Source organism: Streptomyces sp. NPDC008121, from assembly GCF_042957155.1.
In the GTDB taxonomy this organism is placed as follows: domain Bacteria; phylum Actinomycetota; class Actinomycetes; order Streptomycetales; family Streptomycetaceae; genus Streptomyces.
The window spans coordinates 345095-402056 of the sequence record NZ_JBIBHT010000006.1; the positions used below are offsets into that span (position 1 = coordinate 345095).

A 56962-nucleotide genomic window follows, 5' to 3' on the forward strand; every position below is an offset into this window, starting at 1 on the left:
TCCGCTCCCGGACCTCGGAGAGCCGCGCCGGCAGCACGGGCAGCAGGAGGCGGCCGTCCTCCGCCTCCCAGTCGATGTCGAACCAGCGGGCGTACGGCGAGTCGGGCCCCTCGCGGAGCACCTCGCGCAGGGCGTGGTTGTACCGGGGGTCGGCGGCCATGTGGTTGGGCACCAGGTCGACGACGAGACCGAGACCGTGGGCGCGGGCGGTCGCCGCGAGGGCGCGCAGGCCGTCCTCGCCGCCGAGTTCGGCCCGGACGGCGCGGTGGTCGGTGACGTCGTAGCCGTGCGTGGAGCCGGGCACGGCCTCGAGGATCGGCGAGAGGTGGACGTGCGAGACCCCGAGGCCGGCCAGATGGGGGACGGCACGCTCGGCGGCCGCGAACGGGAACTCCGGCTGGAGCTGCAGCCGGTAGGTGGCGGTGGGCGTGGTCGAGGGCGTCATGCGAACGTACGTACCCCGTTGGGCGGCTTCTGTGTCATCACCCCATGCGCCCGTTCGGGTGTATCGCGTTACGTTCGCGCGATGTTCCGGATGTATCGCCCCATGCTGTCCCTGCTCGGACCGGCCCTGCCGGTCGTCTCGTTCCTCGGCCGGCTGCCGACGGCGATGTGCCAGCTCGGCAGTCTCCTCCTGGTCGCCGAGACGAGCGGTTCGCTGACGACGGCGGGGCTGGCGGGCGGGGCGCTCGCGGCCGGGCAGACGGTCGCGGGCCCGGTCATCGGCCGGCTCGCGGACCGGCGCGGACAGCGGGGAGTCGTGCTCGCGGCCTCCCTCGCCAACGCGGTCCTGGTGACCGCCCTGGTCGTCGCGGCGCTGGGGCGGGCCGGGACCGGCTGGCTGATGCTGCTCGGCGCGCTCGCCGGGGCGAGCGTCCCGCAGGTCGGACCGCTGGCCCGGACCCGCTCGGTGGCCCTGGTGCGGCGCGGCGGCGCGGACGACCGGGCGGTGGGGACGGTGCTGTCCTTCGAGGGCACCCTCGACGAGGTCTCCTTCGTGCTCGGCCCGGCGCTGGTCGGTGTCGCCGCGGCCCTGGCGCACCCGGCGGCGGCGCTGCTGCTCGCCGCCGCCCTGCTGGCGACCTGCGGCACGGCCTTCGCCCTCCACCCGTCGGCGCGGACGGCCGAGGCGGGCCCGGCGAAGGCCCCCGCGCCCGCGGGACCGGCGGCGGAGGAAAGGGCGGCGGCCGGGGGCGCCTCCCGTACGACCGGGACCCGTGCGACCACGACCCGTACGACCAGGACCCGCACCACCACCCGTACGGCCGTCGCCCAACGGAGGCGGTTGCCGGGGGCGGCGTACGCCCTTCGGGTCACGATGGTGCTCCAGGGCGCGATGTTCGGGGCCTCGCAGGCGGGGATCACCGCGCTCACCGAGCAGCTGGGCGCGCCGGCCCAGGCCGGGCTCGTCTATGCCGCGATGGGGGTGATGAGCGCCGCCGTGGGTCTGTCGATGGCGGCCGTTCCGGCCCGGATCGGACCGGCGACCCGCTGGCGCGTCTCCACCGCCGGGCTCGTCCTGCTCTCGGTCCCCCTGCTCTTCGTGGACTCGCTCGGCGCGCTCTACGCGGTCGTGATCGTCCTCGGAGCGGCGTACGCGCCGCACCTGATCACCGTCTTCGCCCTGACCGAGCGGACCGTGCCGGCCGCCCGGCTCGCCGAGTCCATGGCCTTCCTGACGAGCGGCGTCGTCGGGGGCCAGGCCCTCGCCCTCGCCCTCTCGGGCCGGCTCGCGGAGGGCCACGGGGCCCCGGCGGCGTTCGTCGTGGCCGTCCTCGCCGCCGTGCTCTGCGCGGCCTTGTCCTGGACGGTCCGCACCCGCGTCCCATCCTCGCCGGCGGCCTCCTGACGCCCCGCCGGCTCCCGGGAACGCGGCGGGCGGCACCAGCCCCTCCCGACCGGCCGGCTGGCCGTCGCCGCACAGCGAGGCGGGGGCGGCCTCCCGCGCCGCCCCCGCCTCGCCTTCGGCCCCGACCGTCAGGCCCGTCGCCCGGTCACGCCGGGCGGCACAGGACCGTCAGGCTGAGCGGCGCCAGGGTCACCCGTTCGCCCGCCGCCACCTTGGGCCCCTCCTGTGGCGGGATGCCTTCCGGATGGGAGGTGTCGACCACGACCCGCCAGGTCTGGCCGTGATTGACCGGGACCTCGAACTCCAGCTCCTGCGAGGAGGCGTTGAACATCAGCAGGAAGGAGTCGTCGGCGATCCGCTCGCCCTGCGTACCCGGCTCCGAGATGGCGTTGCCGTTCAGGAAGACCGTCAGCGCCTGCGCGTGCGCCGCCTGCCAGTCCCGCGCGGTCATCTCCTCGCCCGTCGGCGTGAACCACGCGATGTCGGTCAGCTCGTCGTGCGTGCCCTCCACCGGCCGCCCGTGGAAGAAGCGGCGGCGCCGGAAGACCGGATGGTCCCGCCGCAGCCGCACCATCGCCCGGGTGAACTCCAGCAGGGTGCCCTCCTCCTCGGCCCCCGGCTCAGGCCAGCGCACCCACGACACTTCGTTGTCCTGGCAGTAGGCGTTGTTGTTGCCGCCCTGCGTCCGCCCGAACTCGTCGCCGTGGCTGAGCATCGGCACGCCCTGCGACAGCATCAGCGTCGCGAGGAAGTTGCGCATCTGGCGGAGGCGCAGCTCCCTGATGCCGATGTCGTCCGTGTCGCCCTCGGCGCCGCAGTTCCAGGACCGGTTGTGGCTCTCCCCGTCCCGGTTGCCCTCGCCGTTCGCCTCGTTGTGCTTCCCGTCGTACGACACGAGGTCGCGCAGCGTGAAGCCGTCGTGGCAGGTCACGAAGTTCACCGAGGCGAGCGGACGCCGGCCGTCGTCCTGGTACAGATCGGACGAGCCGGTGAGCCGGGACGCGAACTCGGCGAGCGTGCGCGGCTCGCCGCGCCACAGGTCCCGTACGCAGTCGCGGTACTTCCCGTTCCACTCGGTCCACAGCGGCGGGAAATTGCCGACCTGGTAGCCGCCCTCGCCCACGTCCCAGGGCTCGGCGATCAGCTTCACCTGGCTGACCACCGGGTCCTGCTGCACCAGGTCGAAGAAGGACGACAGCCGGTCCACCTCGTGGAACTGGCGGGCCAGGGTGGCCGCCAGGTCGAAGCGGAAGCCGTCGACGTGCATCTCCGTGACCCAGTACCGCAGCGAGTCCATGATCATCTGGAGTACGTGCGGGGACCGCATGAGCAGCGAGTTCCCGGTACCGGTGGTGTCGAAGTAGTGCTCGGGCGCGTCGTCCACGAGACGGTAGTACGAGGGGTTGTCCAGGCCCCGGAAGGAGAGCGTCGGGCCCAGGTGATTGCCCTCCGCGGTGTGGTTGTAGACCACGTCGAGGATGACCTCGATCCCGGCCTGGTGCAGCGCCTTGACCGCCGACTTGAACTCCAGGACCTGCTGGCCCCGGTCGCCCCAGGAGGCGTAGGCGTTGTGCGGGGCGAAGAAGCCGATGGTGTTGTAGCCCCAGTAGTTCGCCAGGCCCGAGTCCACCAGCCGGTGGTCGTTGACGAACTGGTGGACCGGCATCAGCTCCAGCGCCGTGACGCCCAGTTCCTTCAGGTGCCCGATGACCGACGGGTGTGCGAGGCCCGCGTACGTGCCGCGCAGCTCCTCCGGAAGCTCCGGATGGAGCATCGTCAGGCCCTTCACATGGGCTTCGTAGATCACCGTGCGGTGGTAGTCGGTCCTCGGGCGCCGGTCGTCGCCCCAGTCGAAGTACGGGTTCACCACGACCGAGGTCATCGTGTGCGGCGCCGAGTCGAGGTCGTTGCGCGAGTCCGGCCGCCCGAAGTGGTAGCCGTACACCGCCTCGCCCCAGTCCACGGAGCCCGAGACCGCACGGGCGTACGGGTCGAGGAGCAGCTTCGCCGCGTTGCAGCGCTGCCCCTGCTCCGGCGCGTACGGACCGTGGACCCGGAATCCGTACCGCTGGCCGGGCATCACGCCCGGCAGATAGGCGTGACGTACGAAGGCGTCCGTCTCGCGCAGCTCGACGGCCGTCTCCGACCCGTCGTCATGGATCAGACACAGCTCGATTCTGTCGGCGGTCTCCGAGAAGACCGCGAAGTTCGTTCCGGCGCCGTCGTAGGTGGCGCCCAGGGGATACGCCTGTCCCGGCCAGACCTGCATAGATAAGACTCTTCCATTCTGATCCGGGTGTGGGGGTGCACTCCGGCCAAATCCTGCCGCAAAGAAGGGCAACCTCCTAGGACTTCGACCCGTCCTACCGGGTGACCGCATGCACGTGGGGGAACAGAGGGGGAAGTGTGTACGAATCAGTGCGCCGCCATCTGGGGAAGGTGGTGGCGGGCACGGCCCTGGCCGTGACGGGGACCGCCGTCATGGTCGGGGTCACCCTGCCGGGAACGGCGGGCGCCGACGACACGCCGAGGGCCGGCATCGCCGGCGAGCGCGGCGGCGGACCGGGGGCCGCGGAGGGCGCGTCGGGCGACGGCGGAGCCGCCCCGGAGCCCGCGACCCTGGCCGTCGCGCCGCCCGAGGGAACGAAGGGGGTGGGCACCGACCCGCTCACCGACGACGAGCTGAAGCGGGCCGAGACGCTGGCGCTGACCCCGCCGGCCCGGGCCGCGCGGCGCGACGTCGAGGGGGCGCGGGGCCCGCAGCACCTGGGCACCGAGCTGGCCGACCCGCGCCCCGAGGAGGCCGACGACCCCGCCGCGCCGCGCCGGGCGGAGGTCCGCTTCTACGACTACGAACGCGACGAGCTGATCACCCGGACCGTCGACCTCGGCACCGGGAAGGTCGAGAGCGCCGCCGCCCAGCGCGGCGTCCAGCCCTCGGCCCACCCCGAGGAGCTGCGCGAGGCCCTGGAGCTCATCCTGAAGAGCCCGCTCGGCAAGGGCGTCCGCGAGGACTACAAGGACGCCACCGGCAAGCCCCTGACCTCGGCCGACCAGCTCTGGTTCAACGGCGACGTCTACCGCCCCTACCGCGAGGCGAAGGTGCCCGCACCGCTCACCGCCTGCGGCGGGCACCGGTGCGTCCGGCTCGTCACCAAGATCCACAACGGGTCCTGGATCGACACCCGGAACCTGATCGTCGACCTCAGCGCCAGGACGGTGACCCGCGTCGGCTGACCGCGCCCCGCGCCGGCCGGCCCCACGCCACGACCCACCCGTCCCACCCGTCCCACCCGCCCCCGCGCCCCGGCGCGGGCCGGCCGCCGTCGGCCCGCCCGCCCCCGGCCCGGGGACGGCGCCGCGCGGATCGACCACTCGCGCGCCCGTCCGCCTTCCGCACTTCCGTACGAGGGAGTTCGTCCTCATGTCCACCCCATCGCTCGCGCGTGCCCGCAGGCACGGCGCCGTGCTCGCCGCGGCCGGTCTGCTCGCCACCGCCACGGCCGCCGCCGGACCGGCGACCGCCGCCACCGCCGCGCCCACCCCGCCCCGGCCCGACTGCTCCGCCGCGTACCGCATCGAGCAGAAGCTCGACGGCGGCACCACCTGGCGCATGTGCTGGCGCTACGACACCGACTCCGGCCTCGTCCTGGACAAGGTCACCTACCAGCCCAAGAGCGCGAGCACGCCCATCCGCGTGCTCAACAGCGCCAAGCTCGCCCAGATCCACGTGCCGTACGACGACGGCAACGCCGAGTACGACGACCTCACCGGCGCCGGATTCGGCTGGGGCCTGCAGAACCTGAAGCCCGCCGAGTGCCCCGGCGGAACCCTCACCAGCGTGAAGGTGCCCGAGGTCGGCAAGGTCAACGGCCTGTGCACCACCACCCGCGCCCGCGGCCACGCCTACCGCATGGCCAACGACCAGGGCACCAAGGTCTGGCAGACCCAGGGCAAGGACCTGCTCGTCTACACCGTGAACAAGGTCGCCTGGTACGAATACATCACCGAATGGCGGTTCTCCTCCGACGGCACGATCGCCGCCAACGTCGGCGCCACCGGCAGCCTCTCGCCCTTCGACTACAACGCCACCGACGGCAAGGGCTGGCCCATCGGACCGGGCGCCCGCTCCTACGCCACCAGCCACGCCCACAACGTCTTCTGGCGGCTCGACTTCGGCCTCGACGGCAGCGTCAAGGACAGGATCGAGCAGTACGACTCCAAGGTCACCGCACCGGGCCCGCAGGGCGGCGGCCCGACCGTGAAGACCACCCGCACCCCCGTCACCAAGGAACTCGCCGGGGACGCGAAGAACATGCGCTGGTGGCGCGTGGTCAGCGCGAACGGCAAGAACAAGGACGGCCACGCCCGCTCGTACGAGATCGTGCCCGGCCCCTCCAACACCCACGCCGGCCGCGGCTTCACCCGGCACGACATCTACTTCACCCAGAGCCGCGCCTGCGAGCAGTTCGCCAGCAACAACATCCTGAACTGCGGCCCCAACGCCCCCGACAGCGTGGACAAGTGGGTCAACGGCGAGACACTGACCGACCCGGCCGTCTGGGTCAACATCGGGTTCCACCACATCGCCCGGGACGAGGACCAGCAGCCGATGCCCGTCCACTGGCAGGGATTCCAGCTCGCGCCCAGGGACGTAACCGCTATGAATCCGCTCACTCCGGCTGATCTCGCCAACCAGAACGGCACTCCCCAACAGGGGAGTTGAGCGAGCAGCCTGACGATCCTGCTGCACCGCCTCCCGCTCCCGGAGTACCCTTCCTTGATCTTGTCGGACTGATCAGACGGGCGTCCAGGAGCAGAAGGCGGTGCGCGGGTGAGCTCGGGAGGTCTGGAGCTGCCCCCAGGTGACGCGGGTCACGAGGGGAGCTCCCCCGACCCCGGCGAAGGGCCGCCCGGAGCGGTCACCGTCGCCAGGCCGATGGAGATCGGGGCGGAGCTGGACTGGGACGCCGACGCGTGGAGCGAGGTGCGCACCCGCGCCCAGCGCGCCGGGCGCGCCTATATCTGGCTGAATCTCGTCGAGCAGCGCCTGCGCGCGGTGGTCGCGGCGGTCCTGCGGCCCGTGTACGAGCCCACGCACGGCGAGGAGTGGGTGGTGGCCGCGGCCGGCCCGGCCGGCCAGGAGTGGGTGCAGCGGGCCGTCGCCGTCCGGGAGGTCTCCCGGCGCAAGGGGTACCTCCTCGACCCGGCCGACGACAACGTCCTCAGCTTCCTCACGCTCCCGCAGCTGCGGGAGCTGATGGTGCAGCACTGGCCCTGCTTCGAGCCGTACTTCGACGACCGGCGCGAGGTCGAACTGGCCCTGGACGAGCTGGAGGTGACGCGCAACGTCGTCTCCCGCAACCGGGCCCTGTCGCTGACCGTGCTCGCCCAGTCCGAGCGCGCCTCCGCCCGGCTCCTGGAGATCCTCGGGAGCGGGGCCGGCGTGCCGTCCGCCGACCGGCTGCCCGTCGACGCGGTCGAGGACCTCGTCGGCGACCGGTACGCCGACGTCGTCTCCGTCCACCCCGACCGGGTCCGGCTCCAGCGGCAGCTGCCGGCCGAGGACCTCTTCGGCGGGGCCCGCCGCCTCGACGCCACCGGCATAGGCCTGAACCTCCTCGTGCAGAACTTCTCCGGTCGCCGGCTGGTCCGCCTGGCCGAGTCCGGCTGCCGCATACGGCTCCTCTTCCTCAACCCGGCCAGCAGCGCCGTGAAGCGGCGCGAGCGCGAACTCGGCCTGAAGAAGGGCGAGCTGAGCCGCTCGGTCGAGATGAACATCCTCCACATGCGGCGGGTCCGCTCCAAGCTGCGCGACCCCGGGGCCTTCCAGATCCACGTCTTCGACGAGACCCCCCGCTTCACCGCGTACCTCGTCGACGGCGACGGGCCGGACGGGGTCGGCGTCGTCCAGTCCTATCTCCGGCGCGCCCGGGGGATGGAGGCGCCGGTCCTCGTGCTGCGCGGGGGAGGGCGGAACGTGGTGCGCTCCGGACGCCAGGACGGCCGGGACGGCGACAACGGACTTTTCGAGACGTACCGGGAGGAGTTCGAGTCGGTGTGGCTCGACTCCCGTCCGGTCTCCTGAGCGCTCCCGGGCGCTCCGCGGCCTGGACCGGGGGCGTTGTCAGTGGCGCGTGCGAGGGTGTTCAGCACCACGGGGGAGATCACGTAAGGAGGTCCCGATGGCTTGGCACGGGGAAACGCTGGTCGGCTTCGACCTGGAGACGACCGGGACGGAACCGCTGGAGGCGCGGATCGTGACGGCGTCGGTCGTCGGCGTCCACGGCGGACGGGTGGTGCGGCAGCGGGACTGGCTGGCCGACCCCGGGATCCGCATCCCGGCCCAGGCCTCGGCGATCCACGGCATCAGCAGCGAGCGCGCGGCGGCCGAGGGTCGCCCGGTGCGCGAGGTGGCGGACGAGATCGCCGAGACGCTGACGGGGTACTGGGCGCGGGGCGTCCCGGTCGTCGCGTACAACGCGGCCTTCGACCTGACCCTGCTCTCCGCCGAACTGCGCCGCCACGGCCTGCCCTCGCTGGGCGACCGACTGGGCGGCGCCGCCACCGGCCCGGTCATCGACCCGTACACCATCGACCGCGCCGTCGACCGGTACCGCCGGGGGAAGCGAACGCTGGAAGCGGTCTGCGGGGAGTACGGCGTGGTCCTGGAAGCGGCCCACCAGGCGGCCGCCGACGCCCTGGCCGCCGTGCGGGTCGCGATCGCGATAGCCGACCGGCACGCGTCGGTGGCCGCGTTGAGCCCCGCCGAGCTGCATGAGCGTCAGATCGACTGGTACCGCGCCTGGGCGGAGGACTTCCAGACCTTCCTCCGCCGCAAGGGCACCCCGGACGCGACCGTCGACCCGTCCTGGCCCCTGCGGGAGCCGGCACCGGCGCCGCACTGACGGGCGCGCGCACGCGCCGGCGTCGCCCTGGAGGTGGTCCCGGCTCCGCATTGGGGGCGGTGCCGGGAGGCGGCGTCCGCACCGGTCAGCGCTCTCCGGAGGCGAGCGCCTGTCGGTGGGAGAGAGTGATCCGACGCCGCGAAGGGTCGACCTCCACTATTTTCACCGTGAGGGCGTCTCCGACCTGGACCACGTCCTCGGGCCGCACCGCGTGTCCGTCGGCCAGCTCGGTGAGGTGCACCAGGCCTTCGAGGCCGTCCTCTCTGTCCTCGATACGGACGAAGGCGCCGAACGGTACGAGTTTGGTCACGACGCCGTTCGTGATCTGGCCGACCTGCCGTACGAACGATGGCATCGGGTCCTTGTGCAATGCCTTCAGGGACAGCACCACGCGCTCGCGCACCAGGTCGACATCGAGGATCTCGGCCGAGATCTCCTGGCCGATGGCGACGATGTCCGAGGGGTGCTCGAAAGGGCGCCAGGACAGTTCGGGAATGTTGATCATCGCGGTGAAGCCGCCGATGTCCACGAAGGTCACGCCGAAGTCGGCGATCTCCGTGACCGTGCCCGTGCAGATCTGTCCACGATGGAGCGTCTTCAGGAAGGCCCAGTTCCGGTCGCTCGGTGTCGACTCGGTCCTCCACCGCGCGCGCAGGACGCCGTCGCTGTCGGGCAGGACCGCGGTGAACAGCGGGTGACGTTCGTCGAGAGCCCAGGGCAGGGCCATGGCGGCGCGGGCGCCTGCCACGTGAGCGGCCAGTTGCCGGTACTCGGAGTCGTCGGCCAGCGCGCTGGAGAGGACCCCGTCCTCGTCTTCCCATACGAATTCCACCGTACCCTCGTCGGGAAGCGATGCGAGGACCGCGTCGACATCGGTGGAGAGGTCAGGCCAGACGGTCAACTGGGCACGGGGGGCGAGTCGGCCGCGCACCGCGTCGAGAGTGTGCTCGGTGAGGCGGTGCCAGCGGGAGGCATTGTGCAGGTACCCCTCCTCCAGCAGCACCGCGTGCCGCATGGCGACGGACCAGCGCAGACGGGCCCAGAAGTCCTCATCGGCAGGCCGCTGCACGCCGGGTTCGTCGAAGTCCCCCTCATAGGGCGAGGCTTGCAGCCGCTCGGGGAAGAGACCGAGAGCCCGGGTGCGGGCCATGGCGCGCTCGCACGCCTTGTCGCTGCTGACGTAGACGTACTGATCCCAATCGACCTGCACGTCGAACCTGTCCTCCACCGCAAGACGGCACCAGGCACCGTGGTCGCGGAGCATCCCCCTGACCAGCTCCAGGCCGATAGGAACGGTCACCTCCGCCCCGTCGTGGAATCCGGCGAGGTCGGGCGGGAAAAGCCCGGCAAGGCCGTAGCCATCGATCGTCGGTTCCCGACCGAAGTGAACATGACCGGGGAGCCCCGGCTCACGAATGGCCAGTCGGTCGACGCCGGTGTCCTCGGCGAAGGCGGCAACTGCTTCCAGATACGCGGCCTCGACCGGTCCGTGGTCGCTGGTCGAGTCCTCGGCGCCGATGTAGCCGCCGTGCTCGTCGCGGTCGGCGGGGTCGTACTTGGTGATGCGGTAGACGAAGGACGGCACACTGCTCCCCGTGGTTGTCGGCGACGCCCGCTCCGCGGCCGATGCCGTGACCGGGAGCGCAGGGCGGGAGAGCCGGCGCATCGCCGCTACGAGGATGACCATCGGGATCACCTTCCGCAACCGGGATTCCACGCCGCATCGGGCCGCATCGACCAGGGATCAGAGCGGGTACCACCGGACCTCGGGGTCGTCGTCGCGGAGGGAGGAGACGCGGCGTTCGAATTCGGTCAGGGCCTTCGGGTTCGTCGGGGCGTGTTGGGCCACCCATGCGCAGCTCGCCGTCTCGCGGGCTCCGCGCAGGACCGCGCAGCCCTCCCAGGTGCGGACGTCCCAGCCGTAGGCGTCGGTGAACGCGTCGTAGGCCGCCGGGTCGAGCCCGTAGCGGTCGCGGGAGAGGGCGAGGACCACCAGGTCGTGCTCGCGCAGGTCGGAGGAGAAGGTCTCCAGGTCGACCAGGACGGGGCCGTCGGGGCCGACGTGGACGTTGCGGGGCAGCGCGTCGCCGTGGATCGGGCCGGGGGTGAGGTGGGGGGTGAGCGCGGCCGCCGCCGGGGCGAAGGAGTCGCGGCGGTCCCGCAGGAAGGCCGCGTCGGCCGGGTCGATCGCGTCGCCGGCGAGCCGCAGCCACCGCTCGACCCCGCCGAGCAGTTCACGGCGGGGGAGGGTGAACTCCGTGGGCTCCGCGAGGGCGTGGATCCGGCGGAGCAGCGGGGCCAGGTCCCGGGGCTCGGCGGGCCGTACGGCCTCGGGCAGCCGGTGCCAGAGGGTGACCGGGTGGCCGTCCACCAGGAGCGGCTTCGGTTCCGCCGCCCGTACCGCCGGGACGTCCGCCTCCGCCAGCCAGTCGGCGAGCGCCAGCTCCCGCTCGGCGCGGGGCAGCAGCTCGGCGTCCCGGCCGATCTTGACCGCCCGGTCGCCCGCCGCGAAGACCGCGTTCTCGCCCAGCGCGAGCAGCGACGCCTCCGACTCCCGGGACGGCAGTCCCGCGGCGGCCAGGATCTCCCGTGCCCGCGCCTCGTCCATGCGTCTCTCCGTCTCTCTCCGATGCGTGTGCGAATCAGCCAAAGTCTCCCATCGACGCAGGTTGCCTTGACGAACCCACGGCCCGTCAGGAGCATGACGGGGCCCGTTGCAACGTTGCACATGCCGTAGACGTCCTCCGAGGGGTTTCCTCTGTGAGTGTGGTGACCGCGCCGAAGCGGTCCGGCCGACCGGCGCCCGCCGGCCGGGGACCGGACCGGAGGCAGGGGCCCGGCGCCTGGTTCCTGGTGCTGCCGGCCCTGATCCCGATCCTGGTCCTGAGCGTCGGCCCGCTGCTCTACGGCATCGCGCTCGCCTTCACGGACGCCCAGTCCGGCCGCACCCAGCCCACCCAGTGGGTGGGCACCCTCAACTTCCGGGACCTGCTGCACGACACGCTCTTCTGGGACTCGTTCCGGATCGGCCTCGTGTGGGCCGTCGGCGTCACCGTCCCGCAGTTCCTGCTCGCCCTCGGTCTGGCGCTGCTCCTCAACCAGAACCTCCGCTTCCGCTGGCTCGCCCGAGCGCTCGCGATCATCCCCTGGGCCATGCCCGAGGTCGTCGTCGGCATCATGTGGCGGCTGGTCTACAACCCCGACGCGGGCATCCTCAACGAGACCATCCGCGACCTGGGCCTCGGGGAGGGGCGCGACTGGCTCACCGGGCTCGCGACCGCGCTGCCCGCCGTGATCGTCGTCGGGGTCTGGGCCGGGATGCCCCAGACCACGGTCGCCCTGCTCGCCGGGCTCCAGAACACCCCGCACGAACTCCACGAGGCCGCGGCCCTCGACGGCGCGGGCGCCTGGCGCCGCTTCCGTACCGTCACCTGGCCCGCCCTGCGGCCCGTCGCCCTCGCCATCACGGCGCTCAACTTCATCTGGAACTTCAACTCCTTCGCCCTGGTCTACGTCCTGACCAACGGCGGTCCCGGCGGCCGCACCCGGCTGCCGATGCTCTTCGCGTACGAAGAGGCGTTCCGCTACGGACAGTTCGGCTACGCCGCCGCGATGGGCTGCGTGATGGTCGCCGTCATCTCCGTGCTCCTCGCCCTCTATCTCGTCGGACGGCTGAAGGGGGACCAGGACCGGTGAGCATCCGTACCGGCAAGCCCGCGCGGGCCGGACAGTACCTCGCGCTTCTCGCCTATCTCGTCTTCCTCGCCTTCCCGTTCCTCTGGCTGATCTCCACCGCCTTCAAGCCCGCCCCCGAGCTGGCCTCGCTCCACCCCACCTGGATCCCCGAGGACCCCACCCTCGCCAACTTCCGGCAGGCCTTCGACGAACAGCCGCTGCTCCGGGCCGCCGGGAACAGCCTGATCGCCGCCTTCTCCGCCGCCCTGATCGCCGTCGTCATCGCCACCCCCATGGCCTATGTCATGGCCCGGCACCGGGGCCGGCTCACCACCGCCGCCACCGGCTGGGTCGTGGTCAGCCAGGCGTTCCCCTTCGTCCTCGTGATCATCCCGCTCTTCCTCGTCCTCAAGAACCTCCACCTGATCAACAGCCTCGCCGGGCTGGTCATGGTCTACGTCGTCTGGTCGCTGCCGTTCGCGCTGTGGATGCTGGTGGGGTACGTCCGGGCCGTCCCGGCCGAGCTGGAGGAGGCCGCCGCCGTCGACGGCGCGGGCAGGCTCCGGATCCTCGTCTCGGTCACCGCCCCGCTGCTCGCCCCCGGCATCGTCGCCACCGCGCTCTTCGCCTTCATCACCGCGTGGAACGAGTTCTTCTTCGCGCTCGTCCTGCTCAAGACCCCGGAGAAGCAGACCTTGCCGGTCGTCCTCACCCATTTCCTCGGCGCCGAGGGCGTCGCCGACCTCGGCCCGCTGGCCGCGGCCGCCTTCCTCGCCACCCTCCCCTCGCTCGTCGTCTTCGCGGTCATCCAGAAACGGATCACCGGCGGCATGCTCACCGGGGCGGTGAAGTCCTGATGCGCCCGCCCCGCTCGCTCACCGCCGTGACGGCCGTGACCGCCGTGCTGGCCCTGCTGCTCACGGGCTGCGCCGGGGACGGCGAGAGGGAGGACGGGAAGGTACGGCTCCGGTTCCAGTCCCTCGCCTGGCAGCAGGAGTCCGTCGACGCCAACAAGGAGCTGGTGGCGGAGTGGAACGCCGCCCACCCCGACATCCAGGTCGACTACGTCCAGGGCAGCTGGGACTCCGTCCACGACCAGCTCCTCACCTCCTTCGAGGGAGGCGAAGCGCCCGACATCATCCACGACGCCTCCGACGACCTGGCCGACTTCGCCTACGGCGGCTACCTCGCCGATCTGACCGGCCTCCTCCCCGCCCGGCTGCGCGCCGACATCCCCGCGCACAGCTGGCGGACGACGACCTTCGGCAAGGGGGTCTACGGCGTGCCGTTCCTCCAGGAACCGCGCATGATCATGGCGAACAAGAAGATCCTGGAGTCCTCCGGCGTCCGCATCCCCACCCCGGAGCGGCCGTGGAGCTGGGCGGAGTTCCGGCAGGTCGCCAAGGAGCTGACGGCGCGCATGGGCGAGGGGAGGTACGCGGTCGCCTGGCCGCTCAAGGAGCCGGTCTCCGTCAGTCTCAACCTGGGTCTCTCGGCCGGCGGGCAGCTCTTCCACCGGGGCGCGGACGGCAAGGTCACCGTCCGCTTCACCGAGGCCGACGGCGTCGTGCCGGGCACCATCCACGACCAGGTCGACGTCGACGGCACCGCCTCGCGCTCCACGCTCGGCTCGGGCGGCTCGGACACCCTGCCGGGCTTCTTCGGCGGCAAGTACGCGATGGTCCCGCTGGGGTTCTCGTACCGGCAGCAGATCACCCAGCAGGCGCCGAAGGGCTTCGAGTGGATCGTGCTGCCCGCGCCGGCAGGGGAGGACGGGCTCGCGCAGGGGGTGAGCCCGCAGACGCTCTCCATCGCCGAGGAGAGCCCCCACAAGAAGGAGGCGGCGCTCTTCCTCGACTTCTTCCTCCGGCCGGCGAACATGGTCCGCCTCGCGCGGGGCGACTGGATGCTGCCCACCGGCACGGCGGCCCTCGCCGACCCCTCCCTGCACACGGCGAAGGACGGCTGGGCGACCGGCGCGGCGGTGGCCCGGCAGCTGCGGCCGGCGCCGGCGCAGTCGGTGCGGGGCTACGCCGAGTGGAAGGACAAGGTGGCGACGCCGGCGTTCCAGGAGTACTACAGCGGGGCGATCGACGCCGACGAGCTGCGCGCAAGGCTGGAGGAGGACGGCAACCTGGTGCTCGCCCGCTACCAGCGCGACTGAAATGACTGGACGAGACGTCTCGTCTCGCGTACGGTTCGGGCATGACCACCACGCCGCGCGCCCATATCGCCATGTTCTCCATCGCCGCACACGGACATGTGAATCCGAGCCTGGAGGTGATCCGGGAACTCGTCGCCCGTGGCCACCGCGTCAGCTACGCCATCCCCGCCTCCTTCGCCGAGAAGGTGGCCGCGACCGGGGCCACCCCCGTCGTCTACACCTCCACCCTGCCCACCGACGACGACCCCGAGGCCTGGGGGACGGAGCTGATCGACAACATCGAGCCGTTCCTCGACGACGCCGTCCAGGCGCTGCCCCAGCTCGCCGACGCCTTCGACGCCGACCGGCCCGACCTGGTGCTGCACGACATCACCGCGTACCCCGCGCCGGTCCTCGCACACCGCTGGGGCGTGCCGGCGGTCGCACTCTGGCCGAATCTCGTTCCCTGGGAGGGGTACGAGGAAGAGGTCGCCGAGCCCATGTTCGCCGCGCTCAAGACCTCCGAGCGGGGCAAGGCGTACTACGCGCGGTTCACGTCCTGGCTCACCGAGCACGGCGTGGAGACCCACCCCGACCGGCTCATCGCCCGCCCCCGCCGGGCCCTCGTCCTCATCCCGCGCGCGCTCCAGCCGAACGCCGACCGGGTCGACGAGTCCGTCTTCACCTTCGTCGGGGCCTGCCAGGGTGAGCGGGCGGACCAGGGGGAGTGGCAGCGGCCGGCCGGGGCGGAGAAGGTGCTCCTGGTCTCCCTGGGCTCCGCCTTCACCAAACAGCCGGACTTCTACCGCGCCTGCGCCGAGGCCTTCGCCGACCTCCCCGAGTGGCATGTCGTGCTGCAGATCGGGAAGTTCGTCGACCCCGCGGAGCTCGGCCCGCTGCCCGCCCACGTCGAGGCCCGGTCCTGGGTGCCGCAACTGGCCATCCTGAAGCAGGCGGACGCGTTCATCACCCACGCCGGCGCCGGCGGCAGCCAGGAGGGACTGGCCACGGCGACCCCGATGGTCGCGGTGCCGCAGGCTGTCGACCAGTTCGGCAACGCCGACATGCTCCAGTCGCTCGGGGTGGCCCGGCACCTGCCGATGGAGGAGGCGACGGCGGAGCGCCTGCGCGAGGCCGTCCTGGCCCTGACCGGGGATCCCGAGGTGGCCCGGCGCGGCAAGGAGAGCCAGGAGCGGATGGCGAAGGAGGGCGGCACGGCCCGGGCCGCGGACCTCATCGAGGCCGAACTCCACTGACGGACAGCGGTGATGAAGGCCCCCGGGACCCCCGGGGGCCTTGCGCATGGTCCCTTTCATGGGAGTATGCGTGATTTGTTATTAAGAAAGCTTGTTGAATAAGTCATAGGTGTGTGAAGGCCCTTTGATTTGCACTCGTCAATCGGTCAGGGTTTCGAGCACAGCTACCGGAGAGTTTCGCTCCAGTGGCCCAACCCCCCACAAATGCTGACGAGGAGACCCCTCTTCATGGCTACACACAAGCGAGTTCGCCGGACGAAGCTCATCGTCGTCGCCACCGCGATAGCGGCCGCGACCGGAGTCACCGCCCTCACCACCCCGTTCGCCGGCGCGGCCACCGCGCCCGCCGAAGGAACCGTCCACGGACTCGGAGCCGAAGGCGCGGTCGCCGGAAGCTACGTCGTCCTGCTGGACGAGAACGCCGACAAGGGGAAGCTCGCCGAGGAGTACGGCGGCACCCTGCGCCGCAGCTACGACTCGGCCGTCAACGGCTTCTCGGTCAACGGCATGTCGGAGACCGAGGCCAAGCGCCTCGCCGCCGACCCGGCCGTCGCCAAGGTCGTGCAGAACAAGAAGTTCACCATCAACGCCACCCAGGCCGACCCGCCCTCCTGGGGCCTCGACCGGGTCGACCAGGCCGACACCGCCGGGGACGCGAAGTACACCTACCCCGACAAGGCCGGCGAGGGCGTCACCGCGTACGTCATCGACACCGGAGTCCGCGTCACGCACAAGGACTTCGAGGGCCGCGCGGCCGACGGCTTCGACGCCATCGACAACGACAACACCGCGCAGGACGGCAACGGCCACGGCACCCACGTGGCCGGCACCCTCGCGGGCGCCACCTACGGCGTCGCGAAGAAGGCGAAGATCGTCGCCGTCCGCGTCCTCGACGACAACGGCTCCGGCACCACCGAGCAGGTCGTCGCCGGCATCGACTGGGTCACCGAGAACCACCAGGGCCCCTCCGTCGCCAACATGAGCCTGGGCGGCGGCGCCGACCCGGCTCTCGACGAGGCCGTCAAGAAGGCCATCGCCGCCGGCGTCACCTTCGGCGTCGCCGCCGGCAACGAATCCTCCGACGCCGGCCAGGGCTCCCCCTCCCGCGTCCAGGAAGCCCTCACGGTGGCCTCCTCCACCAAGAACGACGAGCAGTCCGACTTCTCCAACTTCGGCGCGGTCGTGGACCTCTACGCCCCGGGCTCCGACATCGCCTCGGCCTGGAACGACAGCGACACCGGTACGAAGACCATCTCCGGCACCTCGATGGCGACCCCGCACGTGGTCGGTGCCGCCGCCGTCTACCTCGCCGGACACCCCGACGCCACCCCGGACCAGGTCGCCCAGGCCCTGGTCGGCGGCGCCACCGCCGACAAGATCACCAACCCCAGCCAGGGCACCGCCAACAAGCTGCTCAAGATCGTCGAGTAGCGGCCCCCTTCGCCTGGCCGACGGCCGCCGCGCCCTCCCCCACGGGGCGCGACGGCCGTCCTATCGTGTGACCATGACGACGACCCACGCCGCCCTGCTGCGCGGCATCAACGTGAGCGGCCACCGCAAAGTCCCCATGGCGCAGCTCCGTTCGCTCCTCGAAGAGCTCGGCCACCGGGACGTCCGGACCTATCTGCAGAGCGGCAACGCCGTCTTCACCACCGACGCCGACGACCAGGACGAGGAGACGCTCCGGCAGTCCCTCGAAGCCGCCGTCGAGCAGCACTTCGGCTTCCACGTCGACTGCCTGGTGCGCGACGCGGAGTACCTCGCGGCCGTGGCCGACGCCTGCCCGTTCCCCGCCGCCGAGCTGGAGGGCAGACAGCTCCACGCCACCTACTTCTCCGCACCCGTCGCACCCGAGCGGCTCGCCGGGATCGACCAGGCCGCCTTCCTCCCCGAGGAGTTCCGGCTCGGCGACCGCGTCCTCTACCTCTACGCGCCCGACGGCCTCGGCAGGTCCAAGCTCGCCGAGGCGCTGTCCCGGCCCGGCCTCACCAAGGGCATCGTCGCCACCACCCGCAACTGGAACACCGTCGTGAAACTGGTCGAGATGACCCGCGCCTGAGCGCCGCACCCCGCCCGGCCCTCCTGCTCACGCGGAGCGCCCGGCCCGCACCCACGCCGGATCGAATGGCCCAGTTGACGGAGTCGCGACCGGCCCGCCGCTCCGGCGGGCCCGTTGGCTAGGCTCACGCTCCATGACGACCGAGACGCAGCCCAGGACCGCCGTCGACTTCTACTTCGACCCCGCCTGCCCCTTCGCCTGGATCGCCTCCCGCTGGATGCTGGAGGTCGAGCGGCACCGCGACATCGACCTGCGGTTCCGGGTGATGAGCCTGTACTTCCACAACGTCGGCAACGACCTGCCCGACTGGTACCGGGAACTCGTCGACAAGTCGATCGGCCCCGTCCGGGTCGCCGTCGCGGCGGCGGAGAAGCACGGCGAGGAGGTCCTGCGCCCGCTCTACACCGCGTACGGCACCCGCATCCACAACGAGAAGCAGTCCGACTTCGACGCCGTCATCGCCGAATCCCTCGCCGAGGCCGGGCTGCCGGCCGAGCTGGCCGCCGCCGCGCACGACGAGAGGTACGACGAGGCGGTCCGCCGCAGCCACGACGCCGGCAAGGACCCGGAGGTGGACGGCTACGTCGGCACGCCGACGCTCCACCTCGACGGCACGGTCTGGTTCGGTCCCGTCCTGCGGGCCGTCCCGCGCGGCGAGAAGGCGGCCGAGCTGTTCGACAGCTTCCGCGTGCTGGCCGGCCACCCCGACCTGTTCGAGCTCAAGCGGCCCCGCACCGGCGGCCTGGACTTCAGCTGACCGCCGTCAGCGCGGCCGCGGTCCGCGCCTCGTCGTAGCGGGCGGTCAGCAGCCGCGCCAGCTCCGGCGAGGGACCCAGGACACCGGCGAGGACGTCCGCCTCCGCCGCGCCCGCCGCGATGCGGTCCGGGAGCCGGCCCGGCGCGATGACGTACGGCGCCACCGCCACCCGGCGCACACCGTCGGCGCGCATCGCGCGGACCGCGTCCTCGGTCCTCGGAAGGGATGCGGAGGCGAACGCAGGCCGCACGGAGCACCAACCGGTGCGCCGCAGCTCCCGCGCCGTTTCTGCGATCACTGCGATCGCCTCCGGGTCTGAGGAGCCCGCCGAGGCCAGGACGACCCCGGTCGTGCTCTTGTCGGCGGGCCCGAGGCCCGCCTCGTACAGCCGTCGCTCCACCGCCGAGACCAGCAGCGGCGACGGTCCGAGGACCTCCGCCTGCCGGATCCGCAGCGAGGCGGGCGCCTGGCGCAGGACGGCGGGGATGTCGGCCTTCGCGTGGAAGGCCCGGGTCAGCAGCAGCGGCAGCGCCACCACGTCCCGTACCCCCTCGGCGGCCAGGGTCTGGAGCATCCCGGGCACCGAGGGGAGGTTGAAGTCCAGGAACGCCGTCTCCACCCGCAGCCCCGGCCGCAGAGACCGCACGCGGCGCGTCAGCGCGTGCACGGTCGCGGCGTGCCGCGGATCGCGGCTGCCGTGGGCGACGACGAGCAGGACGGGGTTCATGGGTGTCAGCTCCGGGCCAGCAGACCGCGGCTGCGCAGGACCGAGCGCTCCAGCGGGCTGAAGATCAGCAGGTCGATGGCGATGCCGACGACCAGGATCAGGATGATGGCGAGGAAGATCCCCGGCATGTCGATGTTGTTGCGGCCGTTCTCCAGCAACTGGCCCAGGCCGAGGCCCAGTTCCGGGGAGGAGGCGATGATCTCGGCGGCCATCAGGGAGCGCCAGGAGAACGCCCATCCCTGCTTCAGCCCCGCCAGATAGCCGGGCAGCGCGGCCGGCATCACGATGTGCCAGGCGCCCCTCAGCCCGGTCGCGCCGAGCGTCTGCCCGGCCCGCAGGAAGAGCGGCGGCACCTGGTCGACGCCGGCCACCAGGCCGTTGGCGATCGAGGGGACCGCGCCGAGCAGGATCACCGCGTACATCATCTGGTCGTTGAGGCCGATCCAGAGCACCGCGGGGGCGACCCAGGCGACCGAGGGCAGCGACTGGAGCCCGGAGAGGATCGGGCCGATCGCCGCCCGGACGAACTTCACCCGGGCGACCAGCAGACCCAGCGGCGTACCGATGGCGAGCGCCATCAGGAAGCCGAGCAGGGCCCGGGACACGCTCGTCCACAGGACGTCGAGGAGCGTGCCTTCCAGCCACATCGTGGACAGGCTGTCCCAGACGGCGGACGGCGGCGGGAGCTTGAACTCGTCCGTGACCTGGGCGGTCACCAGGAGCTGCCAGACGACCAGCACCAGCGCGACGGCGAGGACCGGGGGCAGCACCTTCTTCAGCAGGACCTCGCGGACCGGCGTGCGGTTCACCTGCACGGCGTCGAGCGCGTCGAGGCCCGCTTCCAGGCCGGCCAGATCGTCGGCCTTGGTGGTCGTGTCAGTGCTGGCCATGACGGCGGATCTCCCCACGCAGTTCTTCGGTGATCTCGACGGACAGCTCCGCCACGGCGGCGTCCTCGATGCGGCGCGGCTGCGGGATGTCGATGCTCCACTCCCGGGCGATCCGGCCGGGGCGGGACGACAGCAGGACCACCCGCTCGGCCAGCCGCACGGCCTCGCGCACGTTGTGGGTCACGAACAGCACCGACAGCTTCGTCTCGCGCCAGATCCGGGTCAGCTCGTCGTGCAGCACGTCCCGGGTGATGGCGTCGAGCGCCGCGAACGGCTCGTCCATCAGCAGCAGGTCGCTGTCCTGGGCGAGCGCCCTGGCCAGGGCCACGCGCTGGCGCATACCGCCGGACAGCTCGTGGACCCGCTTGCCGTACGAGCCGCGGAGCCGTACCAGTTCGAGCAGGCGCTCCGCCTCCGGGCGGCGTTCGGACTTCGGGACGCCGCGCAGCCGCAGCGCCAGTTCGATGTTCTTGCCCGCGGTCAGCCACGGGAAGAGGGCGTGCTCCTGGAACATCAGGGCGGGCCGGCCGCCGGGCGTCTCGATGGAGCCCGCGGACGGCCGGTCGAGTCCGGCGACCAGGTTGAGCAGCGTGGACTTGCCGCAGCCCGAGGCCCCCAGCAGGGTGACGAACTCGCCCGGGGCGACATCGAGCGTGATGTCGTCGAGAACGAGCTGCGGACCCGCGGGTCCGCCGAAGGACTTCGATACATGCTCGATCCGTGCGGCATGGGTCACCGCCACACGGTCCTCGGCCTTGGCGAGCGTCGCGGTCGTGGCCATGGTCGTCACCTCCTGGGAACTCGGCTGGTTGGGGGCTACTTGACGCCGAGACCGGCGTCGGCGACCTCGGGCCGGCCCGCGGCCTTCAGGACCTTGTCGAGCGGCCTCAGGTCGTAGATGCCGTTCAGGTCGGGCTTCTTGAGGAGTCCGGCCTTCACCGCGTGGTCGGCCTGGGCCCGGAGCGTCGCGGCCAGCGGATCGTCGGTGAACCGGATCGAGGGCCAGGCGGCGTCGATGACCTCGGCGCCGAGCGGCTTGCCGGTGAGGTCCTCGAGCTTGGCGTTCGCCGACGCCTTGGCCTTGTCCGGGTTGGCGTTGATCCACGCGTTGGTCTTCACCGAGCCGCGCAGGACCGCCTCGACCACGTCCGGGTGCTCGGTGAGGAACTTCTGGGACACGATGATGTTCGTGATCACGAACTTCTCGTCGGGCCACAGCGTCGACTCGTCGAGCAGCACCTTCGCGCCCTCGGCGACGAGCTTGGACGCCGTCGGCTCCGCGGCCCAGGCACCGTCGATGGAGCCTGAGGTGTAGGCGTTGGGGGTGACCTTGTTGTCCGTGCGGACCACGGAGACGTCGCCCTTGCCGCTCTGGGCGTCGACCTTCCAGCCCTTCTCGGAGATCCAGTTGAGGAAGGCCACGTCCTGCGTGTTGCCGAGCTGCGGGGTGGCGATCCTCTTGCCCTTGAGGTCGTCCAGGGTCTTGATCTTCTCGGGGTTGACGACGAGCTTCACGCCGCCGGAGGCCGAGCCGCCGACAATCCGCAGGTTCTTGCCGTGGGACTTGGTGTAGCCGTTGATCGCGGGGGAGGGGCCGATGAAGCCGATGTCGATCGAGTCGGCGTTCAGCGCCTCGATCTCGGAGGGGCCGGCGTTGAAGGTGGAGGCCTCGAGCCGCGTGCCGCCCAGTTCCTTCTGGAGAATGCCCTCCTGGTCGCCCACCAGGGCCGTGGCGTGGGTCAGGTTCGGGAAGTACCCGACGCGGACCGTGTCGGCCGAGAGCTTCGCGCCCTCGGCGGCCACCTTCTTCCGGTCGTCCTTGGCCTGGGAGCCGTAGCCGCACGAGGCGAGCGCGCCGATCAGCAGCGGCAGAGCCGCGAGGGCGGCGAGCGAGCGGCGCGAGGTGGTACGGAAGGCAGGCACGGAGGTTCCCCTCAGGGTCTTCGAAGTTCTCGTCGTCTATGGCGTGCGGGGTGGAGCGGGACGGCGTCGCGTACGCGGCGCACCGGCGTCAGCACGCACATCGCCCGACTCCTCCCCGGCCCGCGCCGAGGGCGCCGGAACCCACCCGGCCGCCCTCCTTGGCGAAGGTGGCGTAGACGTCCCGGCGCATGTCAGAAGTCCCAGCCCTCGTCGTCGGCGGCGGCCGCGGGAAGGGCCTTGGCGGTGGCGAAGGACTCGCCCGCCATGCCGGCGGCGAGCGTGGTGCCGTCCGCGGGGTCGATCAGCAGGAACGATCCGGTACGCCGCGAGTCGGCGTACGCGTCCAGCGCGAGCGGCTCGGCGGTACGGACCCTCACCCGGCCGATGTCGTTGGCGACGAGCTGCCCGGGCTCGGGGTGCTGGGAGAGGTCGTCCAGGGTCAGCCGGGACGGGATCTCCTTGACGATCGCCTTGACCGTGCGGGTGGTGTGCTTCAGGAGCACGCGCTGACCGACGGAGAGCGGCTGGTCGGCCACGTGGCAGACCGTCGCCTCCACGTCCTGGCTGGTGGCCGGGGCGTCGCCGTGCGGGGCCAGCAGGTCGCCGCGCGAGATGTCGATGTCGTCGGCGAGCCTGATGGTGACCGACTGCGGGGCCCAGGCGATGTCCACGGACTCGCCCAGCGCGTCGATCCCGGTGATCGTGGAGGTCCGGCCCGAGGGCAGGACCGTGATCTCCTCGCCGACCCGGAAGGCGCCGGCCGCGATCTGACCGGCGTAGCCGCGGTAGTCGGGGTGTTCGGCGGTCTGCGGGCGGATCACGTACTGCACGGGGAAGCGCGCGTGGCACGCCGTGAGGTCGTGGCTGACCGGCACGGTCTCCAGGTGCTCGAGGACGGTGGGGCCGCCGTACCAGTCCATGTTCGCGGACGGCTCCACGACGTTGTCGCCGGCCAGCGCCGAGATCGGGATCGCGGTGATCTCCGGGACGCCCAGCTCGGAGGCGTACGTCGTGAACTCCTCGGCGATCGCGGCGAAGACGGGCTCGGCGTAGTCGACGAGGTCCATCTTGTTCACGGCCAGGACGACGTGCGGCACCCGCAGCAGCGCGGCGACGGCGGCGTGCCGGCGGGTCTGCTCGACGACACCGTTGCGGGCGTCGACCAGGACCACGGCCAGCTCGGCCGTCGAGGCGCCGGTCACCATGTTCCGGGTGTACTGCACGTGCCCGGGGGTGTCGGCGAGGATGAACCGGCGGCGCGCCGTGGCGAAGTAGCGGTAGGCCACGTCGATGGTGATGCCCTGCTCGCGCTCGGCCCGCAGCCCGTCGGTGAGCAGCGCGAGGTCCGGCGCCTCCTGGCCGCGCTTGAGGGACGCGGCCTCGACGGCCTCCAGCTGGTCGGTGAGGACCGACTTGGAGTCGTGGAGGAGCCGGCCCACCAGGGTCGACTTGCCGTCGTCGACGGAGCCGGCGGTGGCGAAGCGCAGCAGGGTGGTCGCCGAGACGTCGGCGAACTGCTCGGTGGTGCTCGTGCTCGTCATGGCTAGAAGTACCCTTCGCGCTTGCGGTCTTCCATCGCGGCCTCGGACATCTTGTCGTCGGCGCGGGTCGCGCCCCGCTCGGTGAGACGGGAGGCGGCGATCTCGGCGATCACGGCGTCCAGCGTGGTGGCGTCGGAGTCGACGGCGCCCGTGCAGGACATGTCACCGACGGTGCGGTAGCGGATGAGCCGCGTCTCGACCGTCTCGGTGTCCTTGGGGCCGCCCCAGTCGCCGGCCGTCAGCCACATGCCGTTGCGGGCGAAGACCTCGCGCTCGTGGGCGAAGTAGATCTCGGGCAGCTCGATGCCCTCGCGGGCGATGTACTGCCAGACGTCCAGCTCGGTCCAGTTGGAGAGCGGGAAGACCCGGACGTGCTCGCCGGGCGCGTGCCGGCCGTTGTACAGCTGCCACAGCTCGGGGCGCTGACGGCGCGGGTCCCACTGGGAGAACTCGTCGCGGAGGCTGAACACCCGCTCCTTGGCGCGGGCCTTCTCCTCGTCGCGGCGGCCGCCGCCGAACACCGCGTCGAAACGGTGCTGCTGGATCGCCTCGGTCAGCGGCACCGTCTGGAGCGGGTTGCGCGTCCCGTCGGGACGCTCGCGGAGCTTCCCGGCGTCGATGTACTCCTGCACGGAGGCGACGTGCAGCCGCAGCCCGTGCTTCTCGACCGTCCGGTCGCGGTACTCGATGACCTCGGGGAAGTTGTGCCCGGTGTCGACGTGCAGCAGCGTGAACGGCACCGGCGCCGGCGCGAACGCCTTCAGCGCCAGGTGCAGCATCACGATCGAGTCCTTGCCGCCGGAGAAGAGGATCACCGGCCGCTCGAACTCGCCCGCCACCTCACGGAAGATGTGCACGGCCTCGGACTCGAGCGAGTCCAGGTGCGACAGCGCGAACGGGCTGTCGGTCGCTTCGTCGATGGTGACGGCGGTCGTCATGCGAGACCCCTCTCGGTGAGCAGCGCGTGGAGCTGCGCCGCCGACTCCTGCACGGTCTGGTTCTGGGACTCGATCCGCAGATCGGGGTCGGCCGGCTCGTCGTACGGGTCGTCGACCCCGGTCAGGCCGCTGATCTCGCCGGCGGCCTGCTTGGCGTACAGCCCCTTCACATCGCGTACGGAGCACACGTCGACCGGAGTGGCGACGTGCACCTCGACGTAGGGGGTGCCCTCGGACTGGTGGCGCTTGCGGACGGCCTCGCGGCTGTCCTGGTAGGGAGCGATGACCGGGACCAGGACCTTCACACCGTTCGAGGCGAGCAGCTCGGCGACGAAGCCGATGCGCTGCACGTTGGTGTGCCGGTCCTCGCGGGTGAAGCCGAGGCCCGCCGAGAGGAACTCGCGGATCTCGTCGCCGTCGAGCACCTCGACACGGTGGCCCTCGCCGCGCAGGCGGCCGGCCAGTTCGTACGCGATGGTGGTCTTGCCGGCGCTCGGCAGGCCCGTGAGCCAGATGGTGGCACCGGTCACGTGGTTCTCCTGGGAAGAGGTCTGGATGGTGGTCATCAGCCGTGCAGTCCGCATTCCGTCTTGGCGCGCCCGGCCCAGCGGCCGGCCCGGGCGTCCTCGCCCTCCTCGACGCGGCGGGTGCAGGGGGCGCAGCCGACGGAGGCGTAACCGTCCATCAGCAGCGGGTTGGTGAGCACGCCGTGCTCGGCGACGTACGCGTCGACGTCGTCCTGCGTCCAACGGGCGATGGGCGAGATCTTGACCTTCCGGCGCTTCTCGTCCCAGCCGACGACCGGGGTGTTCGCCCGGGTCGGGGACTCGTCGCGGCGCAGACCGGTCGCCCAGGCGCGGTACGCGGTCAGGCCCTCTTCGAGGGGCTTGACCTTGCGCAGCGCGCAGCACCGGTCGGGGTCGCGGTCGTGCAGCCGGGGGCCGTACTGCGCGTCCTGCTCGGCCACCGTCTGACGCGGGGTCAGGGTGATGACGTTGACGTCCATCACGGCCTCGACCGCGTCACGGGTGCCGATGGTCTCGGGGAAGTGGTAGCCGGTGTCGAGGAAGACGACGTCCACGCCCGGCGCGGCACGCGAGGCGAGATGGGCGACCACGGCGTCCTCCATGGAGGAGGTGACGCAGAAGCCCTTGCCGAACGTGTCGGTCGCCCACTGGAGGATCTCCAGCGCGGAGGCGTCCTCCAGATCGCGTCCGGCCCGCTCGGCGAGCGCCTTGAGGTCGGTGTCCTCGGTGATGACCTGAGTCGTCGTCATATCTCGTCCCTTCCAGCAGGGTTGCTCGAAGTGCCCGGAGCGAGGAGCCCCAGGAACTTCAGCTGGAAGGCTCGACCGCATGCCCGGCATTCCCAGGCGCCGTGGCCCTGCTCGTTCGGACGCAGGTCCTCGTCGCCGCAGTACGGGCAGTAGAAGGGCGCGGCTCGCTCGCTCACAGCGCACTCCTTTCCGCTGCTCCGCCCACACGGCGCGGGGTGGCGGCCGTCGTCGTCGGCTGCGGCCCGGCGGCCGCGTGTGCGTCGCTCATGACAGCGCCTCTTCCGAGGCGCGCGCCGCCCAGGTGGCGAAGCGCTCGCCGTCCTCGCGCTGCTCCTGGAAGCGCTTGAGGACCCGCTCGACGTAGTCGGGCAGCTCGGCGGAGGTCACCTTCAGGCCGCGGACCTTGCGGCCGAAGCCGGCCTCCAGGCCGAGCGCGCCGCCGAGGTGGACCTGGTAGCCCTCGACCCGGTTGCCGTCGTCGTCCAGGACCAGCTGCCCCTTGAGACCGATGTCCGCCACCTGGATACGGGCGCAGGCGTTGGGGCACCCGTTGATGTTGATGGTGAGGGGCTCGTCGAACTCCGGGATGCGGCGCTCCAGTTCGTCGATCAGGGCGGAGCCGCGCGCCTTGGTCTCGACGATCGCGAGCTTGCAGAACTCGATGCCGGTGCAGGCCATCGTGCCGCGCCGGAACGGTGAGGGCGTGACCCGCAGGTCCAGCGACTCCAGCGCGGAGACGAGGGACTCGACCTGCGGCTCCTCGACGTCGAGGACGATCATCTTCTGCTCGGCGGTGGTCCGCAGCCGGCCCGAGCCGTGTGCCTCGGCGATCCCGGCGATCTTGGTGAGCGTGGCGCCGTCGACCCGGCCGACGCGCGGCGCGAACCCGACGTAGAACCGGCCGTCCTTCTGCCGGTGGACACCGACGTGGTCGCGCCACTGGCCGGCGGGCTCGGCCGGGGCCGGACCGTCGGTGAGGGCGCGCTTGAGGTACTCCTCCTCCAGGACGCGGCGGAACTTCTCCGGGCCCCAGTCCGCGACCAGGAACTTCAGCCGCGCGCGGTTCCGCAGCCGGCGGTAGCCGTAGTCGCGGAAGATGGAGATGACGCCTTCGTAGACGTCCGGGACCTCGTCGAGCGAGACCCAGGTGCCCAGGCGCACGCCCAGCTTGGGGTTGGTGGAGAGGCCGCCGCCGACCCAGACGTCGAAGCCGGGGCCGTGCTCGGGGTGGTGCACGCCGACGAAGGCGATGTCGTTGATCTCGTGCGCCACGTCGAGCAGCGGCGAGCCGGAGACCGCCGACTTGAACTTGCGGGGGAGGTTGGAGAAGTCCTTGTTGCCGACGATCCGGCGGTGGATCTCGTCGATGGCGGGGGTGCCGTCGACGATCTCGTTCTCGGCGATGCCGGCGACCGGCGACCCGAGGATGACGCGCGGGGTGTCGCCGCAGGCCTCGGTCGTGGACAGCCCGACCGCCTCGAGGCGGTTCCAGATCTCGGGCACGTCCTCGATCCGGATCCAGTGGTACTGCACGTTCTGGCGGTCGGTGATGTCGGCGGTGCCCCGCGCGAACTCCTGCGAGATCTCGCCGATCACCCGCAGCTGCTCGGTGGTCAGCCGGCCGCCGTCGATGCGGACCCGGAGCATGAAGTACTCGTCGTCCAGCTCCTCCGGCTCCAGGACGCCGGTCTTGGTGCCGTCCAGACCCTGCTTGCGCTGGGTGTAGAGGCCCCACCAGCGCATGCGGCCGCGCAGGTCGTTGGGGTCGATGGAGTCGAATCCGCGCTTGGAGTAGACCGTCTCAATACGTGTCCGCACATTGAGACCGTCGTCGTCCTTCTTGAACTGCTCATTGCCGTTCAGCGGGGTGAAGTGCCCCGCGGCCCACTGACCCTCGCCACGGTGACGCCCGGCCTTGCGGCGGGCGGCGACGGGAGTGGGGTTTTCCGGGGTGGCGGCCATGGCGTTTTGTCCTTCGGGACTGCGGGAGGGCGGCTCTGACCTGCACACTCGCGCTCAGGTCAGAGGGTGGCGCGTCGGTGCGCAGCAGGGTCGTGCAGAAAGTCGATCGCGGCGGTGCTGGTTCTCTCAGCGCGCCGGACAGATGGCGCTGGACATGCGGCCTAGGTCGACGTGCCGCCGACTCACCAAGGCAATTCCAGTTCCAGACATGACGGAAGCGTGTCACGGGCCTTTGGACTCAGTCCAGCTTCGTCCGGTATGTGGACACCACCGTCCCGCATCGCGAGACGGTGTGCCGTGGGTCACTCCGTAAGGGTGCTGCTCAGGGTGGGGACGGCGGTTCCGCTCAGCCGTGGGCGCCGGGCCAGGGGCCGGGCACCGGCGCCTCCTCGGCCTGTTCCACCGTGGTGTCGAAAAGCCGGAAGCCGCGCCGCTGGTAGTTGTCCATGGCGTGCGGACCGTCCAGGGAACAGGTGTGCAGCCACACCCGCCGGGTCGGCTCCCGGTCCGGCCACCGCTCGGCCAGGTCCCACGCGCGCCGCACGCCCTCGGTCAGCAGATGGCCGCCGATCCGGCGCCCCCGGAAGGAAGGGATCAGACCGAAATAGAGGATCTCCACGACCCCGTCGTCCTGCGGGTCGAGCTCCACGTACCCGGCCGGCGTCCCCTTCTCGTACGCCACCCAGATCTCGGACCCCGGCCGCTCGACGATCTCCTGCCACTCCTTGTACGACAGGTGCAGCCGGTCGTTCCAGCTGATGTCACCGCCGACCGCCGTATAGAGGAAGCGGGCGAACTCGGGGGAGGGCACCTCGGCCCGCACGATCCGCACGTCGTCGCCCTCCGGCGGGGCGGCGGGACGCAGGTCACGGGCCGAGGTCTGTTCGAGGGACCAGGTGGTGAGAGTGATGCTCATACGTCCATCGCATCATGCGGAGCGCGAGATTCCCATGGGGGTCCGGCGTTGTGTGCGTTACCCGCCCCGGGGCCCGGGCACCCGGGCCGCGCGGATCGCCGGAGCCGTGGAGTGGGGGAGCAGGTCCTCCGCCCCGGCCGGGCGGACGACCTCCACGTCGACCTCCTCGCTGAACCGGTACGGACGGTGGGCGAGCACGCTCGCCAGGGTGCGGCGGACCCGGGACATCTCCGCCCGCACCGTCACCGTCCTCGTCCGGTCCCCGAACACGTCCTGGGCCAGCTCCGCCGCCGTCCGCCCGTCCCGGTGCAGCGCGAGCAGGAACAGCAGCTCCGCGTGGCGCGGACTCAGCTCCCGCGACCAGCTCCCCGCCGCGCCCGACACCGTCACCGACCACCGGCGCGGCCGGCTCAGATCGAGCACCACCCTGCTCGGCGCCCGGGACGGGTCCGGCTCCGCCGCCCGCTCCTCCTCCACCCGTAGCAGCCAGCCGCCCGGCAGCGGCTCCACCGCGCACGCGCCGAGCGCCGGCAGCCAGACCCGGCCGGCCCGGAACGACGTCGGCAGCGCGATCCGGTCCACCGGCGCCATCCCGGTCACCGCCGCCGTCCAGCCGTGCCGGTCCACCGCGATGGCTCGCCCCCCGACCCGGCACAGGATCGGCGCGGCCACCGAGCGCAGCCGCTCGATGGAGCGCAGATGACGCTGGCGCATCTCCGCCTCGGCCAGCCGGGCCACCGAGCCGACCAGGGCCAGCGTCGCCGGATGGAAACTCGACGCGGGACCGCTCACGTCCACGATCCCCAGCAGCCGCTGATCACGCGGGTCGTGCACCGGGGCGGCGGCGCAGGTCCAGGAGTGCAGCGCGTGGACGTAGTGCTCGGCCGAGTGCACCTGGACGGGGCGGCGCATCGCGAGCGCCGTCCCCACCGCGTTGGTCCCGGTGGTGTGCTCCGTCCAGGCCGCGCCCTCCTCCAGGCAGATGCCGTTGGCCTGCCGCATCACCGCGAGGTTGCCCTCCCGCCACAGCACCCGGCCCTGGTCGTCGGTGACCACCATGATCTGCAGGGAGGCGTCGGCGATCCCGGCCAGTCCCGTGCTCAGCGTCCGCATCACCTCGCCGAGGACCGTGGCGCGCCGCCGCTCCTCCAGCTCGTCCCGTCCGAGCAGCACGCTGCTGGTGCCCTGGTCCGGGTCGAGCCCCAGCCGGAACATCCGCCGCCAGGAGGCGTCGATGACGGGTCGGGGCGCGATCGGCGGCGTCCGGCCGGCCAGGGTCTCCTCGCGGACGCGGTGCAGCAGCCGGGCGGCCTGGGCGGCGTCCATCGCGGCGAGCCGGCCCATGTCGAGCCGCGTGTTCTTCATCGGTCCCTCCCGGCCGCCCGCGGTGCTGTGTCGGATCCGCCGAGGGAACCGCCGACGGGCGAGGCCAGTGCCCATCGTGCCGCCCGCCGCGCCCCGGTGACGGGCGGTTCGGGTAATCCTGCAACCCTTTGCAACTCTGGCAGCCGAACGCTCCGTCCACGAGGGTGGTGTCAGCCGAGGGTGGTGCCGTGTCGGCGCAGCACCACCCCCGGCTCTCCCGCCCCGCGGCGCGCCCCCGTGCTCAGGCGTCCACCTCCACGCGGGCCCGCTCCACCACCGCGCCCAGGTCCAGGGTCGACGGCAGCGTCCCGAACGCCGATCCCCAGTCACCGCCGAGCCGCGAGGCGCAGAACGCGTCCGCCACCTCCGCCGGCGCCCACCGCACGAGCAGCGACCCCTGGAGCACCAGGGCCATCCGCTCCACCAGCCGCCGTGCCCGGCCCTCGACCCCCTCCAGATCGGCCAGTTCGGTCAGCATCCCCTTGATCGCCCCGTCGAGACGGTGGTCCGCGCCGCGCGCCGCCCCGACCTCCGTCAGGAAGGCGTTCAGCGCCCGCGGCTCCGAGCGCAACGCCCGCAGCACATCGAGCGCCTGGACATTGCCCGAGCCCTCCCAGATCGAGTTGAGCGGCGATTCGCGCAGCAGCCGGGGCAGCCCCGACTCCTCCACGTAGCCGTTGCCGCCCAGACACTCCAGCGCCTCCGCCACCACCGGCAGGCACCGCTTCGTCACCCAGTACTTCGCCACCGGCACCGCGATCCGCGCGAACGCCCGCTCCGCCTCCGTGTCGGCGTCGTACGCCGCCGCGAGCCGCATCCCGAGGACCGTCGCCGCCTCCGACTCCAGCGCCAGATCCGCCAGCACGTTCCGCATCAGCGGCTTGTCGACCAGCAGCCCGCCGAACGCCCGCCGGTGCCCGGCGTGGTGCACGGCCTGCGCCACCGCCTGCCGCATCAGCCCCGCCGACCCCAGCACGCAGTCCAACCGGGTCGCCGCCACCATCCCGATGATCGTCCGGATGCCGCGCCCCTCCTCCCCGACCCGGCGCCCCCACGTCGTCCCGTCGAACTCCACCTCCGCGGAGGCGTTCGACCGGTTGCCCAGTTTGTCCTTGAGGCGCTGGATCGCGAACGCGTTGCGCGAGCCGTCCTCCAGGACCCGCGGCACCAGGAAGCACGTCAGCCCCTCCGGAGCCTGCGCGAGGACCAGGAACGCGTCCGACATCGGAGCCGAGCAGAACCACTTGTGCCCGGTCAGGACGTACTCGCCGTCCGCGTCCAGCCGCCGGGCCGCCGTCGTGTTCTCCCGTACGTCGCTGCCGCCCTGCTTCTCCGTCATCCCCATCCCGAAGAGCACCCCGTCCTTCTCCCGGGGCGGCCGCAGCTCCTCCTCGTACACCAGCGACGTCAGCAGCGGCTCCCAGACGGCGGCCAGCTCCGGATCCGCGCGCAGCGCCGGCACCGCCGCGTGCGTCATCGACACCGGACAGCCGTGCCCCGCCTCGACCTGCGTCTGCACCACGAACCCCGCCGCCCGGCGCACGTGACCACCCGGACGGCCCCACGCCGCCGTCAAACCCGCGTTGACCGACTTCCCCAGGAGCCGGTGCCAGGAGGGATGGAAGTCGACCTCGTCGACCCGGTGCCCGTACCGGTCGTGCGTCCGCAGCCGGGGCGGGAAGGCGTTGGCGAGCGCCCCCCACTCCTGCACCTGAGCCGACCCGGCCGACCGGCCGAGCGTCGTCAGATCGTCCCGCGCGTCCGCGAGGACGTCCGGCGCCAGATGCCGTTCCACGGCCTCCGCCAGAGCCCGGTCGGAGGAGAAGACGTCATATCCCACCAGGGGCGGAGCCTGGTTGGTCACGGTGTGGGTGGTGGCTGCCATGCCGATACGGTAAGGAGGTGCAGGCAGCAAAGGAAACACCCGAGCGGCGGCCCGGGACCAGGCTTCACCGGGCGCGCGTCCTCTACCGCAACGTGTCGAAGCGGAAGATGGTCTGGCTGCTCCTGAAGGACACCGTCAACTCGTGCATCGAGTACCGCATCCTCGGCCTCGCCGCGGAAGCCGCGTTCTTCACCCTGCTGTCGCTGCCCCCGCTGCTCCTCGGCCTCATCGCGCTCCTCGGCTACGCCGACGACTGGACCAATACCGACACGGTCGCCAGCATCGAGGAGAACATCCTGCGGGCCTCCCGGACGGTCCTCTCCGACCGGGGCGTCCGCGAGATCGCCAAACCCGTCCTGGACGACGTCACCCAGGGCAAACGCCCCGACCTGATCTCGATCGGCTTCGCCATCGCCCTGTGGTCCGGCTCGCGCGCCGTGAACGTCTTCATCGACACGATCACCGTGATGTACGGGCTCGACGGCCACCGCGGCATCGTGAAGACCCGCCTCCTGGCCTTCCTGCTCTACATCGTGGCCCTGCTCATCGGCGCCGTCGTCCTGCCGCTGGCCGTGGTCGGCCCCGACCGGGTGGTCGAACTGATCCCCTGGGGCACGGAAGTCGTCTCGGTGCTGTACTGGCCGGCCGTCATCCTGCTCTCCATCGCCTTCCTCACCACGCTCTACCACGTCTCCGTCCCCGTCCGCTCGCCGTGGATCGAGGACATCCCCGGCGCGCTGGTGGCCCTGGGCATGTGGGTGCTCGGCAGCTTCCTGCTGCGGATCTACCTCACCAGCCAGGTCGAGGGGCCCACCATCTACGGCTCCCTCGCCGCCCCGATCGCCGTGCTGCTCTGGATCGGCATCTCCGCCTTCGCCGTCCTGGTCGGCGCGGCCGTGAACGCGGCGATCGACCGCGTCTGGCCCTCGGTCGCCACCGCCGCCGCCCGCGAGGCCGGCGAACGCGCCCGCGCCGCCCAGGCCGCCGAACTCGTCGCCCGCCTGCGCGCGGAGGCCGAGGACGTCGACGACGACGACCCGGACATGCCCTCGGAGTTCCCGGAACGCTGGTCGCGCTTCCTGCCCCCGGACGACGTCAAGTCGCGCCTGCACTCCGGCTGGGAGAAGGAGTGACGGACGGCCGTCCGGCCGGGCATCAGTAGCGGCCGGGAGACCGCGGGGATGAGCCGGCCGGGGCGGGCGCCTACCCTCGGAAGGGTGTACGAAGAACGTCCGGCGCGGGTCGACGGAGCCGTCCTCTGGACCCGCGTCCTCGGCCCCGGGCCCGGCGCGGAACACCCCGTCCTGCCCGACGGCTGCATGGACCTGCTCTGGTGCGACGGCCGCCTCCTCGTGGCGGGCCCCGACACCCGGGCGTACGTCCCCGAGGGCACCGTCGCCCACTACGCCGGGATCCGCTTCGCGCCCGGCGACGCGCCCGCGCTGCTCGGCGTACCGGCGAACGAACTGCGCGACCGGCGGGTCGCCCTCGGCGCACTGTGGGGCGAGGCCCGGGCCCGGCGGCTCGGCGAACGGATCGCCGCCGCGCCCGACCCCGCCGCCGCCCTGGAGGAACTGGCAGTGCGCCGGGCCGCCGACGCCCCGGCCCCCGACCCCCTGCTGCGCGAGGTCGTACGGCGGCTGAACGCGGGCCGGACGGTGGCCGAGACCTCCGAGGCCGTCGGGCTCGGCACCCGGCAACTGCACCGGCGGTCGCTCGACGCGTTCGGCTACGGCCCCAAGACCCTGGCCCGGATCCTCCGCCTCCAGCGCGCCCTCGCCCTGGCCCGGACCGGGCTGCCGTACTCCGAGGCGGCCCTCCGCGCCGGCTGCGCCGACCAGGCGCACCTGGCCCGCGAGACGAGGGCGCTGACGGGTATGACCCTCTCCGGCCTCACCGGGCGGGTCTCCTCCTACGCCCCCGCCGCGGCGAAGAGGGAGACGCCGCAGCCGTCCGGGTCCAGGACCACCGCGTAACGCTGTCCCCAGACCGCGTCCCACGGTTCGAGGTGGCCGCGGTACCCGGCCGAGGTCAGCGCCTCGTACACCGCGTCGACCTCGCGCGGCGAGTCGCAGCGGAAGGCGAGCCCGATCCTGTCCCCGCCCTCCGGCCTGCTCCAGGCCGCGTCGAAGGAGCGGATGACCTCCTCCGTGTCCCAGGCGATCCGCATCCCGCCCGGCAGGACGGCCTCCACGTGCGGCTGCGTGTCCGCCTCCGCGGGGAGATCGAGGCCGAGCCGGCGGTAGAAGGCGAGCGAGGCGGCCATGTCGGAGACCACCAGGCCGATGACATCGAGTCGTGGTGCGTTCATGTCCGTACCGTAGGCAGGGCCGGCCGGAGCCGTCTTGTACGAATCGGACACCGGCCGCGCGGTCAGCCGCCGCCCGCAAGCCCGGCCGGCGGGGCCGGGCGCCGCGCCAGGAGGAGCGCGCGGCAGGCCCGAGCCCGCTCGCCCAGGCGGTCGCCGGACGCGGAGAGTTCCGCCAGATAGCAGAGCAGGTCCGTGACGGCGTCGTGGTCGGGGCCCGCCGCGAGGAACGCCTCCACCGCGCCGGCCGGATCGCCCTCCGGTTCGAGGACGAGGACGCGGAACAGGCCGAAGAAGCGGGTGGCGTCGCCCCACCGCCCCTCCACGGGCCGGCCCAGCAGCTCCCGCCACTGCTCCGCGCACGCGGCGGCCCCCGACTCCAGCGTGTCCAGCACGGCCTTCTCGAAGAGGTACCCCAGGTCGGCGGGGCGGGCGGCGACGGCCGCTTCGATGTCCTCGCGCGCCGGCGCGAGCGAGCCCGCCTCCCGGTGGGCGACGCCCCGCTGCGCGAGGTGCCACGGCTCACCGGGTTCGACGTCGAGCGCGGCCGTGAAGTCGGCGACCGCCTCCGCGTACCTCCCCGCCTGCCGGTGGGCGACACCCCGCTGCGCGAGCGCCAGGCCGAGCGTGGGATCGGCGTCGAGCGCGGCGGTGAAGTCGGCGACGGCCCGCTCGTACCGGCCGGCGTTGCGATGCGCCTCGCCCCGCTCCGCGAGGGCCCAGACGAGGGAGCCGTCGAGGTCGAGCGCCGCGGTGAAGTCGGCGACCGCCTCGTCGAATCGCCCCGCGTGCAGCCGCGTCTCCCCGCGCTGCGCGAGGGCCCACGCGAAGTCCGGCACCAGCGCGAGCGCGCTGGTGAAGTCGGCGACCGACTCGTCGTACCGCTCCGTCTGACGGAAGGCCACCCCCCGCTGGGCGTGGGCGTCGACGAGCGTGGGATCCAGCGCGAGCGCGGCGGTCAGGTCCGCGACGGCCTCGTCGTACCTCCCCCGCAGGCGCTGGATGAAGCCCCGCCGTGCCAGGGCCCACGCGTCGGCCGGGTCGAGCGCGAGCGCGGCCGTGAGGTCGGCGACGGCCTCCTCGTACCGCTCCGCCTCCTGATGGGCCAGCGCCCGGGCGACCAGGGCCCAGTCGAGGGCCGGGTCGAGGGCGAGCGCGGCGGTCAGGTCCGCGACGGCGCGGTCCGCGCGCCCGGCCCCCTGGTGCGCCTGCCCCCGGGAGCCGAGCGTCCACGCGTCGGCCGGGTCGAGGGCGAGCGAGGCGGTGAAGTCGGCGACCGCCTCGTCGTACCGCTCCGCGAGCCGATGGGCCTCGCCCCGCTGGGCGAGCGCGTAGGCGTAGTCGGGTTCGACGGCGAGCGCGGCGGTGTAGTCCGCGACCGACTCGTCGTACCGGCCGGCCTCACGGAACGCGTCACCGCGCTGGGCGAGCGTGAACGCGTGGCCGGGATCCAGGTCGAGGGCGGCGGTCAGGTCGGCGATCGCCTCCTCGTACCGCCCGGCCTGGTGGTGAGCCAGGCCTCGGTGCGCCACCAGCCGCACCGGCACCGGTTCGGGGACCAGGGCGAGCGCGGTCGTGAAATCGGCGACGGCCTCGTCGTACCGCCCCGCCCGCCGGTACGTCTCACCCCGCTCGGAGACCGGCCACGCGTCGGTGGGGTCCCGGTCGACCGCGGCCGTGAGATCGGCGATCGCCTCGTCGTACCGGCCTGCCCGCCGATACGTCTCGCCCCGGTGCGTCAACGCCCACGCGTCGGCGGGGTCGTGGGCCAGGGCCGTGGTCAGGTCGGCGACGGCCTCGTCGTACCGGCCCGCCTCCCGCAGGGCCGCGCCGCGGTGGGCGAGGATCCAGGTCTCCTCCGGCCGCAGGGTCACCGCCGTCGTCAGATCGCGCAGCGCCTCCTCCGGATGGTCGAGCCAACTGTGGGCGTCCCCGCGGTACGCCCAGGCGACGGCGTTGTCCGGGGCGAGCTCGACGGCCCGGTCCAGCGCCACGACCGCCTCCGCCTCCCGGGCCGCCAGGAAGAGATGCCGGCCGCGGTAGGTGTACGCCCAGGCCCGCGCCTCGTCCCCCAGCCGGGCGTGGGTCAGCAGGGCGGTCAGACAGGCGAGCAGCGGTTCCTCGTCGGCGGTGGTGCCCCGCAGGCGGTCCGCCCAGACGAACAGCTCGCGGTCGGCGGTGTCGCGCGCCGCCTGCTCCAGCGTGCCGACCCACTGCTCCAGCGCCTCCGCGTTCCGCCCCGCCGCGTGCACCGCCTCTTCCAGCGCCGCCGTCAGCTCGCCCGCCGGGTGGGCGCACAGGCGGTGGTACACCTCGTCCAGACGGTGCCTGCGCCACCGCGGATCGCTCCACCGCCTCCGACCCGCCGGCAGGTCCCGCTCGGCCGCCTCGCGCCAGACCGCGTGCGTCCCGGCGAGCCGCAGATGGGCGGCGGTCCACCGCCGCGGCGAGTGGGTGCGCTGCTGGCGGACCATGCTCGCCCGCACCACGGCGTGGTACTGCTTGAAGTCACCGCGCCCGTTGACGAACGGCTGCTCGCACAGCCACCCCCACAGGTCCCCCGCCTCCGGGGGCGCCGCGGCGGCGAACACGTCCTCGTTGAGCTGTGTCGCCAACGCGCACGCCAGGACCGTCTCGCGCTGCCGCGGGTCCGTGATCCACTGCACGAACCGCTCCACCACGTCGTCCATTACCTCGGCGCCGACGTCCTCCGCCGCCCGCGGCCGGGCCAGCGCCAGCAGGTCCACCAGCAGCGGCAGCCCCATGGACAACTGCCACACCGCGTCCACGACCTCCGGCTCCGTCACCCCCCGCGCCGCGAGGAGCGTGCGCGTCTCGGCCTCCGTGAACACCTCGAGGGGCACATCGGCCACGAGCGTCCGCAACGGCGCCCAGTCCCGCTCCGCCAGCTCGTCCCGGCCGGCCAGCACCACGATCACGTCCACCGGCAGCGGACCGAAGCCGTCGTCGAGGAGATCCCGCAGCCACCCGTCCAGAAAGCGCCGGGTCTGCTCCCAGGTGTCCAGGAAGAGCACCACCCACGGGTGGCGGGCCGACAGCCGGCCCAGCTCGGAGACGAACGCCCTGCTCAGTCCGGTCGCGTCGGCGCCCCGGACCCGCCGCCCCCGCGAGCGGGCGCCCGCCCGCAGCCGGTCGAGGCCCTGCGCGGCGACGTCGGGGTTCGCCATGGCGGTCACCACACCGACGCCGGGGATGAGCGAGGCCGCCCCCAACGCGGCCTGGGTCACCACCCGGCTCGATGTCGACGCCTCGGCCCCGGCGACCCCGGGACCGTCCACCTGCAGCGGCTCCGCGGCCGCCGTCTCCTGCTCCCGGCGATGCTGCTCGGCGGCCTTGTCGAACTCCTTGAGCGGCCCGCCCTGTTCGGCGAGCTGGCGGGCCAGCTCCGTCAGCGCCTGCGGGACGCCGTGGACATCGTTCTCGTCCACGATCGCGGTCACCGCGCCCGCCCGGCGGGCCGCCTCCTGCCACTGCCGCAGCAGGGACGACTTGCCCACGCCGCCGACACCCCGCACATGGAAGAGGAACTCCGCCGGGTCGGTCTCCGACTCCGGATCCTTCGCCAGGTTGTCCGTGAACAGCGACAGTTGCGCCGAACGCCCCACGAACTGCGCCCGGCTCCGCTGCCGGATCAGCTCGCCGCGCGACCGGACCCGACGCCCCGACCCCGACATGCCCCACCCCCGCTCCGGCCGACGCGTCGTCACCCCGGCGCCGGTCCCCGAGAAGTATGCCGGTCAGGGCCCCGGCCGGGGGCCGGAAGAGCGCCCCGAAAATACCTCGCGCGCTCCGCCGGAGCCGGTCTAAGGTGTGCTCGTCCGCGGGAGACCGGGGACCGGCCGGACCCGGGTGCCGATCACCGCCCCGTGTGCCGTGCCGCGTGATCGTGCCGTGTGATCCAGGAGGTGTGACCGATGGCTGTCGAGTCGATGGGCGCTGCCCGCATCCCGAAGTTCGTCCACACCACCTCCGTGGCCACCGGCTGACCTCTTCACCACCTCGCGCCCGTACGGCGCGTGCCGGGGCCGCCCTTGTGAAGGGTCCCCCCTTGTCTTTCGCCTCTTTCCAGGCACCGCTCTCCCCTTCCGCGCACCCGCTCTCCGCCTACGGCTGGGACGAGGGCTGGGAAGCAGTCTCCGCACCGTACGTCGCCCAAGGGCTGCTGCCGGGCCGGGTCGTCCGCGTCGACCGAGGCCAGTGCGACCTCGTCACCGCCGAGGGCACCGTCCGGGCCGACACCGCCTTCGTCACCCCGCACGACCCGCTCCGGGTCGTCTGCACCGGCGACTGGGCGGTCGTCGACCCCGAGGGCGGCCACCCCCGTTACGTACGGGCGTGCCTCCCGCGCCGTACGGCGTTCGCGCGGTCCACGTCCTCCAAGCGGTCCGAGGGCCAGATCCTCGCGGCCAACGTCGACCACGCCATCATCACCGTCTCGCTCGCCGTCGAGCTCGACCTCGGCCGCATCGAGCGCTTCCTCGCCCTGGCCTGGGAGTCGGGCGCCCAGCCCGTCGTCGTGCTCAGCAAGGCCGACCTCGTGCCCGACCCGGTCGGGCTCTCCTACCTCGTCCAGGACGTCGAGACCGCCGCGCCGGGCGTGCAGGTGCTCCCGGTCAGCGCCACCACCGGCGAGGGAGTGGAGGTGCTCGCCGCGGTCGTGGCGGGCGGGACGAGCGTGCTGCTCGGCGTCTCCGGCGCCGGCAAGTCCACGCTCGCCAACACCCTCCTCGGCGAGGACGTCATGGACGTCCAGGCGGCCCGCGAGGTGGACGGCAAGGGTCGCCACACCACCACCACGCGCAATCTGCTCCGGATGCCGGGGGGCGGCGTCCTGATCGACACCCCGGGACTGCGCGGAGTCGGCCTCTGGGACGCCGAGGCCGGCGTCGGCCAGGTCTTCTCCGAGATCGAGCACCTCGCGGGGGAGTGCCGCTTCCACGACTGCGCCCACGAGTCCGAGCCGGGCTGCGCGGTGACGGCGGCGGTCGAGGACGGCACGCTGCCGGCCCGGCGGCTGGACAGCTACCGCAAGCTCCTGCGCGAGAACCAGCGCATCGTCGCGAAGACCGACGCCCGGCTCCGGGCCGAGATCCTCAAGGACTGGAAGCGCAAGGGCGCGGAAGGCCGGGCCGCGATGGAGGTCAAGCGCGGCCGGGCGCGGTAGCCGGCGCGGACCGGACGGGGCCGGGTGACGCCGGGAGCGGCCGTACGGGTCGGGCGGCGAAGGGCCCCGGACGGCCGCGCGGCGGGGAGACGTCGTGTCCGAAAACCGCCAGATGCGGAGGGCGCCGTCCCGCACACTGGAGGGCGTGACGGACGAGGACACCAGGTACGAGGCGGTCAGCAGCCGGGACGCGCGGTTCGACGGCGAGTTCTTCTTCGCCGTCACGACCACCGGCATCTACTGCCGGCCCAGCTGCCCCGCCGTCACCCCTCGGCGGAAGAACGTCACGTTCTTCCCCACCGCGGCCGCCGCCCAGGGCCACGGCTTCCGGGCCTGCCGACGGTGCCGGCCGGACGCCGTGCCCGGCTCCGCCGAGTGGAACGTCCGCGCCGACATCGTCGGACGCGCCATGCGCATGATCGGCGACGGCGTCGTCGACCGCGAAGGCGTGCCCGGCCTCGCCGGCCGGCTCGGCTACAGCGCCCGCCAGGTCCAGCGCCAGCTCACCGCCGAGCTGGGCGCCGGCCCCGTCGCGCTCGCCCGCGCGCAGCGGGCGCACACCGCACGGCTGCTCCTGCAGACCACCGGCCTGCCGATCACCGAGATCGCCTTCGCCTCCGGATTCGCCAGCGTCCGCCAGTTCAACGACACCATCCGCTCCATCTACGCCCGGACCCCCTCCGCACTCCGCACGGAATCCGGCACAGGCACCGCGACCGCCGCCCGCACCCGCGGCACGGACCGCCCCGCTACCGCGCCCGGCGCCGCCGCGCGGGCCGCCGGGATCCCGCTCCGGCTCGCCCACCGAGGCCCGTACGCCGCACGCCAGGTCTTCGACCTGCTCGCCGAGGAGGCGCTGCCCCACGTCGAGGAGGTCCTCGGCGACCCCGGAGCCCGTACGTACCGCCGCACCCTCCGCCTCCCGCACGGCGCCGGCATCGTCTCCGTCGACGAACGGTCCCCCGGCCCCTGGCTGGAGGCCCGGATCCACCTCACCGACCTGCGCGACCTGACCACCGCCGTCCAGCGGCTGCGCCGCCTCCTCGACCTGGACGCCGACCCATACGCCGTCGCCGAGCGGCTCGGCGCGGACGACCGGCTCGCCGCGCGGGTGACGGCACGCCCCGGCGTACGCTCGCCCGGCGCGGCCGACCCCGACGAATTCGCCCTCCGCGCACTGCTCGGCCCGGACGAGGCCGCGAGGCTGGCCGGGACACGGGGAACCGTCCTGGACCACCCCTGCGGCGGCCTCACCCGGCTCTTCCCCGAGCCCGCCGACCTCACCACCCACCCGGTCGCCGGACCGCTCGCGACCGCGCTCGCCACCGGGGCCGTACGCCTCGACCCGGGCGCCGACCGCGACGAGGCCGAACGGGCCCTCCTCACGGTCCCCGGCGTCACCGCGCCCCTCGCCGCCCTCCTCCGGATGCGCGCCCTCGGCGACCCCGACGTGGCCCCGGCCGACGCCCCCGACGCGGAGGCCTGGCGCCCCTGGCGGTCCTACGCCCACCACTACCTCCAGGCATGCCCTAGCCCCAGATGACCGCGCCCACCCACGCCCCGACGATCAGCAGGCACGAGAACAGCTCGACCAGCACGCTCCTCCCGGCCGCCCGCATCACCCTGCGGGTGGACGCCTTCGCCTGGCCGTGGCCGCCCAGACGGAGGCGCTCCGAGAGGTAGATCCCGCCGACGAAGCCGGGGATCGCGCCGAGCACGGGCACCAGAAAGAAGCCGAGGAACGCGCCCACCCCGGCGTACACCACCATGCGCTGCGTGATGCCGACCCCCCGCAGCCGGCGCGGCGGCAACTGCCACACGACCACCTGGGTGAGCAGCAGCAGAGCCGTGGCGGAGACCAGCAGGATCCACGCGAGGCCGCTCTTCTCGTGCAGGGACCACCAGAGCATGGCCGCCCAGACCAGCCACGGCCCCGGCACACCGGGAGCCAGCACCCCGACCAGGCCCAGCAGCATCACCATCGCCACCAGCAACAGCTGCCACACACCCATCTGCCCAGCGTGCAGGACCGACGGGCCCCGCGCAGTTCGCGGCGCACCCCTTTTTCTTTGGAGGCTCGGTTCGCCTCCGGGGCCTGAGAGTCGGACTCACGCGGCCGTACGTGCTCGCTCCCTCGTTCCTCGGGAGCTGCGCGCGCTCGGCCGCGTTCCCCCGACGGCCCCTTCGGCTCACTCGCCATAGGCACCGAGGGGGCGACGGCGCTCGGCCGTGTTCCCCCGACGGCCCCCTTCGGCTCACTCGCCCCGGCCCTAGCCCCGGGCCACCCACCCCTTCTCGTACGCGTGCCAGCCCAGCTGGAGCCGGGTCGTCACACCCGTCAGCTCCATCAGGCCCTTCACCCGGCGCTGCACCGTCCGCAGGCCCAGGTCCAGCTGCTTCGCCACGCTCGCGTCCGTCATCCCCGCCAGAAGCAGCGACAGGATCTCCAGATCCGTCACGTCAGGGCCGGGCACCTCCGTCTCCTGGACGTGCGCGCCCGCCCCGAGCCGCAGGGGCAGCGCCTCGCGCCAGACCGACTCGAAGAGGCCCATCAGGGACTCCAGGAGTCCGCTCGCGTGGACCATCAGCGCCGCCGGCTCCGCCCCCCGGCCCGTCAGCGGCACCATCGCCAGCGTCCGGTCGGCGACCACCAGCTTGGTCGGGACCCGGTCCACCACCCGGATCTGCTCCTCGCGGCCGAGCGCCGCCGTCAGCTCCACCAGCCCCGACGGCAGCGTCAGGACCTCCCGCTCGATCACCACCCGATAGCGCACGCCCCGCCCGGCGGCCAGCTCCTCCGCCTCGTTCTCCAGACCGCTCACCACCACCGGCTTCCCGGTGACCAGCGCGCAGACCTCCTCCACGGCCCCCAGCTGCAACTGCAGGAAACGGTGCGTGACGGCGCTCGCTCCGGTCACCACCTCGACCAGATCGTGCACGGCCGGTTCCGTCGCCTCCGCGCGGTACTCCTCCGCCAGCAGCTTCGCCGCCAGCTCCGCCTGCTCCAGCTCGTGCCGCTGCTGCGTCAGCAGCGCACCCAGCGCCACCCCCGGCGGCGCCGCCACCCACCGGCCCGTCTTCGCCGATGACTGCGCGGCCAGGCCCTGTGACTCCAGGCGCCGCAGCGCCCGCTCGGTGTCCGTCTCCGGCAGGGCGAGCCGGAGCGCCAGGTCCGCCACCTCCGCCGCCCCCAGCGCGACCAGCGCGCGATACGCGCACTCCTGCCGTTCGTCGAGCCCTATCGCTCCCAGCATCGCTGTCCCACCCCTCACCGGACGCCGCCGGACGTCCCGCACTTTCACCGGACGTTCGGCGGACGCATTCGTTCCGTTGGTGCCCTGGCGGGAATCGGCCACGGCGCATTCCCGCCTCGCCCATCATCCCTGCACCACCCGCACGTCTGCCAATGTGGCGCCACCGCAGCACCGACAGCCCCCGGGCGAGGCCCTTCCGCCTGCCTATGGACCGGAATCGAGAGGGGAGAGGGGATGAACGCACTTCCCAGGCCGATGAAAACGTCTACTCTCAAGACATCCCGATTCTCTTCCCCCGGTACGACCTGCCGGAGGACGGCCTCACCACCCTCGCCGACCGACGGCCGGAGGATCGGCCTCACCGCCACGGGCCGCGCGGGCCACCCGCCCGCCGCGCCCACCCCGGCCGGTCTCCCGTCCTCCGACGACGGAGGAGGACCGGACCGACGGACGCCGAGGGCGTCTCCGTCACCCAGACCGTGATCCGCGCTGACGACGTGCGCTGATCACGCCGGTCCGCCGGGCGTCCTTCCCGTGGGGGGTGGGGTCGCCCGGCGGACCTCTTTTTCGTTCACTTTTCGGGATGTCCCGTTTTCGCGCGGCCCCCGCGGTGGACACTAGGGGCATGACTCAGCAGGGGGACCACTGGTGGGACAAGCTGTACGACGACACGGCGCCGGACACCGCGCCGACCACGACGGGTGACACCGTCGACGACCGCTTCGACTCCGCGTCCCGGGCCATGCCCGCCGCCGTACGACGGGACACCGTGCCTCCCCGGCCGGAGAAGGCCCCGTGGGAACCGCTCGGCCCGGACGCGGGCGCCCCGCGCACCTTCCCGTCCGCCCCGCCCGACCTACCACCCCCGCCGGAGCCCAAGACCCCGGCCCCGGCACCTCTCCCGGCGGCCTCGCAGACACCCCCCGCCCCGCAGGCCCCACCCCCGGACGCCCCCACCGTGCAGGTCCCGGCCCCCCGCCCCCGTACGGAACACATCGGCGGCCGGCCGCCCACCTACGAACCGGAACCGACCGCCCTGCCCGCCGCCCGCCCCGGCGAGCTGGCCGACCTGGTCGCCGACACCGTCCTCGACGGCGCCCGGTACGGCGCGTACACCCTGCGCGCCGCCTCCGTCCGCGGCGACTCCGCCCGCTACCGCGGCGAACCCCGTCGCGACACCCTGCTCACCGCCCGCTTCGGCCAGGACGGGGCCGCCCTCGTCCTCGTCGCCGTGGCCGGCGGCGTCCGCGCCGCCGACGGCTCCCACCTCGCCGCCGCCGACGCCTGCCGCTGGATCGGCGAGGCCGTCGGCCGCAGCCACGCCCGGCTCTCCGAGGACATCCGGGCCGGCCGCCGCGGCGACCTCAAGTCCGGACTCCACCGGCTCACCGACCGGACGTACGGCAGACTCCGCGCCCGCGCCGCCGAGCTGGGCATGGAACCCGACGACTACACCGCGAGCCTCCGCTGTCTGCTCCTCTCCGCCGACCCCGGCTGCCGCACCCGGGTCTTCTTCGGCATCGGCCGGGGCGGGCTCTTCCGGCTCCGCGACGGAGCCTGGCAGGACATCGAGCCGCTGGTCCCCGAACCGGCCACCCTCACCGGCGCGCCCGTCGTCGGCTTCGGCTCCCCGCCCGCCGGAAGCGCCGCGGGCGGCACGCGCGCACCGGGCGCTCCGGCTTCTCCGAACCCGCCGGCCGAGGCGGAGGGCGGCGACCGGCTCACGATGAAGCTCGGCGTCACCACCGCGCCCGGCGGCCCCCTCGCCGAGGGCCCGCCCCCGCCCCCGGCGGAACCGTTCCGCTTCCGCGCCTCCGTGGCCCGCCCCGGCGACACCCTCCTCCTCGCGTCGAACGGCCTCGCCGACGCGATGCGCGGCGAACCCGCCCTCGCCAAGGAACTCGCCGCCCGCTGGGCGTCCCCCGAACCGCCCGGCCTCGCCGCCTTCCTCGCCGACACCCAACTGAGGGTCAAGGGCTACGCCGATGACCGTACGGCCGCGGCCGTCTGGGAGGCGTAACGACCGGGCCCATGTGTTGATGGACCCATGGCCAAACAGAACGTCGCTGAACAGTTCGTCGACCTTCTCGTCCGCGCCGGCGTCCGACGCCTGTACGGAGTCGTCGGCGACAGCCTGAACCCCGTCGTCGACGCCGTCCGCCGCACCTCGGGCATCGACTGGATCCACGTCCGGCACGAGGAGACCGCCGCGTTCGCCGCGGGCGCCGAGGCGCAGATCACCGGCCGCCTCGCCGCCTGCGCGGGCTCCTGCGGCCCGGGCAACCTGCACCTCATCAACGGCCTCTACGACGCCCACCGCTCGATGGCCCCCGTCCTCGCCCTCGCCTCGCACATCCCGTCGAGCGAGATCGGCCTCAGCTTCTTCCAGGAGACCCACCCCGACCGCCTGTTCACCGAGTGCAGCCACTACAGCGAGCTGATCTCCAGCCCCAAGCAGATGCCCCGGCTGCTCCAGACGGCCATCCAGCACGCCGTCGGCCAGAGCGGGGTCAGCGTCGTCTCCCTGCCCGGCGACATCGCCTCCGCTCCCGCCCCCGAGAAGGCGGTGGAGCACGCGCTCGTCACCACCCGGCCCACCGTCCGCCCGGGGGACACCGAGATCGACGCCCTGGTACGGCTCATCGACGAAGCCCGCAGGGTGACGCTCTTCTGCGGCAGCGGCACCGCCGGCGCCCACGCCGAGGTCATGCAGTTCGCCGAGCGCGTCAAGTCGCCCGTCGGCCACGCCCTGCGCGGCAAGGAGTTCATCCAGTACGACAATCCGTACGACGTCGGCATGAGCGGGCTGCTCGGCTACGGCGCCGCCTACGAGGCCACCCACGAGTGCGATCTGCTGATCCTGCTGGGCACCGACTTCCCGTACTACGCCTTCCTGCCCGACGACGTCAAGATCGTCCAGGTGGACGTGCGGCCCGAACGGCTCGGCCGCCGCTCCAAGCTCGACCTCGCCGTCTGGGGGGACGTGCGCGAGACCCTGCGCTGCGTCACCCCGCGCGTGCGACCCAAGACGGACCGGCGCTTTCTCGACAAGATGCTGAAGAAGCACGCCGACGCGCTCGAAGGGGTCGTCAAGGCCTACACCCGCAAGGTCGAGAAGCACGTCCCGATCCACCCCGAGTACGTGGCCTCGGTCCTGGACGAACTCGCCGACGACGACGCCGTCTTCACCGTCGACACCGGCATGTGCAACGTCTGGGCCGCCCGCTACCTCTCGCCCAACGGGCGCCGCCGCATCATCGGCTCCTTCAGCCACGGCTCCATGGCGAACGCGCTGCCGCAGGCCATCGGCGCCCAGTTCGTCGACCGGAAACGCCAGGTCGTCTCGATGTCCGGCGACGGCGGCTTCTCCATGCTGATGGGCGACTTCCTCACCCTCGTGCAGTACGACCTGCCCGTGAAGGTCGTGCTGTTCAACAACTCGTCGCTGGGCATGGTCGAGCTGGAGATGATGGTGGCCGGCCTCCCCGCGTACGGAACGGCCAACCACAACCCGGACTTCGCCGCCATCGCCCGCGCGGCCGGCGCCTACGGCGTACGGGTCGAGAAGCCGAAGCAGCTCGCCGGGGCGCTCAAGGACGCCTTCAAGCACAAGGGGCCCGCCCTCGTCGACGTCGTCACCGACCCCAACGCGCTGTCCATGCCGCCGAAGATCAGCGCCGACATGGTCACCGGGTTCGCCCTCTCCGCCGGCAAGATCGTCCTCGACGGCGGTGTCGGCCGCATGCTGCAGATGGCCCGATCGAACCTGCGCAACGTCCCCCGACCGTGAATGCCGGACGGCGCGTGGGGCATGCATCCCCGTGACTGTCCGACGACTGTGGGTGGGGGTTATGGCCGGGGAGGCGAGACAGCCGGCTCAACTGCTGAGGAAGGTGGGGTGCGCGGATCTCACCGCGGTGCCGGAGGTGCGACACGCCTTGCGCGCGATGCTGCGCGCGTGGGGCGGGCCGGGCGCCTGCGACGTGGCGGAGCTGCTCACGAGCGAGCTGGTCACCAACGCGCTGATCCACACGGAGCACGGCGCGGTGGTGACCGCGACGATCGTCCCGGAGAGCCTGCGGGTGGAGGTCCGGGACTTCGTCCCCGGCCTCGCCGCCTCGCACGCCCCGGCCGCCGAGGAGGGCACGCACGGCAGGGGGCTCGTCCTGGTCGACGCCCTGGCCGACTCCTGGGGCGTCGAGGAGCAAGGGGCGGGCAAGGTCGTGTGGTTCGAACTGAACGGCGGCGCGGCGTGACCGGCGGCGCCGCCTGAGGCTCGGGAGCACGTGAACGGCGGGGCCGCTTGAGGGGCGGCCCCGCCGTTCCGTTCGTCCTTCTCTCTCGTCTCTCGGAGGGAGCGACGCTCAGCCGAACTGCTGCTCGAGGTCCTTGAGCTTGCGTTCCAGGGAATCGAGCCGGGGGAGCGTCTGGGTGTCGTCCTCGGCGGTGAGGTCCACCGTCCGGGACTCAACGCCCTGGACGGCCTGGAGGGAGGGCCGGGGTCGAAGCGGCAGCTGTCCGGGGTCCGCTATGGCGGGCTCCGCGACGGCCGGCCCCACGGACGGCGTCGCGGAGCCCGCGCCGGAGTTCAGGGCCGCGACCTCGACCTGGCGCCCGCCGCCGCGTCCGCGCCCGAAGGCCCGGTGCTGCCGGTTGATCGCCTTGAGCCTGGCCCGGCCGAGTTTCTCCTGCTCCCGCCTGCGGAGCCGGTTCTGCTGCTTCTCCCGCCGGTCCTCGCGGACCTCGTCGACCGCCTCGTCCAGCGTCCGTACGCCTTCGAGGAGCATCAGCGACCAGGCGCCGAAGGTCTCCCTGGGCGCCCGCAGCCACCGTACGATCCGGATCTGCGGCAGCGGGCGGGGCACCAGGCCCTGTTCCCGCAGCGCCGCCCGGCGGGTCTGCTTGAGGGCCCGGTCGAAGAGGACGGCCGCCGAGAGGGACATGCCGGCGAAGAACTGCGGGGCGCCGGCGTGCCCCAGACCCCGGGGTGCGTGCACCCAGTTGAACCAGGCTGCGGCACCCGCGAAGGTCCAGACGAGGAGGCGCGAGCCGAGGGCCGCGTCGCCGTGGCTGGCCTCGCGGACCGCGAGGACCGAGCAGAACATGGCCGCGCCGTCGAGGCCGAAGGGGACGAGGTACTCCCAGCCCCCGGTGAGGTTGAGGTTCTGCCGGCCGAAGCCCACGAGCCCATGGAAGGAGAGCGCGGCCGCGACCGCCGCACAGCAGAAGAGCAGGACGTAGGAGGCGGTGCCGTAGATCGCCTCCTTGCGTCTGCGGCGTTCCTCGCTGCGTTCCCAGGAGTCCTCGGCCGCGGCCTGGTCACCGGCGCGCTTGCCGCGCGCGAGCACCGCCACCGCCGTCAGGACTCCGGCCACCATCACGCCGCCCGGAAGCAGCCAGTCCAGCGATATGTCGGTCAGTCTCATGCGGTGTCCCTTGCATCGCAGTAGGGCGTTTCGGGCGCCCATACTGGCCGACCTCGCGGGGGCCTCAAGGGGTTTCGCGGCAAGAGCACGCCAACGGGGTCGCACGGCATACGAATAGGTGCGATCTGGTCGAACGGGCGAGCGGGGGCGGGGGGACGTGTTCGACGGACGCCACCCCTGGGGGTGGCGTAAGCGCCGGTCGGACGTCAGGCGGTGCCGGCGAGTCGGCGGAGCCGCCGGTCGGACGTCAAGCGGCGGCGGCGAGTCGGCGGACCCGCTCGGCGTCGCAGGTGCGCGGGCACGTCAGACAGGTGTCCTCGGGGCGCAGGGTGTAGAAGAAGCAGCAGCTGGCGCGGTCCCGGGTCGCGGCGGGCGGGGTGTCGGCCGTGCCGGAGCCGGGCAGTTCGCGGAAGCCCGCGGTCCCGACGTACGGCTTGGCGGTGCCGGGCAGGAGCAGCTCCAGCTCCGCCATCGCCCGCGCCTCCTCGCCCATCAGGGAGGCGATGTACCAGAGCCCTTCGACGATCTCGTCGGTGGCCATGCCCCACAGCGCCCGCTTGCCGCGCCTCATCCGCGGTCCGAAGCCGGCGAGCAGCTCCTCGAAGTGTTCGGCGAGCGCGTCGCGGACCTCGGCCCGCAGGGCCTCCTCGTCGGCGACGACCCGGGCGCCGGGCAGCGTGGCCGCGGGGTCGCCGGGCAGGCAGGCGAACTCCTCCACCCGGAACGCCAGCAGGCCGGCGGCGCGCTGGAAGGCGACGTTACGGGCGGGCATGCGCGGCACCCTGCGGTGCAGGAACCAGGGGGCGGTGACCAGGAGACAGGCGGGCCAGGCGTACCGGTGGAGTCCGAAGCCGGCGACCACGTCGGGCCTGGCACGGCGGCCGTAGTCGCGCAGCACCTGGGCGTCGTCCCAGGCGAGGAACGCGTCGAGGGCGGCGCCGCCGGCCGCGAGGTCGTCCGCGCCGACCCAGCCGTCGCCGCGCGGCATCCGGTCGTCCGGGCCCAGCTCTTCTATCCGCAGGCCGCTGAACACCTCGCCGAGGCGGGCGTACGAGGCCGCGACGGGTGAGGTGAGGGGGGCGGGGAGCAGGGCGGGGACGGCCATGGGGGACCACCGAATCGCGATCGTTAGCAGGTTAGCCTTACCTTACCCGATGCGATCGGTGTTTGCCCGTCACCTCTGCTGGGCACGCCCTCCGGACTCCGCGCGTCCGCTCGTCGCCTATCGTGCACAGGGGGCGCCGGCATCGCGAGCCGGGCCCGGCACGATCCCGCAGGAGGACCCGGGTGGAGCAGGGCAGAGCGCGTGAGCCGTACGCGCCGTTCGGCGACGCCGCGGGCACCCCGGACCCGGCGTACGGCACCCACCCCGCCCCGCCGCCGGTGACACGCCTCGGCGAGAACACGGACCCGGCCCGCGGCGCGGGCGCGCGCCTCGCCCCGCGCCCGACGCCGGACAACGGGGCCGGAGCGCCGGACAACAGGGCAGGGACGCCCGACAACGGGGCCGGACCGGGGGTCGTGCCGCCGGTCGCTACCAGGCCCGAAGCCTCCTTCGTACTGCCGTCCGGGCCGGCGCCGGGTGCCGCCTCCGCGCCGACGGCCGACGCCTCGACCGCGCCGGGGGCGGGTCTCTCACCCGTGCGCCATGCCACCTCCGTACCCGAGCCCGCGGCGGGGGCCGTGCCCGGGCCGCGGGGCGGGGTGCGGCGGCATTCCGTGCGGGGGCAGGTGCTGCAGGCGTTGCGGGACGCGCTCGTCGGCGGGGAGCTGGTGCCGGGCGAGGTCTACTCCGCGCCCGTGCTCGCCGAACGCTTCGGCGTCTCGGCGACCCCCGTGCGCGAGGCGATGCAGCGGCTCGCCACCGAGGGCGCCGTCGACGTCGTGCCGAACAGGGGGTTCCGGGTCGTCGAGCGCACCCCCCGCGAACTCGCCGAACTCGCCGAGGTCCGCGCGCTCATCGAGGTGCCCGTCATGCTGCGGCTGGCCCGCACCGTCCCCGCCGACCGCTGGGCGGAGCTGCGTCCGCTCGCCGAGGCCACCTCGACGGCAGCCGCGCGCGGCGACCGCGCGCACTACGCGGAGGCGGACCGTGCCTTCCACCGCGCCGTCCTCGCCCTCGCGGGCAACACCCAGCTCCTCGCCGTCGCCGACGATCTCCACCGCCGCTCCCAGTGGCCCCTGACGAGCGCCCCGGCCGTCCGGCACGCCGACCTGGTCGCGGATGCCGCCGAGCACACCGCCCTCCTCGACGCGCTCGTGGCCCAGGACCTGACCGTCGTACGGTCGCTCGTACGGGAGCACTTCGCCGGATCCGGCGGCTGACCCCACCTCGCGGCCCCCACCGACTAAGGTCGGTGGCGTGAGGTGTCCCATGCCGTCCCCGGTCCCGTACCCGCCGTCATCGGGGACACCCCGGCCGGAGGCCGGGGAGGGACGCCCGTGACCGGCCCCGTGCGCGCGGAGCGCCCCGCCCCCGGCAGGGAGGCCGAGGCGGCGGCCCTGCTCGGCTGGCTCACCGACCCGGACGCACCCCGCCTGTGCCTCGTCACCGGCGGGCCGGGCCGCGGCAAGAGCGCCCTGCTCGCCTGGCTCGCCGCCCACGGCACCCGCTCCGGCGCCGCCCGCCGCCGCCGCGCGGCCCGCGAACTGGTCTCCCTGGCCGGCCAGAGCGTGCTCGGCACGGCCTGGACGATCGCCAACCGGCTGGGCGTGGTCGCCCGCACCCCCGGCGAACTCGTCCAGGTCCTCGCCACCACCGACGTACGCCGTGCCGCCCTGCTCCTCACCGACCTGCACGCGGCGGACGAACCGGACGCCCTGGCCGAACTCCTCGCCGAGATGGCCGCGTTGGGGCGCGTCCGGCTCCTGGTCGAGACCGCGGCCGGGAGCTCCGCCCACACCCGGCTGGCCGCCGGCGGCCGCGCCACGGTCGTGGACCTCGGCGAGGACGACCCGCCCACCTTGTCCGACCCGGCCGCGCCCCCCGCCGTATCGCCCGGCCCCGCCGCGGTCGCGGGACGGCGGCCGCCGCGGATCGACGCCGACGACCCCCGGGCGGTCTGCGCGGCCGATCCCGCCCAAGTCACCCGCGCCTATCTCGCGGAGCCCGACGACGACCGGGGCGGCCTGCGGTCCGCCTGGCTGCGCGCGGGCCAGTCCCTCAGCCGGGACCAGGCCCCCTCCGGCCGCGCCCTCGTGCTGCTCGCCGCCCTCGGGGACGGCGCGGACCCCCGGCTCCGGCCCGCCCTCACGGAACTGGCCGGGCGAGCGGCCTGGCGGGTGCGGTGGACCCGGGTGCGCGGGGACGTGACGCCGCCCTGGCCGGGGCCCGTCACCGTGCTCGGCGCCGTGGGGGAGCGGCTGCTGGTCGCCGGCCCCGCGGGTGCGGTGCGGCTGCTCGACGCCCGGGACGCACACCCCGGGGGCCGTCTCGACGCCGGACCCGCGAGCCGGGTCAAGGCACTCGCGCCCGCAGCCGACGGGACCGTCCTCCTCCTCGACGAGCGCGGCCGGCTGCACACCGTACGAGGAAAGGCGCCCCGCCCCCCGTACCTGGAGCGGCTCACCCAGGCCGTCACCGCCACCCTCACCCGGCATCCCGGCACCGCGCTCGCGGTGATCGGCGGCTCGGTGGTGGTCGGCGACCGGCTGGGCTCCGTGCACGCCTTCGGGCTGACCGGCATCCACCAGGCCGCCCTGCACAGCGGACGCGTCGCGGCCGTCACCGCCGTCGAGACGGAGACGCCGTTCGTGTGCAGCGGCGGCACCGACGGCACCGTCCGCCTCTGGACGCCAGGGAAGGACGCGGCCCCCCACCCGGCCCCGCTCGTGGAGCGTGCCGCTCCGGTCGTCACCCTCCACGCGGCCGAGACCCCCCGGGGCCCGGTCCTCGCGGTCGCCTGGGCCGACGGCCTCGTCGAACTCCGCCACCTCGACACCGGCGCCCTCCATCGCTTCCGCCCCGGCCCTCCCGTCCGCGCCGTCGTGGTCACCCCGGACGGCGGCGTCGTCGTCGGCATGGACGAGACACTGGTCCGTCTGGAGCCCCACGGGGGCGCTCGCTGAGGTGAATGTGCGCCCCCGTGCGCGCTGAGCGCCCCAAAACCCGCCCGCGCACACTCTGCCCACGCGCCTCCTTACCTGCTCTTCTGTAGCAGGTGAGGCGAGTGGTCGCCGACGGACCGGAGTGGGGCCGGGGGATAGGGGGATGTCCGTGACACCGCAATCCGAACAGCGGGACCGGGAAGGGTGGCCGACCGGGAGTTTCCTCGGCGCGCTGCCGGAAGCCGTGCGCGCCGACCTGCTGAACATCGGGACCCGCTGCCGGTACGTCCCGGAAGAGATCCTGATGCACGAGGGAGAACGCTCCCGCCATGTGGTCCTGCTGCGCTCCGGCTTCGTCAAGGTGACCGCGCGCCTCGCCAACGGGCACGAGGCGCTGCTCGCGATCCGGGTCGGCGGTGACATCGTCGGCGAGATGGCCGCCATGGACGACGCGCCGAGGTCCGCCACGGTCACCGCCTGCGGCGACATCGCGGCCAGCATCGTCCGGGAGTCGGACCTCCGTCTCTTCCTCGACACCCGCCCCCAGGCGGCCCTGGCCATCGCCGGGATCGTCACCCAGCGCCTGCGCTGGGCGAACCGCCGCCGCGTCGAGTTCGGCGGCTTCCCGGTCAAGGTGCGCCTCGCCCGCGTCCTGGCCGAACTCGCGGCCTCGTACGGACACCGGGTGCCCCGCGGTCTCGTGATCGGCGTCGATCTCACCCAGCCGGAGCTGGCCGCGCTGACCGGCTCGGCGGAGGTCACGATCCACAAGGCGCTCGCCGAACTGCGCCGGGACGACCTGATCACGACGGGCTACCGGCGCACCACCGTGCTCGACCTGGACCGGCTCCGCCGGGTCGCCCGCATGGACGAGGACCAGGGCTGACGGCGCAGCCGTAGGCCGCCCGAACCGGAAACCGCCCGTACCGGAAGCCGCCCGGCCCCGACCCGCCCTCGAAGCCTGGCCCGCCCCCGAAGACCGCCGCCCCTTCCCCGAAGCCCCCGCCCCCGCCCGCCGCCCACCCGGGCGCCCCCGTCCCTGCCGGACGCCCGCTCCCGGACCTGACCCGCGCCGGGTCTCGCCGCGCCACCCCGCCCGTGACCCGCGCCGGGCGCCACCCGGGCCTCCCGGTCGAGGGCCCGCGAGGCCCGTGGACGGCGCCCTTCCGGCCCCTCCCACCTCCCAATTCCGTATTTCTACGACCCACTCCGCGTTTCGCGCACCCCGGTGCACAGTTGACGCCCGAGCCCGCCCACTACGGCAGTCAGGTGGCCCCTCCGTGACCAACCAGCCCTCTCTTCCCCTGCCCGCGCAGGAGTCGATCCCGCGCCGCCTCTGCCTCGCGGCGGACGTGGAGAAGTACAGCCTGCTCGACACCCTCGGACAGGAGACCGTCCAGTCCGACCTCGTACGCCTCCTGGAGGAGGCCGCCGAACGCAGCGGTCTCGACCGGACCACCTGGGAGCGACAGCCGCAGGGCGACCAGGAGTTCGCCGTCCTTCCCCTCGACACGCCCGAGTCGGTCGTCCTCGGCGACTTCGTCCGCCACCTGAGCCAGCGGCTCGGGGTCCGCAACGCCAACCGGGACACGGCGGAGCGGATGCGGCTGCGCCTCGCCGTCGACACCGGCGTCGCCCGCACCGCCGCCCTCGGCTACGCCGGCCCCGCCCCCGTCGCCCTCGCCCGCTACCTCAACGCCGCCCAGCTCAAGCGGGTCCTGGAGGGCATCGACTCCACGGACCTCGCGCTGATCGTCTCCGACCGTCTCTACCAGGACGTCGTCCGGCTCCGCGGCCAGGGCCTCGACCCGCGGACCTTCGACAAAGTGCACGTCAAGCAGAAGGAGTTCACCGGCTACGGCTGGATCCACGTACCCGAGCACGGACCGGAGGAGCTGGCGGAACTGGTCGCCGACCCGGAACCGAAGCCGGGGGAGGGGACCCGGACCGGCCCCACCCACGTCGTGGAGCGCAACGAGGGGGTCGTCCACTACGGCAGCGGTGACGCGACCACCGGCACGATCAACAAGAACTACTACCGGTGAGCGGGGCGGCGTCATGGCAGAGCACCTCACGTCCGACAGCGGGCCCGTGACCACGGCCGACGACGAACCGCCGGAGGAACGGCCGGGCGCACGGGACGGCACCGAGGAGGCGGAACAGTACGCCGAGGAGGACCCGGCGGTCGCCGACCACATCCGCGGTCTGCGCCGCCGGGGACTCCAGGGCATACGCGTCGCCGGCGGAGCGGTCGGCTTCGGCGCCGGCGACGCGGCCGGGACGATCAACAAGCACTACTACGCCTCCGCTCCGCACGCCGACCCCGTCGACGGCCGGATCCGCGAGGAGGACCTCGACCGGCTGCGCGAGCGGTACGTGGAGCCCGACAGCCACCGCGCCCTCACCGCACTGCTCCTCAAGGAGGGTGTCGCCGTGCTCCGCGGAGCGCCCGGCTCCGGGAGGTACACCACCGCGCTCCTCGCCGCGCAGGAGGTGATGGACGCCGAAGTCGTGCTCCTCGACCCGGAGATGGACCTGAAGCGGCTGCTGAGCCGGGGCGGCGACCTCCAGGCGGGGCGGGGACACGTCGTCGAGGGCGACGGCCGGCCCTGGGCGTCCCAACTCCGCCCCCAACTGCTCAGCCGACTCAAGGAGGTGACCTACCGGCGCAGCCCGCTGGTCGTCGTCGTCGACGACCAGGTGCCGGTCGACGGCCTCGACGCGCACGTGGTCGAACACCGCGTCCCGGAGGGCCTGCGGTTCGAGGCCCTGGCACGGCACCTGGCCGTCCGGCTCACCGACCGCCCCGGCGCGTGCGAGAAGCTGCTGCGGCACGACAGCGTCCGGGCGGGACTGAACGGGCGCACCACCCTGACCGAGATCCATGCGGTCGCGCGGCGGCTGGAGCGGTGCGAGCGCGACGGCGACGACGTCGACACCATCGCCCAGGGCTTCCAGGCACAGCTACGGGCCAAGGCCAAGGAACTGCTCCGCGCCCCCGTGCGGGGCGCCGGCCCCCAGGGCGGCAAGCAGGAGGTCTCCCTCTGGGCCCGGGCCTTCCTGCTGGCCTGTGTCGTGCTCGACGGGGGGCGGCTGAGCCGGGTGAGCCGGGAGTCCCACCAGCTCGCCGCGCTGCTCCACGGCGTGCGCTCGCCCTCGGTCGAACCGGAGATGCGGCTCTTCGAGGAAGGCCTCTCCGACTGGCTCGACACCTCCGTCGTGGAGCGGATCGACGGCTCGGGCGGGCCCGCCGAGGAGGGCCACCCCGACTGCCGGGTGCGCATCGCCCGGCCCGGCCTCGGCGAGGCGCTGCTGGAGACGCTGTGCCTCGAACACGGCGGAGCCCGCGCCCCGCTGCTCGCCTGGCTGGACAGCCTGGTCGTCCGGGGCGAGGAGGACATCCGCGTGTCCGCCGCCCAGGCCGCCGGCCTGCTCGCCGGCTTCGACTGGGACTACGTCCTGGAGGAGCTGCTCGTCCCCTGGGCGACCGCGAAGGGGGACCACGCCGACCGGCGCCGGCACGCGGCCGCCTGGGCACTGGAGCGTGCCGCCGCCGACCCCGTGCTCGCTCCGCGTGTCCAGCGGCTGCTCCGCGACTGGTCCCGGCGGCGGGACCGCCAGGCGTGCGCCCAGGTGGCGTACGGCACCGCGATCGGCGCGCGGTACCCGCTGGAGGCGCTGGGCAGCCTGGAGAGGATCGCCGGAACGAGCCTGAGAGGCGTACGGTCCGCCGTCCGGGAGATCTACGCCGCGGGGGCGCGGGAGCAGACGATCGAGCGGCTGGCCGCCTGGGCGGAGTCACCGCACTCCGGGCTCCGGGGCGAGGCGGCCGCGTGCCTGCAGCAGCTCAGCAGGTTCAGGGGCGATCTCGCGGTCACCGGATTCCTCGCCGACCCGGTGCAGCACGGCCATCTCCTCCGGCTGATGCGCGGCACCCTGTCCAGCCCCCGGCCCGGGGTCCCGCAGCGGGGCTGGGACTCCCTGCGCTCGTGGATCGAGCGGTCCGGGGACGAGCCGGGACTCGACACGACGCTCGTCGCGTTCGTCACCGAGCTGTTCCTCGACGACGGCTCGGCCGCCGGCCTGCGCGAGCGGTTCCTGTTCTTCCTCCGGCTGTGGAGCCACCAAGGAGTCGGCTTCGACGCGGCCGCCCAGTTCAACTCCCTCGTGACCGAAAGGTGGTCGACATGACCCGCACACCACGCCGCGGCCCGATCTCCTGGCTGCGCTCCCTCTTCGGCCGCCGGGCGGAACCCGACGCACCGGTCTTCTCCCCCGTGACGGTGGACGTGCCCGAGATCGTCAAGGTGCACCGGGAATCCGTGGTCGCCTTCGAAACCCCCTCCAAGGGAGGCGGGTTCGACTTCCGGATCGAGATCCGCTGCGACTGGTGCGCCGAAGGGCGCCTCGACACCCTCGCCCTCAGCCGCGCCGTCGACGGCTATCAGGCGGACCTGCCGCAGCGGCTCGCCGAACGCGTCCGCGAGATCACCCGGCACTACGAACCATTCCACGCGCAGGACGCCGAGCAGGCGGTCAACGAGGCGCTGCGCGAGGGCGAATGCTTCGACAGCGGTCTCGTGACGTGCCGTACGAGCACCGTCGTCCGGCCGCCGCAGGAGATCGTGGACCAGCAGCGCAAGGCGGCCCTGGAGCTCCAGCAGATCGAGCA

At 73.1% G+C, this 56962-nt stretch carries 49 protein-coding genes (2 of these 49 cut by a window edge); 25 read left to right on the forward strand and 24 right to left on the reverse strand.

What is annotated here, in order from left to right; translation table 11 throughout:
* On the reverse strand, nt 1-445 hold the 5' end (the start) of the coding sequence (treY, locus tag ACFZBD_RS21900) for a malto-oligosyltrehalose synthase (protein WP_391141847.1). The gene continues 1889 nt to the left of window position 1, outside the view; 445 of the gene's 2334 nt are visible here — the first part of the coding sequence; it begins with the start codon at nt 443-445; its stop codon lies off the left edge, out of view.
* Nucleotides 446-526: 81 nt separating this feature from the next.
* On the opposite strand from treY, the gene ACFZBD_RS21905 reads away from it, so the two are divergent.
* Nucleotides 527-1849, forward strand: a complete 1323-nt coding sequence (locus ACFZBD_RS21905) for an MFS transporter (RefSeq protein WP_391141850.1) — start codon at nt 527-529, stop codon at nt 1847-1849.
* A gap of 145 nt (nt 1850-1994) precedes the next feature.
* Here ACFZBD_RS21905 and glgX read toward each other — a convergent pair whose 3' ends face one another.
* The gene (glgX, locus tag ACFZBD_RS21910) at nt 1995-4118 is read right to left on the reverse strand and encodes a glycogen debranching protein GlgX (RefSeq protein WP_391141853.1); all 2124 of its coding nucleotides are present in this window, start codon (nt 4116-4118) and stop codon (nt 1995-1997) included.
* Nucleotides 4119-4255: 137 nt separating this feature from the next.
* Between glgX and ACFZBD_RS21915 the strand changes: the two genes are divergently transcribed.
* The 4 genes from ACFZBD_RS21915 to ACFZBD_RS21930 all read left to right on the forward strand — a co-directional run bounded on the left by ACFZBD_RS21915 (nt 4256) and on the right by ACFZBD_RS21930 (nt 8757).
* Nucleotides 4256-5086 carry a Tat pathway signal sequence domain protein gene (locus ACFZBD_RS21915; protein ID WP_391141856.1) on the forward strand — a complete coding sequence of 277 codons (831 nt, stop codon included), beginning with the start codon at nt 4256-4258 and terminating at the stop codon, nt 5084-5086.
* A gap of 187 nt (nt 5087-5273) precedes the next feature.
* The gene (locus ACFZBD_RS21920) at nt 5274-6575 is read left to right on the forward strand and encodes a copper amine oxidase (RefSeq protein ID WP_391141859.1); all 1302 of its coding nucleotides are present in this window, start codon (nt 5274-5276) and stop codon (nt 6573-6575) included.
* A 108-nt stretch (nt 6576-6683) separates the two neighbouring features.
* A complete protein-coding gene (locus ACFZBD_RS21925) occupies nt 6684-7937 on the forward strand; it encodes an SAV2148 family HEPN domain-containing protein (protein ID WP_391141861.1) in 1254 nt (417 codons plus the stop codon).
* A 97-nt stretch (nt 7938-8034) separates the two neighbouring features.
* Nucleotides 8035-8757 (forward strand): exonuclease domain-containing protein, encoded by a 723-nt coding sequence (locus ACFZBD_RS21930; protein WP_391141863.1) that lies wholly within the window; start codon nt 8035-8037, stop codon nt 8755-8757.
* 85 nt (nt 8758-8842) lie between these two features.
* Here ACFZBD_RS21930 and ACFZBD_RS21935 read toward each other — a convergent pair whose 3' ends face one another.
* Both ACFZBD_RS21935 and ACFZBD_RS21940 read right to left on the reverse strand, forming a co-directional pair.
* Complete coding sequence (locus tag ACFZBD_RS21935; protein WP_391141866.1) at nt 8843-10444, reverse strand: S1 RNA-binding domain-containing protein; 1602 nt, start codon at nt 10442-10444, stop codon at nt 8843-8845.
* A gap of 57 nt (nt 10445-10501) precedes the next feature.
* On the reverse strand, nt 10502-11365 hold the full coding sequence (locus ACFZBD_RS21940; RefSeq protein WP_391141868.1) for a phosphotransferase: 864 nt from the start codon (nt 11363-11365) through the stop codon (nt 10502-10504).
* Between the two features lie 158 nt (nt 11366-11523).
* Between ACFZBD_RS21940 and ACFZBD_RS21945 the strand changes: the two genes are divergently transcribed.
* The 7 genes from ACFZBD_RS21945 to ACFZBD_RS21975 all read left to right on the forward strand — a co-directional run bounded on the left by ACFZBD_RS21945 (nt 11524) and on the right by ACFZBD_RS21975 (nt 18647).
* On the forward strand, nt 11524-12453 hold the full coding sequence (locus ACFZBD_RS21945; protein ID WP_391142220.1) for an ABC transporter permease subunit: 930 nt from the start codon (nt 11524-11526) through the stop codon (nt 12451-12453).
* Between the two features lie 2 nt (nt 12454-12455).
* Complete coding sequence (locus ACFZBD_RS21950) at nt 12456-13289, forward strand: ABC transporter permease subunit (protein ID WP_391142223.1); 834 nt, start codon at nt 12456-12458, stop codon at nt 13287-13289.
* Nucleotides 13289-14596 (forward strand): extracellular solute-binding protein, encoded by a 1308-nt coding sequence (locus tag ACFZBD_RS21955; RefSeq protein WP_391141870.1) that lies wholly within the window; start codon nt 13289-13291, stop codon nt 14594-14596. The genes ACFZBD_RS21950 and ACFZBD_RS21955 overlap by 1 nt, the downstream gene beginning before the upstream one ends.
* A 41-nt stretch (nt 14597-14637) precedes the next feature.
* Nucleotides 14638-15831, forward strand: coding sequence for a macrolide-inactivating glycosyltransferase (gene mgt / locus ACFZBD_RS21960; RefSeq protein WP_391141873.1), 1194 nt, complete (start codon nt 14638-14640; stop codon nt 15829-15831).
* Nucleotides 15832-16059: 228 nt separating this feature from the next.
* Nucleotides 16060-17262 (forward strand): S8 family serine peptidase, encoded by a 1203-nt coding sequence (locus ACFZBD_RS21965; RefSeq protein WP_391141875.1) that lies wholly within the window; start codon nt 16060-16062, stop codon nt 17260-17262.
* A 73-nt stretch (nt 17263-17335) separates the two neighbouring features.
* Entirely contained in the window at nt 17336-17890 is a 555-nt protein-coding gene (locus tag ACFZBD_RS21970; protein WP_391141877.1) for a DUF1697 domain-containing protein, read from the forward strand.
* Nucleotides 17891-18023: 133 nt separating this feature from the next.
* Nucleotides 18024-18647 carry a DsbA family protein gene (locus ACFZBD_RS21975; protein WP_391141880.1) on the forward strand — a complete coding sequence of 208 codons (624 nt, stop codon included), beginning with the start codon at nt 18024-18026 and terminating at the stop codon, nt 18645-18647.
* On the opposite strand, the gene ACFZBD_RS21980 is transcribed toward ACFZBD_RS21975, so the two are convergent.
* The 14 genes from ACFZBD_RS21980 to ACFZBD_RS22045 all read right to left on the reverse strand — a co-directional run bounded on the left by ACFZBD_RS21980 (nt 18640) and on the right by ACFZBD_RS22045 (nt 32070).
* Nucleotides 18640-19374, reverse strand: coding sequence for a CbiX/SirB N-terminal domain-containing protein (locus tag ACFZBD_RS21980; RefSeq protein ID WP_391141883.1), 735 nt, complete (start codon nt 19372-19374; stop codon nt 18640-18642). The genes ACFZBD_RS21975 and ACFZBD_RS21980 overlap by 8 nt on opposite strands.
* Nucleotides 19375-19379: 5 nt before the next feature.
* Complete coding sequence (locus ACFZBD_RS21985) at nt 19380-20264, reverse strand: ABC transporter permease subunit (RefSeq protein ID WP_391141886.1); 885 nt, start codon at nt 20262-20264, stop codon at nt 19380-19382.
* Entirely contained in the window at nt 20251-21045 is a 795-nt protein-coding gene (locus tag ACFZBD_RS21990; RefSeq protein WP_391141888.1) for an ATP-binding cassette domain-containing protein, read from the reverse strand. The genes ACFZBD_RS21985 and ACFZBD_RS21990 overlap by 14 nt, the downstream gene beginning before the upstream one ends.
* A gap of 35 nt (nt 21046-21080) precedes the next feature.
* Nucleotides 21081-22187 carry an aliphatic sulfonate ABC transporter substrate-binding protein gene (locus tag ACFZBD_RS21995; RefSeq protein WP_391141890.1) on the reverse strand — a complete coding sequence of 369 codons (1107 nt, stop codon included), beginning with the start codon at nt 22185-22187 and terminating at the stop codon, nt 21081-21083.
* Between the two features lie 191 nt (nt 22188-22378).
* Nucleotides 22379-23728, reverse strand: coding sequence for a GTP-binding protein (locus tag ACFZBD_RS22000; protein ID WP_391141891.1), 1350 nt, complete (start codon nt 23726-23728; stop codon nt 22379-22381).
* A 2-nt stretch (nt 23729-23730) separates the two neighbouring features.
* On the reverse strand, nt 23731-24666 hold the full coding sequence (gene cysD / locus ACFZBD_RS22005) for a sulfate adenylyltransferase subunit CysD (RefSeq protein ID WP_391141893.1): 936 nt from the start codon (nt 24664-24666) through the stop codon (nt 23731-23733).
* Nucleotides 24663-25232, reverse strand: a complete 570-nt coding sequence (gene cysC / locus ACFZBD_RS22010; protein ID WP_391141895.1) for an adenylyl-sulfate kinase — start codon at nt 25230-25232, stop codon at nt 24663-24665. Before cysC ends, cysD begins: the two co-directional genes overlap by 4 nt.
* Nucleotides 25232-25942 (reverse strand): phosphoadenylyl-sulfate reductase, encoded by a 711-nt coding sequence (locus ACFZBD_RS22015; protein WP_391141901.1) that lies wholly within the window; start codon nt 25940-25942, stop codon nt 25232-25234. Before ACFZBD_RS22015 ends, cysC begins: the two co-directional genes overlap by 1 nt.
* On the reverse strand, nt 25939-26118 hold the full coding sequence (locus ACFZBD_RS22020; protein WP_391141904.1) for a hypothetical protein: 180 nt from the start codon (nt 26116-26118) through the stop codon (nt 25939-25941). Before ACFZBD_RS22020 ends, ACFZBD_RS22015 begins: the two co-directional genes overlap by 4 nt.
* An 88-nt stretch (nt 26119-26206) precedes the next feature.
* Nucleotides 26207-27904, reverse strand: coding sequence for a nitrite/sulfite reductase (locus tag ACFZBD_RS22025; protein WP_391141907.1), 1698 nt, complete (start codon nt 27902-27904; stop codon nt 26207-26209).
* Nucleotides 27905-28030: 126 nt separating this feature from the next.
* Complete coding sequence (locus ACFZBD_RS22030; RefSeq protein ID WP_310591794.1) at nt 28031-28114, reverse strand: putative leader peptide; 84 nt, start codon at nt 28112-28114, stop codon at nt 28031-28033.
* A gap of 136 nt (nt 28115-28250) precedes the next feature.
* Complete coding sequence (locus tag ACFZBD_RS22035) at nt 28251-28820, reverse strand: GNAT family N-acetyltransferase (RefSeq protein ID WP_391141909.1); 570 nt, start codon at nt 28818-28820, stop codon at nt 28251-28253.
* A gap of 57 nt (nt 28821-28877) precedes the next feature.
* Nucleotides 28878-30185, reverse strand: coding sequence for a GAF domain-containing protein (locus ACFZBD_RS22040; protein WP_391141912.1), 1308 nt, complete (start codon nt 30183-30185; stop codon nt 28878-28880).
* A gap of 241 nt (nt 30186-30426) precedes the next feature.
* Nucleotides 30427-32070, reverse strand: a complete 1644-nt coding sequence (locus ACFZBD_RS22045) for an acyl-CoA dehydrogenase family protein (RefSeq protein WP_391141914.1) — start codon at nt 32068-32070, stop codon at nt 30427-30429.
* A gap of 17 nt (nt 32071-32087) precedes the next feature.
* Between ACFZBD_RS22045 and ACFZBD_RS22050 the strand changes: the two genes are divergently transcribed.
* Together ACFZBD_RS22050 and ACFZBD_RS22055 are read left to right on the forward strand one after the other, a co-directional pair.
* Nucleotides 32088-33203, forward strand: a complete 1116-nt coding sequence (locus tag ACFZBD_RS22050) for a YhjD/YihY/BrkB family envelope integrity protein (protein WP_391141916.1) — start codon at nt 32088-32090, stop codon at nt 33201-33203.
* Between the two features lie 48 nt (nt 33204-33251).
* Nucleotides 33252-34046 (forward strand): helix-turn-helix domain-containing protein, encoded by a 795-nt coding sequence (locus tag ACFZBD_RS22055; RefSeq protein ID WP_391141919.1) that lies wholly within the window; start codon nt 33252-33254, stop codon nt 34044-34046.
* On the opposite strand, the gene ACFZBD_RS22060 is transcribed toward ACFZBD_RS22055, so the two are convergent.
* Both ACFZBD_RS22060 and ACFZBD_RS22065 read right to left on the reverse strand, forming a co-directional pair.
* Nucleotides 33983-34432 carry a VOC family protein gene (locus ACFZBD_RS22060; RefSeq protein ID WP_391141921.1) on the reverse strand — a complete coding sequence of 150 codons (450 nt, stop codon included), beginning with the start codon at nt 34430-34432 and terminating at the stop codon, nt 33983-33985. The two genes, ACFZBD_RS22055 and ACFZBD_RS22060, sit on opposite strands and share 64 nt — an antisense overlap.
* A gap of 11 nt (nt 34433-34443) precedes the next feature.
* Nucleotides 34444-38073 (reverse strand): tetratricopeptide repeat protein, encoded by a 3630-nt coding sequence (locus ACFZBD_RS22065; protein ID WP_391141922.1) that lies wholly within the window; start codon nt 38071-38073, stop codon nt 34444-34446.
* A gap of 374 nt (nt 38074-38447) precedes the next feature.
* Here ACFZBD_RS22065 and rsgA point away from each other — a divergent pair, with 374 nt between their 5' ends.
* Nucleotides 38448-39563 (forward strand): ribosome small subunit-dependent GTPase A, encoded by a 1116-nt coding sequence (gene rsgA, locus ACFZBD_RS22070; RefSeq protein WP_391141925.1) that lies wholly within the window; start codon nt 38448-38450, stop codon nt 39561-39563.
* A gap of 112 nt (nt 39564-39675) precedes the next feature.
* Entirely contained in the window at nt 39676-41106 is a 1431-nt protein-coding gene (locus tag ACFZBD_RS22075; protein ID WP_391142226.1) for an AlkA N-terminal domain-containing protein, read from the forward strand.
* On the opposite strand, the gene ACFZBD_RS22080 is transcribed toward ACFZBD_RS22075, so the two are convergent.
* Together ACFZBD_RS22080 and ACFZBD_RS22085 are read right to left on the reverse strand one after the other, a co-directional pair.
* Complete coding sequence (locus ACFZBD_RS22080; RefSeq protein ID WP_391141928.1) at nt 41093-41575, reverse strand: DUF456 family protein; 483 nt, start codon at nt 41573-41575, stop codon at nt 41093-41095. The genes ACFZBD_RS22075 and ACFZBD_RS22080 overlap by 14 nt on opposite strands.
* Nucleotides 41576-41833: 258 nt before the next feature.
* Nucleotides 41834-42817, reverse strand: a complete 984-nt coding sequence (locus tag ACFZBD_RS22085) for a helix-turn-helix domain-containing protein (RefSeq protein WP_391141930.1) — start codon at nt 42815-42817, stop codon at nt 41834-41836.
* A 625-nt stretch (nt 42818-43442) separates the two neighbouring features.
* On the opposite strand from ACFZBD_RS22085, the gene ACFZBD_RS22090 reads away from it, so the two are divergent.
* The 3 genes from ACFZBD_RS22090 (at nt 43443) to ACFZBD_RS22100 (ending at nt 47073) form a co-directional block, all read left to right on the forward strand.
* Nucleotides 43443-44837: a protein phosphatase 2C domain-containing protein gene (locus ACFZBD_RS22090; protein WP_391141933.1), complete on the forward strand. Its 1395-nt coding sequence runs from the start codon at nt 43443-43445 to the stop codon at nt 44835-44837.
* A gap of 27 nt (nt 44838-44864) precedes the next feature.
* A complete protein-coding gene (locus tag ACFZBD_RS22095; RefSeq protein ID WP_391141936.1) occupies nt 44865-46607 on the forward strand; it encodes a pyruvate dehydrogenase in 1743 nt (580 codons plus the stop codon).
* 136 nt (nt 46608-46743) lie between these two features.
* Entirely contained in the window at nt 46744-47073 is a 330-nt protein-coding gene (locus ACFZBD_RS22100) for an ATP-binding protein (RefSeq protein WP_391141938.1), read from the forward strand.
* Nucleotides 47074-47181: 108 nt separating this feature from the next.
* Here ACFZBD_RS22100 and ACFZBD_RS22105 read toward each other — a convergent pair whose 3' ends face one another.
* Together ACFZBD_RS22105 and ACFZBD_RS22110 are read right to left on the reverse strand one after the other, a co-directional pair.
* Nucleotides 47182-48243, reverse strand: a complete 1062-nt coding sequence (locus ACFZBD_RS22105) for a DUF2637 domain-containing protein (RefSeq protein WP_391141941.1) — start codon at nt 48241-48243, stop codon at nt 47182-47184.
* A 247-nt stretch (nt 48244-48490) separates the two neighbouring features.
* Nucleotides 48491-49348: a (2Fe-2S)-binding protein gene (locus ACFZBD_RS22110; protein ID WP_391141943.1), complete on the reverse strand. Its 858-nt coding sequence runs from the start codon at nt 49346-49348 to the stop codon at nt 48491-48493.
* A 416-nt stretch (nt 49349-49764) separates the two neighbouring features.
* Here ACFZBD_RS22110 and ACFZBD_RS22115 point away from each other — a divergent pair, with 416 nt between their 5' ends.
* The 6 genes from ACFZBD_RS22115 to ACFZBD_RS22140 all read left to right on the forward strand — a co-directional run.
* Entirely contained in the window at nt 49765-50568 is an 804-nt protein-coding gene (locus tag ACFZBD_RS22115) for an FCD domain-containing protein (protein ID WP_391142228.1), read from the forward strand.
* Nucleotides 50569-50685: 117 nt separating this feature from the next.
* Nucleotides 50686-52311: a hypothetical protein gene (locus tag ACFZBD_RS22120; RefSeq protein WP_391141946.1), complete on the forward strand. Its 1626-nt coding sequence runs from the start codon at nt 50686-50688 to the stop codon at nt 52309-52311.
* Between the two features lie 148 nt (nt 52312-52459).
* Entirely contained in the window at nt 52460-53176 is a 717-nt protein-coding gene (locus tag ACFZBD_RS22125) for a cyclic nucleotide-binding domain-containing protein (protein WP_391141949.1), read from the forward strand.
* Between the two features lie 394 nt (nt 53177-53570).
* The gene (locus ACFZBD_RS22130; RefSeq protein ID WP_391141951.1) at nt 53571-54335 is read left to right on the forward strand and encodes a hypothetical protein; all 765 of its coding nucleotides are present in this window, start codon (nt 53571-53573) and stop codon (nt 54333-54335) included.
* 13 nt (nt 54336-54348) lie between these two features.
* Entirely contained in the window at nt 54349-56481 is a 2133-nt protein-coding gene (locus ACFZBD_RS22135) for a hypothetical protein (protein ID WP_391141954.1), read from the forward strand.
* Nucleotides 56478-56962: the 5' portion of a hypothetical protein gene (locus ACFZBD_RS22140; protein WP_391141957.1), read on the forward strand. It continues 400 nt past the right edge of the window; only the first 485 of its 885 coding nucleotides appear in the window; its start codon is at nt 56478-56480; its stop codon lies off the right edge, out of view. Before ACFZBD_RS22135 ends, ACFZBD_RS22140 begins: the two co-directional genes overlap by 4 nt.

Excerpts from the sequence above, each read along its gene's own strand:
- cysD (WP_391141893.1), bottom strand. The coding sequence starts at position 24,666 with ATGACGACCGCCGTCACCATCGACGAAGCGACCGACAGCCCGTTCGCG.
- ACFZBD_RS22040 (WP_391141912.1), bottom strand. The coding sequence starts at position 30,185 with ATGAAGAACACGCGGCTCGACATGGGCCGGCTCGCCGCGATGGACGCC.
- ACFZBD_RS22015 (WP_391141901.1), bottom strand. The coding sequence starts at position 25,942 with ATGACGACGACTCAGGTCATCACCGAGGACACCGACCTCAAGGCGCTC.
- ACFZBD_RS21990 (WP_391141888.1), bottom strand. The coding sequence starts at position 21,045 with ATGGCCACGACCGCGACGCTCGCCAAGGCCGAGGACCGTGTGGCGGTG.
- ACFZBD_RS21905 (WP_391141850.1), top strand. The coding sequence starts at position 527 with ATGTTCCGGATGTATCGCCCCATGCTGTCCCTGCTCGGACCGGCCCTG.
- ACFZBD_RS21935 (WP_391141866.1), bottom strand. The coding sequence starts at position 10,444 with ATGGTCATCCTCGTAGCGGCGATGCGCCGGCTCTCCCGCCCTGCGCTC.
- ACFZBD_RS21965 (WP_391141875.1), top strand. The coding sequence starts at position 16,060 with ATGGCTACACACAAGCGAGTTCGCCGGACGAAGCTCATCGTCGTCGCC.
- ACFZBD_RS22095 (WP_391141936.1), top strand. The coding sequence starts at position 44,865 with ATGGCCAAACAGAACGTCGCTGAACAGTTCGTCGACCTTCTCGTCCGC.
- glgX (WP_391141853.1), bottom strand. The coding sequence starts at position 4,118 with ATGCAGGTCTGGCCGGGACAGGCGTATCCCCTGGGCGCCACCTACGAC.
- mgt (WP_391141873.1), top strand. The coding sequence starts at position 14,638 with ATGACCACCACGCCGCGCGCCCATATCGCCATGTTCTCCATCGCCGCA.
- ACFZBD_RS22075 (WP_391142226.1), top strand. The coding sequence starts at position 39,676 with ATGCGGAGGGCGCCGTCCCGCACACTGGAGGGCGTGACGGACGAGGAC.
- ACFZBD_RS21940 (WP_391141868.1), bottom strand. The coding sequence starts at position 11,365 with ATGGACGAGGCGCGGGCACGGGAGATCCTGGCCGCCGCGGGACTGCCG.
- ACFZBD_RS22080 (WP_391141928.1), bottom strand. The coding sequence starts at position 41,575 with ATGGGTGTGTGGCAGCTGTTGCTGGTGGCGATGGTGATGCTGCTGGGC.
- ACFZBD_RS21920 (WP_391141859.1), top strand. The coding sequence starts at position 5,274 with ATGTCCACCCCATCGCTCGCGCGTGCCCGCAGGCACGGCGCCGTGCTC.
- ACFZBD_RS22025 (WP_391141907.1), bottom strand. The coding sequence starts at position 27,904 with ATGGCCGCCACCCCGGAAAACCCCACTCCCGTCGCCGCCCGCCGCAAG.
- ACFZBD_RS22035 (WP_391141909.1), bottom strand. The coding sequence starts at position 28,820 with ATGAGCATCACTCTCACCACCTGGTCCCTCGAACAGACCTCGGCCCGT.
- ACFZBD_RS21930 (WP_391141863.1), top strand. The coding sequence starts at position 8,035 with ATGGCTTGGCACGGGGAAACGCTGGTCGGCTTCGACCTGGAGACGACC.
- cysC (WP_391141895.1), bottom strand. The coding sequence starts at position 25,232 with ATGACCACCATCCAGACCTCTTCCCAGGAGAACCACGTGACCGGTGCC.
- ACFZBD_RS22105 (WP_391141941.1), bottom strand. The coding sequence starts at position 48,243 with ATGAGACTGACCGACATATCGCTGGACTGGCTGCTTCCGGGCGGCGTG.
- ACFZBD_RS21980 (WP_391141883.1), bottom strand. The coding sequence starts at position 19,374 with ATGAACCCCGTCCTGCTCGTCGTCGCCCACGGCAGCCGCGATCCGCGG.
- ACFZBD_RS22135 (WP_391141954.1), top strand. The coding sequence starts at position 54,349 with ATGGCAGAGCACCTCACGTCCGACAGCGGGCCCGTGACCACGGCCGAC.
- ACFZBD_RS22065 (WP_391141922.1), bottom strand. The coding sequence starts at position 38,073 with ATGTCGGGGTCGGGGCGTCGGGTCCGGTCGCGCGGCGAGCTGATCCGG.
- ACFZBD_RS21975 (WP_391141880.1), top strand. The coding sequence starts at position 18,024 with ATGACGACCGAGACGCAGCCCAGGACCGCCGTCGACTTCTACTTCGAC.
- ACFZBD_RS21985 (WP_391141886.1), bottom strand. The coding sequence starts at position 20,264 with ATGGCCAGCACTGACACGACCACCAAGGCCGACGATCTGGCCGGCCTG.
- ACFZBD_RS22000 (WP_391141891.1), bottom strand. The coding sequence starts at position 23,728 with ATGACGAGCACGAGCACCACCGAGCAGTTCGCCGACGTCTCGGCGACC.
- ACFZBD_RS21955 (WP_391141870.1), top strand. The coding sequence starts at position 13,289 with ATGCGCCCGCCCCGCTCGCTCACCGCCGTGACGGCCGTGACCGCCGTG.
- ACFZBD_RS21970 (WP_391141877.1), top strand. The coding sequence starts at position 17,336 with ATGACGACGACCCACGCCGCCCTGCTGCGCGGCATCAACGTGAGCGGC.
- ACFZBD_RS22045 (WP_391141914.1), bottom strand. The coding sequence starts at position 32,070 with ATGGCAGCCACCACCCACACCGTGACCAACCAGGCTCCGCCCCTGGTG.
- ACFZBD_RS22085 (WP_391141930.1), bottom strand. The coding sequence starts at position 42,817 with ATGCTGGGAGCGATAGGGCTCGACGAACGGCAGGAGTGCGCGTATCGC.
- ACFZBD_RS22110 (WP_391141943.1), bottom strand. The coding sequence starts at position 49,348 with ATGGCCGTCCCCGCCCTGCTCCCCGCCCCCCTCACCTCACCCGTCGCG.
- ACFZBD_RS22055 (WP_391141919.1), top strand. The coding sequence starts at position 33,252 with ATGAGCCGGCCGGGGCGGGCGCCTACCCTCGGAAGGGTGTACGAAGAA.
- ACFZBD_RS22030 (WP_310591794.1), bottom strand. The coding sequence starts at position 28,114 with ATGTCTGGAACTGGAATTGCCTTGGTGAGTCGGCGGCACGTCGACCTA.
- ACFZBD_RS22090 (WP_391141933.1), top strand. The coding sequence starts at position 43,443 with ATGACTCAGCAGGGGGACCACTGGTGGGACAAGCTGTACGACGACACG.